The sequence below is a fragment of the Agaribacterium haliotis genome, assembly GCF_002312815.1.
GTDB lineage: Bacteria > Pseudomonadota > Gammaproteobacteria > Pseudomonadales > Cellvibrionaceae > Agaribacterium > Agaribacterium haliotis.
This window is the reverse complement of sequence record NZ_NKQJ01000005.1, coordinates 115,344-173,014: the sequence shown is the minus strand read 5'-3', so window position 1 is coordinate 173,014 and position 57,671 is coordinate 115,344. Positions and strand designations below refer to the sequence as shown.

Here is a 57,671-nt window from a genome sequence, read left to right as displayed (position 1 = left end):
GGGAGCCCGCTTTATAGCAAGTTAAAAAAAGAATATTGGATGCTTGAACATGTGAAAGATAACCCTCTCGTCTTCGCAATAGCGGACTTCCATGATGATCAGTCGATGCAGTGGAGTTCAAATGCTCTAATAAACTACCTCTATGGAGTAAAGCACGAATTTACCAGAGACAAAGACGGCAAGCTTATTATTTCCGCCTTAAAAATCGAAAAACACCAAGAGGGAGATAAGGTAATTCCGTCAGGTTACTTCTTTCAGCCTGATGCAGAAAATATAAGCGCAGTACTGTTCTCTGCTACTGGAACAATATCAAAGTTTAATCGCATAGGGCGTCAGGCGGGCTTCGGGCCCGATAACATCATAATGCATCGGTTTGGTACGTGTCATGATCATGATCCGAATGCGTCCTTACCCAAGCAATTTGCTTATCAAGTAACAACAGATTCAAACGAAACGTGGAGCGAAGGTTTATCCATGTTCCACAATCCAAACGCTAAGCATCCAGTGCCGGAGGTGTTATTTCCATCGATCGCGCACCACTATTTTGATAACGGCCAAATAATCAGTCATCTGCCGGAATTTCATCCATATTCGTCGATGACAATAAATATGAAGATCGCACCCTGATAAGCCGCAAGCGTATATTTGGTCGACACTCGGCTAATTTAGATTATTTAGCGCGTCCTCTACAACTTCTTCGGGAGGCTCCTCGTAAATTAAAGTCGTTGACGGGTTTACGTGACCAGCAATCTTCTGCGCGATTTTTACGGATTTTTTCTGCTTGTGTATAACATTTGTGATGAGAGATCTCCGGCCACTGTGTGAGCTAGCTTTTTCTATACCAGCCCAATCACGAAGCATTAATGCCATGTGTTCTTGTAATGTATTCGGCGAATAGGGGCCGCCTTTCTGGGTAATAAAAAGAGGGGAGGAGGGTTTTAGTTTTTCTCCCTTATCTATTCGAAACTGTATGTAGGCAATCAGAGCATTTCTAAGATCCTGGTTAACCATGGGCAGATCACGAGATTTGCCCTTGTGTTGTTTTACAGGTGGATAAAAGTTTTCAGGGTTAATATCTGACCCTGACTTTGCCAAAGCTTCAATCTGTTTAACGACCTTGTTAAAGGAGTCCACATCGAAGCTGATCGTTTTACGTTGGTAATGCGTTTTTGAACGCTTCATGGCATCTGCGCCTTTGGTGTACGCCGCAGGCAAGCTCATAACTTCAAGTAGCTTAAACCCCGTGCCTGTTGAATTGAGCTTGGCCACTTCTTTAAGTTGCAATAGGGATATTTCTTGCGCACGGAGACCAAGTTTGAAACTTATCTGCATAATCGCCGCGTTCTTTTCGGGATGACGGTGATCCTGAATCACTTGAAAAAGATGATACTGTTGCACTGGTGTAGGTACGCGTGCTTGTCCAGATTTAGCCATAGAAACCTCTCAGATAGGGCACGAAACATAATCCGTAATAATGTTATTTTAACGGATTATTGAGGTTTTTCTAATAGGGGGCTTATGTTTATGCGCGATTTGAGAGGTTGCTTTTGCTAAAAGCTACGAATCACTCAGATAGATAGCATCAATCGACACTATCTATGTACAACTGTTTATGCGTAATCTAGCTCAAGTAATTCGTCTCTAACAACTTCGACGGAATCAGGCGCGTCTATGCCTACGATAACCTGGTTACCGCGACCTTCATTAAGAACGATGGATATCGGACCGTCTTCGGTAATCAAAGTGAGTCTTGAGCGGTCGTCATTAGAATCGGCTGAACCAGCCTTGCGTGTGAGTATAAGCATATTCGCATCCTTGCTAATAAATTGATTGAAGTTAGATTTTATCTGATCTTAGAAAGCTGATTGTAGGTGCACACCAATGGATTCTGTAGGACATCAGCCATAAAGAAGTGTGGGCTGTTGTTCAACCAACACACAATTAATAGTGGCTAGAAATGACCGGATCGTGAGTCCGGGCACCGAGTTTCTAACTTTGCTTGGAAACTTATAACCTTAGTTGGAAAAACTTATCACTTTAGTTGGACGCCCATGCCTGTATTTGCCTCTCCCGGCGTTAGCCTCAATAACTGCGCATAATAGGCGTTTATGTTTAAGAGTGAGTGGGGTGATTTGCTTTTTAGAATCGCCCCTCGATCGAGGCGATACGCAGCCAGCTAAAATTGCCTGGCTGGCGAAGTATTGAACATAGACTAGATTATGCGGGGCTTGACGCCAGTCATAGCCTTACAGTTATTGCTTGCATAGCTCCTCAATATCAACTTGATTGCTTCGCGCGCGGTCGTGCGCTTCGACTAGTTTTTTGTCTGCTATTTCGAAGATTACGGCGCTTCTAATGCTTTCGCTATTTCCTGTTAATCCGCCACTTCGGTTGGCGTGATCACGAATAAATTGTGTGGCCTGGCTCTTTCCGCCTTTTTTTATCGATAGCAGCTCAAACAGCAGGGGATCTATAGATACTGTTGTTGTTTTGGTTGCGCTTTTTAGCTTGATAATTTTACTGGCCATGCCTGCCTCCTTATTTGGTATAAATAATTATACCTCACAAGTATAAATATTTAAACCGAAAAAGAATAAATATTTATACTGCTTTGATATGGCGGGCCGACTACTTATGTTAGGTCGTCTACTCGCCTCATGGCTTCGGCGGTAGTGCTTTTTGCTTCGCTTTTTTCTTCTTTGTATGCGCTGCCGATAGGTGATTCATTGGTGACCTTGGCGAGAGCCTGGTAGGCAAAGCTTGCGTTGAATGCTACGCCGCCGACGGGTTTCCATCCGTCGTTTAAGTGCTTTGCAACCTCTTCTTCAAATTCTGGCAGGCTGGGCTTGCCGCCAACCACTTTGTATAGCGCTCGCTTCATTTATCTTGCCTTTTGTGCCAGCTCGACATCTTCGAAGGTTACGTCCTTTATGCCTTTGAAAATTATTGCATCGGCTACATCAGTGGGCTTGATGATGCGTCCGGCCTTGCTTGATAGCTGCCATGCTTTTTTCTCGATCGCTTCCCATCGCTCGATGCGCACTCGCAGAGAGTGAGATGTCTTGCTGTTCATAAGTTAACCAATCCAGTTGATTTAAGTTGAATTGTAAACCTGTATACACGTAAATTCGTGCCTTGACGAATAAAGTACTTGCGATATGTATACAAATATGTCTACTATTTACACGTAATTTGTATACAAGGATTCAGGGAGAGGTATTACTGTGGTTGTTCAAGGTATTGCGGGGGCGCAAAAAACCCCGGTAGTAATACGGGGTGAAAGTCCTGAACTCGAAGTTAGTATTGATTGGCTAACTTTTACCCTTCCTAAACTTCCTTTTTTTGATTTCTTTTCTGAGTCGCCGGTCGATCTGGCCCCGTCTCAATTTCTATGGTCGGTTTTGGCGCAATTTGCCAAAAACTACCTAGGGGCCGATTTAGAGACCGGCTTCTTTCCCGGCAAAAACTTCTATAAGCACTCTGTACGTCTGACCAATGGCGGTTTTATTGCGTTTGGCGGTAACAATGTCACTGTTCGCCCTGATGGCACCGAAATTCGCAAGCAAGAGCGATTCTGCGTTTCGCTTTCGGGTGAGGCGTGCCAGGCACTTCCTTCGTTTAAAAACCTGTACAGCTTCCTTTGCTATTTGAATCGCCCTTTGCGTGTCGATGGCACGGAGGTGCATTTCGACCCGGTCAACATCACGCGCATCGATGTGGCGGTTGATGATCATCGCGGCATTTACAACATTGAAGTGGCTCGCAACAAGTATCAGCTCAATGAATTTGCCGGAAAAGGGCGCCCGCCTAAGGCTAAGTACATCGATGACTTTGATTCCGGCGAAGGAAAAACGCTGTATGTCGGGAATAGGGCGCACGGCAAAATGATGCGCATTTATGAAAAGGGCAAGCAGCTTGGCGACAAGCTTAGTAGCTGGGTTCGCTGGGAATTGGAGTTGGGCGCAAAAGATCGCGTTATTCCGCTCGACGTCTTGATGTATCCGAAATCGTATTTTGTTGGCGCTTACCCTAAGGCGCTTGGCTTCGTTAGCGAAGCCGTTGCGGTGATCAAAACTGCAAAGGAAAAAGTTCGCATTACTTACGAGCATATTCGCTCAGTTATTCGTCGCCAGTACGGCAAATATCTTAACTATGCCCAGCAAGTGCTGGGTCTTGATCCTGACTCGGTTGTTAATGAGTTTTTGGTATCCGGCATCCCAGAGAGGCTTAAGGCAAGCCTCTTAATTCCTGATAGAGAGCTGCATTCCGTGGCCGCAACTTAGAGAGAAAAGCTATGCCTATGTTTATTCGTGGCCTTGTTAAAGGCGTTAAAAGTGATACGCGTGTTAATCGTTCGACTGGCGAAGAAAAAACCACTTGGAAGGTCGGTTTTGAGGAGCCTAAGCCAAATGGTTATGACGGCGAAATGATTATTCGCGATGTTCAGATTACGCGCTCGCAGCTTAATGAAGGGCTGGGTGCTAAGTACGAAAAGCTTATCGGCCAAGAGGTTCAGGCGCCTGTTTTTTGCTCGCCTTGGTCTAACGGGAAGGGCATGACCATTTTCTTTGCTGATGATGGCCAGCCGCTTGGAGTTAAGTAATGGAGCTTCGACGACTAACACCTGAAGAGGCGCGCATGTATCGGAACGTTCCCGCTCATGCTCAGGATATTTTGCGCAGCGTTGAGACGCTTGGTGTTGATTTGCATAAGCCGGAGCAATGCACCATTTGCAGCAATAAGCAATTGGGGCTGCACGTTCAAATGCGCATCAAACATATTCGCGCGGAGCGCGGCTAGTGCAAACCATTGTTTGCGAAGGAACGATAACGCAAAGCTCAGAAGGCTTTGCAACGTGTTCGACGGGTTGGCTTGTGCAGTTGGCAAGCGTCCCGTTTGACTACAGTCAGTTACAGCCCGAAACGGTTATGACTGTATTTACTGCAGGCTTTGTCCTGTATTTAACGGGCTGGGCCGTCGCGTTCGGCGCAGCTCAAATGCTTAATGTAATAAGGGGTAAATCCTGATGGATGCAATGGTAACAGCAGTAACAGGCGCGGTGGATTTCGCTGCAATTGTCGGCGGTATTGGCACAGTGGCAGCGGCGGTAGCGCTTGTCCTTGTGGCGAGCCGCGGGGCCAGCATGTTACTTGGCGCAATTCGCCGCTAAGTGCAGCTGGAAAAGAAAAGGGCGGGCAACCGCCTTTTTTTTCGAGGTTAAAAAATCATGATTGATCTTTGGTACTGGACGTTTTTTTGTATGGGCTTTGTTGTGGCCTATGGCGCGTGTAGGGCGATGACCAGTGGTTAGGGTTCTTGTTTTTTTGCTCTTATTGTCGGATGTTGCTTTGGCTGGCTATTGGTCTCGCGGTAGCAGGTACGGCGATGCTGGAGCGTGTCGTAGCTTGGCATCAACATCTATTTCAGTTGGTACTCCAGCTTATTGTGAGGAATTGGATTTCGGCTCAGGTAACTATGCTTATGATTATTACGCGTGGGTTGGCGATGGCGAGCCTTGCCCTCTCCCCAACTTTTTAGACCCAAACGGCACTGGTTGTGTTACGCCTTCGCCTGCCGATTGCGCCTCTGTTCATAGTGAAAATGGCGGCACTGCTCTTATCAGTAGCGGCGGCAATACTTCCTGTCAGGCTGGCATTCCTGATGACTCGGATGAATGCAAGCAGTCTGGCTATGTTTGTTACTCTGAAGGTCCTGTTGATGAGGATAGTCAGTGCGGTACAGTTAATGGCGTTCAAGTCTGTGTCACATCTGAAACAAGCGGGCAAGCGGGCAACTCCTCTGGTTTTGATAATGGTGGCCAAACCGAAACATCAACGCGAACGGTTGGTGAGCCTGAAGTAAGCACTTCAACATCAACAGATTCTTCTACCAATACGACGACCACAACCACCACGACAACTACGACAACCGAGACGACCGAGTCTGGCCCTATGATGGTTGAGGAAGAGGAAGAGGATTTTTTTTCTACGTTTGACGGTTTCGAGTATGAAGAAGGTTCTTATGGTGTGCCTGTCGATTGTGGCAACGGGGTTGTTGCTGCCAGTCTTATTGATTGCGATACCGCTACGCGCTGCCTAAGCCATCAAATGGTGCTTGGCCATATTTGTGTTGATCGCCCAGAAATAAAAACCACGGAATATGAGCAGCGAACGACTGAGTCAACGGTAACAATTGATAATGCAACAGGTGAAATTATTGATCAGGTTGATACAAGCTCTAGTACTACAGGTGGTGACACGGGTCGCTCTTCATCTGCTGTAAACATTGAGGCCGTGCTTGAATTCGAAGGCCCTTGTGATCCTTCACAAAAAGACTATTACGATTGCATCGAGGTCACGTTAACCAATTTACCTGAGCACACGTCGGCAAGTGTTTCCACGTTCGGTGAAGCAAATACCCGTTTTTATGATTCGCTGTCATCCAGCGCAGTTGCTCAGAGTTTTAGTGCCGTTTCCGGCATTGTCAGCTTGGACAATGCTATTTGCCCACTGCTTAGCGTTGATCTTTCTTCAACATTAATTAATCAGACCATTTCAACGACGATTCATTGCGAGTTGATGGAAACGGTGTCAACGCCTATTTCTGCGGTTATGTTTGTTGTCTATGTCTGGTTTGGCTTTAGGATTTTTGCGAGCGCTTAATTATGGAAAATGAATGCAGTTGGTATGACCCAAGTTGCTCGTTGACGTGGCTCTCTGAAGAGCTAAAGCTTTTAGCTGTCTGGGCTTACGATCATTTTATGCAAGGCCTTGCATCGCTGGTGAGTTATATACCGGTGCCTGATTTTTTACTGAATGCTGGCACGATGGAAATCCCTGCGGGTGTTGCGTGGTTCGCGGCGCCGTTTCAAATAGAGTGGGGCATCGGCATTATGGTTTCTGCATACCTTGCGCGCTTCCTTGTTCGACGCTTGCCGGTGATTGGCTGATGAGCATTACGGCTTATACAGGCTTACCTGGTCACGGCAAAAGTTACGGAGTTGTTGAAAATGTCATCCTTCCTGCACTTAAGGCAAAAAGAAAGGTTTACACCAATATCCCTATGGTCAGTGACAAACTGCTTACTGAATTTAATATGGATGTGTGCTCGTTTTCCGTTGACGATATTAAAGAAAATGATGATTGGTGGTTTACTACTTTTGAGCGTGGCTCTGTTCTTGTTATTGATGAGTGCTGGCGGCTTTGGCCTTCCGGTTTAAAAGCGAACAATGCGCGTGATAAAGACAAAGAGTTTTTGGCTGAGCATCGGCACATGGTTGGTGAATGCGGCAATGCCACTGAGGTGGTTTTAGTTACGCAAGATTTAGCTCAGATTGCTAGCTTTGTGCGACTGCTGGTCGATAACACGTTTCGGGTAAAAAAAGCATCCAGCCTTGGCCTAGATAAAAATTACCGTGTTGATGTTTTTTTCGGTGCTGTCACTGGTCAGAATCCGCCACTCTCAAACCGCGAACGAGAAATACACGGGCGTTTTAAAAAGAGCGTTTACGATTGTTATCGCAGCCATACAAAAAGCACTGTCGGCGCTGGTAACGAATCGCGCACGGATGGTCGCTTTAATATTTTAAAAGGCATGGGCATTAAGCTCGGGCTTGCGTTTATGGTGCTGATGGGTACCGTTGTTTTCTTTGGTGCTAAATCCGTGCTTGCGTATTTTGGCAGTCCGGAAGATTCAGAAGTAGGGCAGCTTGCCCAACCTGCGCAGTCCGCCTCCGATCCGGCGCCAGTGCAACCGGCCAAGCCAGTATACGAGCCGCCTACTCGCAAATTTTTATCTAAAGTCGATTCGATTTTCATTACCGGTTATTTCAAGGCGCGCCTTGCGACCTTTGAAACTGTTGATCATTTTTTCGAGCTCAACTTTGGCGATAGCATCGTGCACCTCAATCATCGAGAGCTTAGCCAGCTTGGTTATGACATCGAGCTTATCAACGATTGCTTGGCGTTGATTAAGGGGCCTGACTATGACGGTTTCGCGGGCTGCCGCTCGAGCAGCGAGTCCCAACATTTCTTCGAGCAGCTTGCTAGTGCAGAGTGAGTCTTTGTTTTGAGCGGAGCGAATAAACCAAGACTCACTCTGCACTTGATGGCTCCTAGTTAAAATTAGCCGCATAAGATTTTATGTGGCGACTCATTCAAACCGCCTTCCAGCTGATCAACCTTATTCGCTTCCTGGGCCGTCGGTGATTTCATTCCAGCATTGCCACAGCAACCCCGTCTGAGGGGCGCTCTGGCGTAGCCATAGCGGGCCGATCTTATCGGGGTGTTAGCCAGCTTGCTGGCTTACATGCGCAGCATTCGTAGCTTTGAATTTGTTTTGGTTTTGAGCTTGCTCAAAATGGGGGCAGCACGCGGAATGTGCGCCAAGAGCGCCTGTATTCGTTTCTCTCGGCGTTAGCCTCAATAACTGCGCATAATCTATATTATGTTAAATGGATGATTTGATCGGACAGTATCCCAAATACCTCTTAGCCCTATGTCTGGGCTTACTGCCCTGCGTTCTGTTTTTCCACCTGCCTGAAACACTCCGTTCGCGCCTTGGTTAGCGTGAACATATCGCGGCAGTACTCGCGTGTGAGCTTGTGCGGCTCGCCTTTGGCTTGCTGTTCGTTTTGCTTACTTGGCTGCTGCGCTTCGATAGCTTTGCGCCGGTCTTGATCGCGGTAGTTGTTGACCACACGAGAGTTGTGGTCCCGCACGCTGGTTTCAGGTGCCACGGTGTTTAGTGGCTGGAACTCTACGGCTTCAGACTTGTCTCTATGCTCAGGAGGCACGGTGTCACCAAAATGCACATTGCCCTCTGCGTCGACCCAGCGTTGAACTTCTGCCTGTAGCGGCATGGCCAGTAATAAGAAAAACGGAAGAATTTTGCTGTTCATAATGTCACCTAACAGGCCGAGAAGCTCAGCGGCGTAAAATAGCACGAAAGGCCGCAGCTAATTGGCGCTGGCGCACAGTTTAACTGCCGAACTGTGTTATATTAAAGCGTAGTACGCCTTCCAGAAGCTCACCTATATGCGTTTATCTAATATTATAAGCCCCCTGCTGCTTAGCGCAGCTTTACTTGGCGCGTCCGCCTTTGCCATTCCAACCAAAGCCCCTTTAAGTTACAGCGAAGAACAAAGCGCCACGGCGATAGAGTTGCTGTACCGCTTGCAACAAGGGCACTTTAATAAGCAGCGCATGGACGACGAGCTGAGCAAAGACTTTTTAAACAAGTATTTAGAAATGCTTGATCCATCAAAAATGTTTTTTTATGAAAAAGACATTCAAGGCTTTCGCAAATACGACACCAAGTTCGATAACTTCTTCGCCAAGGGCAAGCTCGATGTACCCTATGAGATATACGCGGTGTATCAACAGCGGGTTCGCTCTCGTTTAAACAATGTTATCGCCCTGCTCGAAGATGAAACGGTCACCTTTAATTTCAACGGCGATGACAGCATTGCTACCGAGCGCAAAGACGCACCGTGGATAAAAACCATGGGTGAAGCTGATGATCTGTGGCACAAGCGCATCAAGCTTAGTTTGTTGAACTTAAAAATGGCCGGCAAGAGCATTGATGAGGCCCGCGAGACCTTAGCCAAACGCTATAAAAACCAGCTTAAGCGCATCGACCAGGAAAAAAGTTCTGACGTCTTTGAGATTGTGCTTAACGCGCTGACCGTTCTATTTGATCCGCACACCAACTATTGGTCACCGCGCACCAATGAAAACTTCAATATAAATATGAGCAAGTCGCTCGAAGGTATTGGTGCGGTACTGCAAAGTGAAGATGAATTTACCAAGGTTGTGCGCCTTGTCACCGGTGGCCCGGCGTCGCGTCAGGGACAGCTAAAAGCCGCCGATCGCATTGTTGGTGTTGGCCAGGGTGACGACGGTGAAATCATAGATGTAGTCGGCTGGCGCCTTGATGAGGTGGTCAACTTAATTCGCGGCCCTAAAAATACCGTGGTTAAGCTCGAAGTTCTGCCTGCCGGCGAATTAATTGGCGCTGAAACCAGCATTGTTAAAATCAGCCGCGACAAAGTCAAACTCGAAGATCAGGCCGCGCAAAAAGCCGTGCTCGAGCTACCCGGTGACGATGGTAAAATCTACAAACTAGGCGTTATTCAGCTGCCCGACTTCTATATAGATTTTGATGCGTTAATGCGCCGCGACCCGAACTATAAAAGCAGCACTAAGGATGTTGCGCGCTTAATTAGTGAGCTGGAGCTCGAAGGCATTGACGGCCTGATTCTTGATCTTCGCAACAACGGCGGCGGCTCGTTAACTGAGGCCACCAGCTTGACCGATCTTTTTATTGATCGCGGTGTTGTTGTACAGATCAAAAATTCCGATGGCCGCGTTGGCCGCCAAAACCAAGCCTATAGCCACCCGCGTTACACGGGCCCGCTAATTGTTATGATCAACCGCCTAAGCGCATCGGCCTCGGAAATTGTTGCCGGCGCCATCCAGGATTATGGCCGCGGCATTATTGTTGGCTCGCGCTCGTTTGGCAAAGGCACGGTGCAAAGCGTTAAAGAGCTTAAACTCGGCCATTTAAAAATGACTGAGTCCAAGTTTTACCGCGTGTCCGGCGATAGCACTCAGCACCGCGGCGTTGTGCCTGATATTAGCTACCCTACCCTAATTGACGAAGAGGAAGTTGGTGAATCCGCGTATGAAAACGCGCTGATCTGGGATCAGATTCGCGCGGTACCACACGATGTTTACAACAACTATTCCCCTCTAATTGCCGATCTTGAAAAGCGCCATGAAAAACGTGTTCAAGGCGACCCTGACTTCAACTACCTGTTACAGCGCATCGACTTTGTTAAACGCAATCGCGCCGAAAAAAGCATTTCGTTAAACGAAGAAAAGCGCGAACAGCGAAAAACCTCGCTCGAAGAAGAGTCTATGCAGCTTGAAAATACTCGCCGCCTCGCCAAGGGTCTGGAGCCGTACAAAGACCTTGAAGCCTATCGAAAAGAAGAAGAAAGTGAGGAGCAAGAACAAGATGCAGGGCCACCTAAAATCGATATCGACGGCGATACCCTGTTAATTGAATCCGGCAATATCCTTGTTGATTTGATTGAAACTAAATATTCAAAAGAACAAAAAATAGCCGACAACAAAAACAATCCGCTCAATCTAAGCCGTTAAATAAGCCGTTAAATAAGCCGTTAAACGGCTATCGAAAGCTTGCCAAGAGGCAGCGGATTAAACAAAAAGGCCCGGGCTGTTTACAGCCCGGGCCTTTTTGTTTGCTTGCATTTAGTGCGCGTCGCGCCTTCACGCCTTTTTTCACCTTAACCCTTAGCACCTTTTCATCTAGGCACCCGGAGCTATAACTCCAGCGATCGCCAGTAGCGCAGCATGGAGGTTAGGGTTTTACTGCTGGTGCTGGCCAGATTCAAATAGTCGTCAAAACCGGCTTCAAAGGCATCTACGTCGCGCTCACTGCAATTAATGCCCAGGCCGACAATCGGAATAAAACTCTCTTCGCTGGCTTTGTTGCTCTCGCTATAGCGTATGGTATCAACCAGTGAGGCAATATCTTTTTGGCGTGTGCACGGAATAACAACCATCGGGTTGTCTGACTCAAGCAGTATTTTCTTTAAATTGTCTTTGCTGGCAAGTTTAAGTTGCTGCCCTGGCACAACTTGGCAGGCTTCGCGCAGCCGGCTGACTTCGCTTTCATCGCCGACCAAAATAACGTTGCCGGTCTGGCATTTAGGTTGGGCCTGCATATCACCTTTACCGGTGTAGACATACTCAAAGGTCGATTCAAGCTCAAATAAACCCAGCGGTTTGCTGACAAAATAAAAACCGAGCTTTTCATCAAAACCCAGGTCTTTAAGCTCTTTGTGCCTGGTTTCAGATGCAGCAATTAATTTATTTACGCTTTTTAGTGCATCGCTATCGCGCAGGGCCTCGAGCAGGGCCAGGCAATCGGCTTGGTCTTGCTCGTGATAAATCAATATATTTTCAATCGCGCGGCCGCTGTCAACGCGGTCAGTCAGTAAGTTTTTAACCCGGCGAAACTGGGTCTCGGTGGTAATCTGAAAGCCAAGCGCATCGAGCTCCTGGCGTTTGATGTCGACAATCGCCGGGTTGCTGCCAACTAATAGGATGGATTTGCCGTTAAAGCGGTTTTTGTGGAAGTCGACCTGGCCGCTGTTGTCAGCAATATCCAGCTTGCAACTAAAGCGCAGCTGGTAATCGTAAGTTGGAGTATTGAGCTGCTCTATATCGCCTTCCATTAAGTTGGCGAGCCCTTTGGCCAACACCAACTCCAGGCTTTCACTATCGGCGCCGCCACTTGTTGGCTCTTTATTCGCATCCTTGCTGCGCATACGCCGAACATTAACGTGTAGCTCCCCTGCTCGTTCGTATTCGCGTAAAAACTGCACCTCGACAATCAGCGCAACATCGTTCGCATCTCTCAGCACTTGGACAATTAAACTGCGCACAACTTCGGCAAAACGTTTGGCGTCGCCTTTTAAACGCATGGGTAAATTCGGTGACAGCGCGGTTTCGATCTGCACACCCTGCGCTTCAGCACTTTGTACAAACTCTGAGACTAAAAATTGAATCTCGTGACGCACATTAAAAATACGCGGCTCGATGCGCAATTTGCGCGCAAGAATCGCACGGAAGGTACTTAAGGTTCGCTGCAGCTCGATCAGCTTCTGGGTATCGTTTTTTTGCCCGGGCGCTGATAAGTGCTCACAGAGCTCTTTATCCATCGATGCAAAAAACTCGCGGCTCAAACGCTCGTTAAGTTTGCTGGTAATACGCGCCTGTTCGTCGTTGACCACGCGCTTGCCAAGCGCATAACCGGCCTCGAGCTTTTCCCAGTAGTTGTCTGAGATTAAGCGGCACTGGTGCACAAGAATCAGATAAAACATCAACATCAGTGCGCCGTAGATGTAGCCGCTTAAGCCTCCGATGATCATGGCCGCCGCCGCCGCCGGCATCAAACCAAAAAACTGGTAATACGACAAAAAACGGTGATACGGTGCAAACGCGTGCGCAGTGGTGGAAAAAAATACCACCGTATACAGCCACAGAAGTGGCGTCTCATAACCGAGGCCGAGCTCAAGCGTGATGCTGACCATAATGAGCCCCCACCAGATAGAGCCAATTAAGGTCACAATAAAATACGACTGGCGCCAGCGAGCAGGACCGCGCGGATAGAGCTGCTCAAAACGAAATAGATAAAAACCGCGCAGCAAGGTAACCACAAGTAAACCGGTGCTCAGCACCACGGTCATTACCGGGTTTTCGGCAACAAACTTTCCGCCAATCAGGCAGACCAAAAAAGCGATGAAATTAAAGATCAGCCCACGGCGACTGTACTTGGCCATGCGCGCATCGGTTTCGCGCATGATGTGGCGGTCTTTTTGTACTTTACTGCAGGGCTGGAAAAAGTGGCTCATAAGATCGAACTAAGCGAGATTAACGCGCAAAGTGTATATCTTCTTAAGGCCTGTTAACACTAATTAAACGCTAACAGGCGATATCAAAAAGCGGCTTCATCTTTGAAACCGCTTTGCTCTTTGTTCCTGAGCAGTTGCTTTGTTACTGTTATTAAGGCCACGAAGATCTGGCTATTTTTTGAGCGCTTCAATTAACTCGGGCACTGCATCAAATAAATCCGCCACCAGGCCGTAGTCGGCAACCTGGAAAATAGGCGCGTCTTCATCTTTATTAATGGCCACGATCACCTTGCTGTCTTTCATGCCCGCTAAATGCTGAATAGCACCGGATATACCCACCGCAATATACAGTTCGGGAGCAACGATCTTGCCCGTCTGACCTACTTGCATATCGTTGGCGGCAAAACCTGCATCCACTGCAGCGCGCGAGGCACCGACCGCGCCGTTGAGCTGGTCGGCAAGTTCATAGCTGAGCGCAAAATTTTCAGCACTGCCCATGCCTCGCCCCCCGGAAACCACCACACGTGCGGCAGCAAGCTCTGGGCGCTCGCTCTCGGCCAGCTCTTGCCCAATAAATGAACTTAAATTTTGCGCCGGGCTCGCCTCAATACTGCGTATAGGCGCTGTGCTGTCTTGTGCTTGGGCCGCATCAAAACTCGAGCTGCGCAGCGTGATAAATATACACGCTTCAGCGCAGCGCACCTTCGCCAGCGCATTACCTGCATAGATCGGGCGAACAAATATCTGAGCACTTTCAATCTGACAGACATCGCTCAAACATGGCGCATCAGCAAGCGCGGCGGCGCGCGGCAACAGGTTTTTGCCAAAGGTACCGGCAGCGCAGAGAATATGGCTGTAATCAGCCGCAAGGCTTTGCAGCAGCGGCGCCAGTTCTTCAGCGAGTTGATGTTCATAGTGATCCGCATCGGCCAGCAGCACGGCGCGGCTTGCCCAAAGTGCGGCCTGCTGCGCAAGCGCCTGACACTGTTTGCCGGCAACAAGCACATCGATTTCGTCGCTCAGCTGGCTCGCAGCCTGAACCACGTTGGCAATATTGGCATTGAGCTTGTCGTTTTTATGTTCCGCAATAATTAACACAGCCATTAGATCACCTTCGCCTCGTTTTTAAGTTTGTCGACAAGTTCGTCAACACTCGCGACTTTTATTCCGGCCTTGCGTGTCGGCGGTGTCATGACCTCAAGCAATTCGCTGCGCGCTGTGCAATCAACACCGAGCTCGTCGAGTGTCAGGCTCTTTAGCGGTTTTTTCTTGGCTTTCATAATATTTGGCAGTGCGGCAAAGCGCGGCTCATTTAAGCGCAGATCGGTGGTGATCAGCGCAGGCAGTTTGAGCTCGAGCGTCTCGAGACCGCCGTCAATTTCGCGCGTCACCGTTACCGAGCTGTCACCGAGCTCTAGTTTTGATGCGAAAGTGCCCTGGCCCATGCCACACAGGCCAGCAAGCATTTGCCCAACTTGATTGTTGTCGCCATCGATACTCTGCTTGCCGAGAATAACCAGTTGTGGCTTTTCTTCATCAACAAGCTTCTGTAAGCATTTGGCAATGGCCAAAGGTTCAAGCTTACTGTCGCAAACGACATGAATGGCGCGGTCTGCACCGATGGCCATCGCCGCGCGAAGCTGCTCAACGGCCTTGTTCTCGCCAATGCTAAGCACCACCACTTCGCTAGCCTGGCCCGCCTCTTTGAGCCTAACTGCCTGTTCTACGGCAATTTCACAAAAGGGATTGATGGACATTTTACAATTGCGAAGATCAACATCACTGCCGTCTTCGAGGGGGCGAACTTTTACGTTGTAATCAACAACACGCTTAATCGCGACGAGTATTTTCATTCCTTTAACCCGGTTTATTATCTTTTGGCAAGTATAGCTTTTATTGCAATTAGAAAGCACGGCTTGCGCAAGAAGTGTTTTACAGCACACAGGCACAGCGCCTCATGTGCATTGGTCTATTTTTCCCGGGCCACATATACTGAAATTAAAGTGCATGTTCAAAGGGGGAACACATGCAGCGCGAGAGCATGGAATACGATGTCATTATTGTCGGCGCGGGGCCCGCAGGTCTTAGCGCGGCAATTCGCCTGAAACAACAGGCGCCCGAGCGCACTGTCTGCTTGCTCGAAAAAGGCTCAGAAATAGGTGCGCATATTTTATCGGGTGCAGTGTTTGAAAGCCGCGCCCTGGATGAGCTCTTTCCCGATTGGTCATCCATGCAGGCGCCTTTACATACCAAGGTAAGCGAAGATCAGTTGTTTTATTTCACCGGCAGCCAAAGCGCACACAAAGTGCCGTCGATGCTGGCGCCATTTACGCTGAATAATCACGGCAACTACATTATTAGCCTCGGCAATTTGTGCCGCTGGCTCGGCGAGCAAGCCGATGCGTTGGGTGTGGAGATTTTCCCGGGTTTTTGTGCCCAGGAAGTATTGGTTAACGGCGATAATGTGGTTTACGGCGTTGCCACCGGCGATATGGGGCTAGACAAAAACGGCAATCAAAAACCCAGCTTTGAACCGGGCATTGAGTTGCACGCACCGTATACAATATTTGCTGAAGGTTGCCGAGGCCATCTCGGCAAAGAGCTTATTCAGCACTATGCACTCGATGAAGGGCGCGAACCCCAGCACTATGCGCTCGGTATTAAAGAAATCTGGAAAGTAGCCAGCGACAAACACCGCCAGGGTTTAGTTTTACACAGCGCAGGCTGGCCACTGAATGAAAGTGGTAGTCACGGCGGCGGCTTTTTATATCACCTGGAAGATAACCAAGTCGCCGTAGGTTTGGTGGTTGACCTAAATTACACCAACCCCTACGTCAGCCCCTACGATGAATTTCAGCGCTTTAAGTTACACCCTAAGATCCGCCACTATCTCGAAGGCGCCGAGCGCACCGCTTACGGGGCTCGCGCCATCAGTAAAGGCGGCCTGCAAAGCCAACCGAAAATGAGCTTTCCCGGTGGCTTGTTGATCGGCGACGACGCCGGCACCTTAAACTTCGCCAAGATCAAAGGCAGCCATACCGCGATGAAAAGCGGCATGTTGGCGGCCGATTGCATCGTCGAAGCTTGGTCTAAGCCAAGCACCACGCAGACAAACTTGCCCTATGCCAAACACTACAAAAAAAGCTGGGCCTGGCGCGAAATTCACCAGCAGCGCAACTTTGGCCCGGCACTTCGGCGCTGGGGCAGCGTTTGGGGCGCCGTGTACAGTTTTGTTGATCTGAACCTGTGCCGCGGCAGATTGCCGTGGACCTTAAATAACCGCCAGGCCGATCACAGTGTACTCAGGCCCAAACAGGAATGCCAACCACCCGCCTACCCCAAACCCGACGGCAAGTTGAGCTTCGACAAACTGTCGTCGGTGTATTTATCCAATACCAATCACGAAGAAGACCAACCCTGTCATTTGCAGCTTCTCAATGCTCAGTTACCGCTCGCCTCGCATTTAGAGAGGTGGGATGAACCGGCGCAGCGCTACTGCCCCGCCGGTGTGTATGAATTTGTAGAAAACGACGGCAAAAAAGAATTTCGTATCAATGCGCAAAACTGCGTGCACTGCAAGACTTGCGATATCAAAGATCCGTCTCAGAATATACGCTGGGTGGCGCCCGAAGGCGGCGGCGGCCCGAATTATCCGAATATGTAGTAAGCCGGCATCCGCCTAGTTTCGGGACGCTTGCACTTAAGCGAACAATATTGCTGTTAGGGGCCTTGTTTTAGAGCCGGTGCTTAGGCCTTGACGTTTTTTTGCACACTGTGGTGCTGGGTTTAAGGTCTGAGCTCTAAGAGCTGCGCGCACCGCCGAGCTGCCTAACGTAGTCTCTGAGCGCCGGCTCTATCAAGTCTGCGGCGCTGTCATCAAGCGAGTTAAACAGCGACGATTTTTGCCTGATCACGCGGCTGTCTAAGAGCTTGCCACTGTAGGTCTCGTAGAGGTTGAGCTGGATAAGTAACTCATCTGCGCCCCAGCTTTGCCCCGGGTGCTGATGTTTGCCCTCTTGCATTTCCGTCCAGCTGGAGAGCTGATCGTTGAGCTTGAGCACATCGCTGACAATCAAAAACTCAAAACCCTGATTGTAGGCAGCAAACAGCGGGTTGAGCTCACCCTCGCCAGGCCCGGGTTCGAGCCTTCGGCTGTGGCTAAAATTAGCGCGCAAACTTGCCGTTAACTCACGCTCAAGCCTTAAGGCCGCGCGCTGTATAGTGGCATCAACGGGCTCGGGCGCCGATCGAACAGCAATGCGTGCCGAGTGGTGCAGGCGCCAGTCCAGGCTTTTATTTTGCGAGTGCGACGGCGCCAAAAAAAGGTTCGCCCGCCCCTGCTGCCAAAGCTGTTGTGTATAGTGCGCTGTGCAAGCACTTAACAGCAGCGGCATACTAACTAGAATAAAAACTAAATAGATTGTGCGATATCGCTCAGCCATAAACCGTGCCCGGGCATCACCGTGGGGAGTCTTCTTTTGTTTATCGGCAGCAGCGCAAAAGAGCTTAACAATTACAATCAGGCAAGGTCGCCTTATGAATAGTCAAAGTTCAAAGACTAAAACCAACACAAAACAATGCCCCGATGCTGAGCTGCAGGTGGCGCCTAGCATGCTCGACATACTCAAGCTTGAAGCACGTTCAGCATCAAGTTTTCAAAGCTGTGTTCAGCGCGAGAACTTTCGCAGTCATTTATTTGGTGGGCAAGTCATAGCGCAAGCACTGCGCGCCGCGTGTCACACCGTCGACAGCGACCGCTGCGCCCACAGTTTACACGCCTATTTTTTGCGCGCGGGTACGGCCGCAAAGCCAGTTGACTATGAGGTCGAGAACTTGCGAGACGGCAAAAGCATCTCGAGCCGGCGCATTCTCGCCAAACAAGACAAGCACGTATTGTTTTCAATGAGCGCATCGTTCCACAAACACGAACAGGGTTTTAGCCACCAGCAGGATATAGACCTCAGTGACTGCCCAAGCCCTGAGCAACTGCTGCAACAAAAGCAAAAAGAGCAAGAAAAGCACGGCGCAAAACCTGCGCAAAGCACGGTTAACACCATGCCGTTTGAATTTGTCAGCGCCAGCGGAGATTTGTTTTTAAGCGAGCAGGTTCAAGCGCCCGAAGCGCGTTTTTGGCTGCGCAGTGCCCTGCCCGAGCACACAAGTTCAATAGAACAAGCCTGCGCCCTTGCCTATGTGTCGGATCTAGGTTTATTGGCAACCGCCGTCTTGCCCCACCCCTCGAACCTGTTTTCCGACAAACTTGCACCGGCGAGCATTGATCACGCACTGTGGTTGCACAACGTCGACTTCGACTTAAACGACTGGTTGCTGTGCTGCAGCACCAGCCCGTGGGCGGCTAATGCCAGGGGCTTTACCACTGCGCGTTTTTACGACCGCCGCGGAGTCTTAGTGGCCAGCGCTGCGCAAGAGGGGCTGCTGCGCTTTAACAGCTATACTGAGGAAAAATAAATAATTTAAGGGCCATTCATGGACACCAAAGCGAGCATCAATGAAGCCATTTCAATTCTCAACCCACTGTTACAGGCGCTTGAAGCAGGTTTTTGGGACAGCAGCCAACTGGAAGTAAAAGATCGCGTTTTTGACCTTGTCAGCTGCGTCAATGCCGAACTCAACGAGCTGGCCAAGCTCAGTGTCAGTGATCTCGATTTGCCCTATGAACCCATTACACCGAACTTTGTTGAAAGCTGCCGCAAATTTCAGATCTTAGGTGAAAATCTTGAAGCTTGGTTTTTGCGCACTTCCACATCGGCCGAGCTTAAAGCCCGGCTGCCACAAGCGGCTGCCCTGTTGACGCGCTGTCATCTATAGGCCTTTTGATCCCGAGCTCGCTGCGTTCCATGCCCTGTATACATCAAGGCAATATCCAGACCTGATCCCCTGTATCAAGGCCAAATTCGCGGCTATGTGTCGTGAACGACGTTTGAGCGAAGACGATATAAAGAAACGGTTTAACCAGAGGCTGAACTTCGCTGGCAAAAGCGCTGGCTCTTACCATACTTAAGACAACGGTGTTCCACCTCCCCCAAGTGGGCCCCGTATGCTACACGGTTTAGACCCCGTAGCTTTGTTGAGGATATTTGTCCTTAATGTTTCACTCCTAATGGTCCTGGCCCGGCAACCCTCCCCCGAGTTGTCGGGCTTTTTTTATGGTTGTTTTGCAGCTTTTCTAAGCCCACCCAGGGTTTTAAGGCCCAATCGAAGCTCGAACAATCACGCCGGTGCCGTGCCGGGGATTAAATCCATATTTTCATCAAGTGGTGGATAGGCAAGCCCGCGCTCATCGCAAAATTTTGTTAATTTGGGATAGGCCCAGCGGAAAAACAAGCGTTGATAGGCTGTGTCATCGATGCGCTGGTGCTGGTAAAAACCTGCTTGCTGACGCTGGCGCTGCGCTTCGGACAGGATAATCGCCGCGGCAACACTGACATTAAACGACTCGACCATGCCCATCATCGGGATAACAATCTCGTTGTCACACAACGCCAGGGCTTTGTCGCTGACACCGCTTAACTCAGTGCCCATAACCAGCGCCGTTTTTTTACAAAAATCTATGTCGCGATAATCTATGGCTCGATCGCTAAAGTGCGCGGCAACCAGCTGGTGCCCCTGCTGCTTGAGTTTGCTTAAGGCCAGCTCGGCACTTTGGTGGTGGTGGGTATCGACAAATTTATCGGCACTGGCCGATGTGCCACGGTAGCTGCGGTATTCCATTTCGGTGACCACACAGTGCACATCCTGCACGCCGACAGCGTCACAGGTGCGTATAATGGCCGCCAAGTTGCGATCTTTTACGATTTTATCGGTGACAACACAGAGGTCGGGCTGGCGGCGCCGCAACACCTCATCAATTCGCTGCTTTCGTTCCGGGGTCATTGTTACAATGGCTCTGTCGGTGGGGGCGCGCATTTTAAGACAGTTATTTGACAAAAAAAATATCTTTTCCACAGACTCTGTGGATAACTTGGTGGATAGCTGCGTGAGAAGTCGCTCTATTGCAGAGTTGTTGCGGCACTGACACAAACTGGTTAAATTTTAACCTAAGAAATATTTATCTTATAAAACAATAGGTTAAGAGGTTTTTTTAGCTCAAAACTAGCCTGTCAACCGTTATGGCTTAATATAACTGTCATTTTTCTGGTTGTTGTGCATAAGCATGGTTAGTGCATCCTAACCACGAAGGCCTTTTAGTAACAAAACTCTAACATTTCAAATTTGTTATAGCGAAAAAGACGACTAGTTTTGCTTATAAGGAAGCATTGCGTGATTTCAAACAATTCTATAAAACGGATAGATAGTCAGGAATTTGAAGCGCTTTTAACCTCGGCATCCGTCGAGAACCATGCTGATCAAAACGCCATTCCAGCGCAGCGCCTTGTTGTGCTCTGCGCCAATAACCGCCAAGCCCGCTTCCTTAAACATAAACAGTGCCTTAAGCAGCAACACAGCAGTGTTGCGGTGCATGCTTTTGACAGCTGGTTGGAACAACTTTGGCTAAACGCTCAGCAAAGTCAGCCCGAGCGCTACCGGCAAACACTTATTCCGGCGCAATATAGCTCGGCGATTTGGGCGACACTTGTCGATCAACATCAAAGCCAGTTGCCCGCGCTTGTCAATCGCCCGGGCCTTGCCGCCGCCTTGGAAAAATCATGGCGCCTGCTCAGAACCTACGCACTTGATGTGACGAGCAGCAGCGCCGATGAGGCCTATGCCAGCCACCAGGAATACCACTTGTTACTGCATTTAGGTGAGCTGTACCAACAGCGCCTTGATGATCTCGACTGCGTGGATAAGCAACAAGCAGCAAACTTACTTGCCAAGTACCCGCTTGAAAGCGAGCAGCGCCCACTTGCCTTGCTCTACGGTTTTGCCGACCTAAGCCCGCTGCAAGTTGCCTTGCTCAACGCGTACTTTGACGAATACCGTATGGTGAACCTGCCCGATCTAAACAAATACTGTGTCGTGCAACGCTGCTCAAGCGATGGCGACGAACTCGAACGTGCAGCGAGCTGGGCAAAACAGCGGGTACAAGCGCACCCGGGGGCAAATATCGCCATTGTCGTGCCCGACTTACACACGCGTAAAACGCAAATTAGCACCGAGTTTGATCGCTATTTTAACTGCAGTGCGTATCTGCACAGCGACGTCGATCAACACTCAGACTTTTTTGACATCAGTGCCAGCACAGCCCTCGGCGAGCACAAGCTTGTCGCAGATATGGTTGAACTGATCTCACTTGGCAGTCGGTCCATCGACAAACAGCAACTGGCCACACTGTTGCAATCGGGATATTGGGGGCAGTCATACAACGCCGCCAGAGCCGTGCTTATGCGCTGGCTTAACCAAAGCAATACGCCTGAGTGTCAGCTTGGCGACTTACTTGAACAACTGCACCGAGCCAGCGCTCGGGCACTGGCCACTGGCGATAAACCGGACCATGCTGAACTGCATTCAGACAGCTCAGCCGAAACGATACAGCGCTATCGACAGAGCATCGACGAGCTCGAAAGCCAGTTGCTTTGCATGGCCAACTTTTCCCGCCAGCGCCACAGCCAGACGCTGAGTTCGTGGCTAGAGCTTATGCTCAAGCAGCTCAGTGCGCTCGGCTGGCCTGGCGCACGCGCACTCGGCAGCAGTGACTACCAAATTCTTCAAGCCCTACTCAAACAACTCAAAGCCATGCAGCGATGTGACGCCATTCGTGCGATACCGCTGAGTTTTACCCAATTCTTAAGCCAACTAAAGCTCTGGCTGGCGCAAAGCCCACTGCAAATCGAGGTTAAACATCCGCGGGTGCGTGTGCTTGGGCTTATGGAAGCTGTCGGCCTTGAGTTTGATTACTGCCGTGTGCTCGGCGTAAGCGATAGCGCGCTGCCACAAAGTGTTGCGCCCGACCCGTTTATCCCGCTCGAGCTGCAAAAGCAAATGCACATGCCGCGCGCCAGTGCCGAGCGCGAACTCAGCTACGCGCGCGAGTTGTTATCTGGCCTGCGCCAGTGCAGTGAACAGCTAGTTTTTAGTTATGCTGATCAAATCGACGGCAATGCCCAGCAAGCGAGCCCACTGCTTAATGAACTAGTAAGCGATGCCGCACTCGATGCAAACGACATTGGCGATGAAACAGGCCAGAGCTCGCGCATGCACTCGCCCATCAATAGCTGGGTGCAACAGGCCGCGTCACTGCGCCGCTTTGACAGCGTTGCCACCGGTTTAGCACCACCACTAAAACCGGGTGCGGCACTGCCCGGAGGCAGCTCACTGCTGGCTTTGCAGTGGACCAACCCGCTGTACAGTTTTTTTCGCTATGGCTTAAACATCGATGTCGAGCAAATTGCCGAGCTCGGCTTCAGCCCGGCTCAGCGCGGCAGCGCCCTGCACAATGCCCTGGCCCAGATTTTCAAACATAAAAGCGATAACATCGCCATCGCTAGCTGGCGCCAACAGGCGAGCTATCGCGACGAGCTCAACGAACTTGTGCAGTTGAGTGTGGACGCTGAAAAGCACCCGGCAAGGCCACTCGCCGAGCTACTTGTGCACTTTGAAGTTAATTACCTGAGCTGCGCCATCGATCACTTCCTGCAAGCAGAGCTCGAGCGCAAACAAGCCTTTTGTGTTGAGGCCACCGAAGCCTGCTACGAACTGATGATTTTGGGCCACCGCTTGCGACTGCGCTTAGATCGGCTTGACGAGGTCCAGGGGCAAGCGCTGATACTCGACTACAAAACTGGAAAAACCAGCTTAAGCGCCGCCTTAAAAAAAGACATTAGTGACTTTCAGCTGGCGCTTTACAGTATGTGTCTGGCCGATAAAAAGCTAGCCGGGCTCGCCTACATCACTATCAAAGAGCAGCAGTCTAGCTATAACGGCATCGTCGATGAGCAAAGCGATATCGACATCAGCGGAGTAAAGAGCCTTGCCAAACAGCGTTTGCCGCACTGCTCGTCGTGGCCCGAACAACTTGCGCACTGGCGAGACTGTGTTGAGCGCACCGCCTCTGAGTACATTCACGGCAAGGCTGATTATCACTTGCGAAACCCATCCCAGCTGCGATTTTACCGCGATTACGAGCTGGCCGTTCGCGAGGAGGAGCGCCGATGAACACGCCTCAATTAAACGACCTTCAGGCCCGCGCTGCGGCCGTCGATACACTCAAGTCCTTTGCTGTCTCTGCGCCAGCCGGCTCGGGAAAAACCGGCCTGTTAAGTTTGCGCTTTTTAAAACTGCTGTCGCAGGTACAAAAGCCCGAAGAGATACTCGCCATCACCTTCACCCGCAAAGCGGCGCGCGAGATGCACGAGCGCATTGTCGAGGCCCTGCAACAAGCCAGGCATTACGCCGGGCGCAGCGAGTTAGACGGCAGCGCGCTGGAGCCCTATCAGCAGGCGCTGCTCGATGCCGCCAGCGCCGCCTTGAAACGCTCCGATGAATGTGGTTGGGACCTGCTCAACAACAGCCTGAGGCTGAATATTTCGACCATTGATGGTCTGTGCAAACAACTGTGTAACGCGCTGCCCTTTTTCAGTGGCTTAGGCGCAAACAGCGGCATTGTCGATCAGCCCGGAACCGAGTATCGCATCGCGGTTGAGCGCTGGTTGCAGCGCCAGCTTAAGCAGCGCGATCACAAAGAGCTAAGCCAACTGCTTGTGCACTTTGGCGGCAAGCTCGAGCGTTTAACTGAATTGCTGTGTCGCCTTTTGAGTGTGCGCGAACAGTGGTTGCCGCTGCTGGTACACGCCCGCCAAAATCACAGCGAACTGCAAAGCCATTTTCAGCGGGTCTTAGTGGCGTGGGTGGAGCAGGCCCAGCAGCAAGTAGCCCAGTTACTCGCACCGTATGAAACCGAGCTGATCGATTTACTTGCCTATGCTGCAGCGAACAGCGATGAGGCCAAAGACCCGGAACCGCTTCGCCGCCTCGCTCAAGTGAGCGCCTTTCCCATCAGCGCCGAACACAGCCAGTGGTGGCGCGACCTGGCTAATTTCTGCTTAAGCAAAGGCGCGACACCGGCATTTCGCAAGCGCCTGGATAAAAACCTGGGTTTCCCGGCGGGCAACTCTAAAGCCGAAAAAGATCAGGCCAAAGCCAAAAAGCAGGCCCTGCTGCAAGTCTTTGCCGAGATCGACAGCATGCCCGGCTTGCTAGCTCAGATGCATCAACTGCGGCGCCTGCCCGATGGCTATTACAGTGAGCAGCAGTGGCCGGTGCTGCTGGCTTTATTGCAGGTACTGCCGGAGCTTGCCGCCGAGCTTAAGTTGCGCTTTAGTGAGCTCGGCCAAAGCGACTTCAGCGAGATTGCACTCGGCGCCGTTAGCGCACTTAACAGCGACATCGGCGATATGGATCTGTTGCAGCGCCTCGACTACCGCCTGCAACACTTGTTGATCGATGAGTTTCAAGATACCAGCCAGCTGCAGCTTGAGTTGTTGCAGGCGCTGACCCAGGCCTGGCAGCCAGACGACGGCCGCACACTGTTTTTAGTTGGCGATGGCATGCAGTCGTGCTATGGCTTTCGCAACGCCAATGTCGGTATTTTCTTAACGATGCGCACTAAGGGCTTAGATAATATCGCACTTCACTCGCTGGATCTGACCGCCAATTTCCGCTCGGATCCTTTGATCGTTAACTGGGTTAACAACTGTTTTGGACCGAGCTTTCCGCTCAAAAATGACATTAACCTCGGCGCCGTTAGTTATATTCCATCGCAGACGAGTAAAAGTGCCTGCAGCGATGCCTGCGTTGAGCTTAGGGCATTCGACGCAGACAGCGAGCACACCGGCGCTGAGGCAAACTTTATCTGCGCCCAGATCAAACAACTTCAGCTTAGCGCGCCCGAACAAAGCATCGCCGTGTTAGCCAAGAGCCGCGCCCACCTTAGCGAGCTGATTACCGCTTTGCAGGCCGCCAACATCGCCTATCAGGCCATCGACATCGATCGCCTAAGCAGCAAGCGCCACGTTCAAGATGCGTTGATTTTGTGCCGCCTGCTTTTTGATCCGGCCGATACCCTCGCCTGGCTCGCACTGCTGCGCTCGCCGTTTTGCGCATTAAACCACCGCGATTTAAGCGCCTGCTTAAGCGAGCGCCCGCAACAACTTACGCATACAGAGCGTTTGCGAGAAGTACTCAGCCAGCAAAAACTCAGCGATGGCGGGGCCGAGCGTTTAGCGAAACTGCTCGAGCAGCTCGAGCCGGTGCTGGCTGCGCGCCACCTGCGCAGAGCTCAGCACAACCTTGAGCGCCTGTGGTATCTGCTCGGTGGGCCGCTGTTATTAAACAGCGAGGCCGAACGCGACGACCTGCAGACATTATTTGCCCTGGTTGGCGAGCACGAAGTCGCCGGCCAGATCAAGGACTGGCCGCGTTTTGAGTCGGCACTCGACGAGCTCTACGCCGCCGCGGCCAATACTCCGGGGCCGTCGGTGCAGCTGATGACCATGCACAAAAGTAAAGGGCTTGAGTTTGACACGGTGTTTTTACCCGGCCTGGCCCGCGCGTCGCGTGCGCAAGACAGCGAGGCGCTGTACTGGCTAGAGCGCCTGAATGAAGCCGGGTATTCCGATTTTATTTTAAGCCCGATCGCCCGCTACGACGCCGATGACGACGACAGCCTAAGCGCGTTTATTAAAGCTCAGCACAAACTCAAGCAGAGTTACGAAAACCACCGCGTTTTTTATGTTGCGTGCACACGTGCGCGCAAGCGCCTTTATCTGACTGGCGAGTTTAAGCTCGATGAGCAAGGCAAGCTGCAAGCTCCACCGGCAGGCTCTCTGCTCGGCCCGGCCTGGCAGCAACTGCAATCGCAATTTGAACTCGGCCCGTCGTTAACCAGCTCACGTTCCGAGGCGCTCGCAAGCCAGCACCCGGATTCCCCTTCTATATCTCTGTTAGAAAACGCAGGCCCTGCTTGCGAAAGCGATGGCACAAGCAAAATAACGGCGCTGTCCGGTAATTGGCGCACTGCGTTTGAACAGCACTTTGCGCGGCCAGCGGCTCAAGCTTTTGACAACAGTGATTTTGATTTAATGAGCAGCTGGCGCGAGCTCGACAGTATTGAAAGCCGCGCAGGCACGGTGCTGCACCGAGTGCTGGCGCACTTTAGTGAAAATCCAGATCAGGCCCAAAGCCACTACCTCGCAGTGAGCAAGGGGAGCGACGCCGCCTGGCAAAGCCTGTTTCGCCAGCAGGGTGTCGACGTTGAGCACAGCCGAGGTTTTATTGAGCACTTTCGCCACTGTCTGGCGCAGCGCCAGCATGAAGACGTGTTTCAGTGGTTGATGCAGGCGCGCACATTTTCGCGCAGCGAATGGCCGCTCAGCTATTTAAGCTCGCGCGCGGATATGCGCTCGGTGGTGATCGACCGCTGCTTTATCGACGCCGATACGTTGTGGCTGATCGACTACAAAAGCTCTAAGCCCACGGACGGGCAAAGCTTGCAGCAGTTTATCGATGAAGAAAAACGCCGCTACGCAGAACAGCTTGCAGGCTATAAGCATGCACTGAGCATCTATTTTGCCCAGCGCTCGAGTGTGTTATTTACTCAAACCCGCTGTGCACTGTATTTCCCCCTGCTCGGCCAGCTAGCCGAACTGGAAAACTTGGCGCAAGCGAGTCTTGACCTGGATTAAAGCTTTGTAACAAGGGCTTGGCTGGCCCTTTTAATTCAGTACAATAGCGGGCCGTTTTTAACTTAATACGCTGCTCTAGCAGCTCTGGTGTCTACAATGTCCAATGTTCAAGACCTGAACATCATTTCTACCGAAACGCTGATCACGCCGGAAGCGCTGCAAGCGGATATCCCGCTCAGTGAAAAAGCCGCGCGCGTTGTCACCGAAGGCCGTGAATCGGTTCGTGCCATTCTCGACCGCAAAGACCCTCGACTGATGGTTGTCATCGGTCCCTGCTCTATTCACGATACAGAAGCAGCCATTGATTATGCTAAGCGCCTCAAGGACTTAGCGGACAAAGTTAAAGACAGTCTTTATATTATTATGCGTGTGTATTTTGAAAAACCGCGCACAACCGTCGGCTGGAAAGGCCTGATTAACGACCCCTACCTCGACGACAGTTTTAAAATTCAAGACGGCCTGCACGTCGGCCGCAAGTTGATGCACGATATCAGTGAAATTGGCCTGCCCATTGCCACCGAAGCGCTCGACCCAATTTCACCCCAGTACCTGCAAGATCTGGTTACCTGGTCGGCCATTGGTGCGCGCACCACTGAGAGCCAAACTCACCGCGAGATGGCTTCGGGCTTGTCCAGCCCCATCGGCTTTAAAAATGGTACCGACGGCAGCCTGACCGTGGCCATCAATGCTTTGCAAAGCGTGAGCAGCTCTCACCGTTTTCTCGGTATCAACCGCGAAGGCAAGGTCAGCATCGTGCACACCGCCGGCAACAAATACAGCCACGTGGTCTTGCGCGGAGGCGGCGGCAAACCCAACTACGACGCCGTCAGTGTTGCCGTTGCTGAGAAAGAGCTCGATAAAGCCGGTGTCTCGCGCAACATAATGGTTGACTGCAGCCACGCCAATTCCAATAAAAACCACGAGTTACAGCCGCTGGTGTTCGACAATATTGCCAACCAGATCCTCGAAGGCAACGAGAGCATTATCGGCGCTATGATCGAATCCAATATCAGCCCCGGCAATCAAAAAATTAATGCCGACCTCAGCAAAATGGAATACGGCGTATCGGTTACCGATGCCTGCATCGACTGGGAAACCACCGAAAAGTCGCTGTTAGACATTGCTGAAAAACTTAAACCAGTTTTGGCAAACCGCTCTTAAGTTATTGTTTTAATTAGCTTTAACAAAAAAAGGCTCCGTACGGAGCCTTTTTTTGTTTCCAGCCTAAACCCAGCCGCATCAGGCGCCTGAGCGAATGATACAAACTAATAATAGGCGTGGCTTTTGTCGCTGTGATCGGTGGCGTCGCGCACGCCTTTGAGTTCGGGTATATGTTCGATCAGGCTTTTCTCAACCCCTTGTTTTAGGGTCATATCCACGGCTGAACAGCCCTGGCAGCCGCCGCCAAACTTGAGCACGGCATAGCCATCTTCAGTTAATTCAACCAGGCTAACATTGCCGCCGTGAGCGGCAAGGCCGGGGTTAACTTCGTTGTAGAGTACGTAATTGATACGCTCTTCAAGGCTGCTGTCTTCGGTTAGCTTAGGCATCTTGGAGTTGGGCGCGCGTATCGTCAGCTGCCCACCCATTTTATCCGGGCTGTAATCGACCTTGGCCTCATCCAAAAACGGTACGCTGGGGCCATCAAAAAAGGCGGTAAAACCCTCCATCTCCATGGTGACGTCGTCTTCCTGCGCATCGCCGGGTTTGCAATACGCGATACAGGTCTCCGCCTTTGGCGTGCCCGGGTTTGCAACAAACATTCGAATGCCCGTACCTTCAACACCCTGCTTGTCGAGTAAACCCTTTAAATATTCCTGTGCAGATTCAGTAATGTCGACGTTGACCATAGCCTAGAGATCTTAATACCTTAGTAAAACGGTCAAGTATTGTAGAGCAAAGCACGACAGGTGCATAGCGGAAGCTATATCAAAATATTTTGATGTAGCTGGGGAAGTCGCTATACTTTGCATCTTTTTTAAACTGCGTACAATGCACGCCCCAGCGCGAGCAGCGCACAATTAGAAGTACCTACAAGAGTCAGCCATGCAGTCACAACAACAGCGCCACCTTTTATTACGCGAGCAGCTCACCGAGCGCATACTCCTGCTCGATGGAGGCATGGGCACGCTGATTCAAAGCTATAAGCTCGAAGAGCAGGATTACCGCGGCGAGCGCTTTGCCGAACACCACGTCGATTTAAAAGGCAATAACGATTTGCTGGCCTTTACCCGCCCAGACGTACTGGCAGATATTCACAAGGCTTATCTAGAAGCCGGTGCAGATATTCTCGAGACCAATACCTTTAACGGCACTCGCTTGAGCCAGAGCGACTACGAGCTCGAGCACATTGTTTTTGAGCTCAATGAAATAAGCGCCCGCCTCGCCCGCGACCTCGCCGACCAATACAGCACCGCAGACAAACCACGCTTTGTCGCCGGGGTGCTTGGGCCGACAAGCCGCACTGCGTCGATCTCGCCCGACGTCAACGACCCCGGTGCGCGCAACGTTGATTTTGACACCCTCGTAGACAATTACGTTGAGGCAACAAAAGGCCTGATCGCAGGTGGCTCGGATCTTATTTTGATCGAAACTGTGTTCGATACCCTCAACGCCAAAGCCGCGGTGTTTGCTGTGCAAAAGGTGTTTGACGAGATCGGCTACGAGCTGCCGCTGATGATCAGTGGCACAATTACTGACGCCTCGGGCCGAACCTTAAGCGGCCAGACGACAGAGGCGTTTTACAACAGCCTCGCCCACGCCAAACCGCTGTCGATCGGCTTAAACTGCGCCCTCGGAGCCGAGGAGCTGACGCCCTATGTACGCGAGCTCAGCCGCGTCGCCGAATGCCACACCAGTGCCCACCCCAATGCCGGCCTGCCCAATGAATTTGGCGAATACGATCAGAGCCCACAGGAAATGGCAGACATCGTTGAGAACTTTGCCAAAGATGGCCTGCTCAATATCGTCGGCGGATGCTGTGGTACAACACCGGCTCACATTCAAGCGGTTGCCGAACGTGTCGCCAATTACTCACCGCGCGCCCTGCCCAAGATAGAACCGGCCTGCCGCCTAAGTGGTCTCGAGCCACTGAATATCGATGCGCGCTCGCTGTTTGTTAATGTCGGCGAGCGCTGCAATGTCACCGGCTCAGCACGCTTTAAGCGCCTGATTCTCGAGGGCGATTACAGCACCGCGCTCGAAGTTGCCCAGGCTCAGGTCGAGGACGGTGCGCAGATTATCGACATCAATATGGATGAGGGCATGCTCGATGCGCACGCAGCGATCGATCGCTTTTTAAAGCTGATTGCCTCTGAGCCCGACATCAGCCGCCTGCCGATCATGATCGATTCGTCCAAGTGGGATGTTATTGAAACCGGACTTAAGTGCATTCAGGGCAAACCCATCGTCAACTCGATCAGCCTGAAAGAAGGCGAAGACGAGTTTATCGAAAAAGCCAGGCTGTGTTTGCGCTATGGCGCGGCCGTGATCGTCATGGCCTTTGACGAACAGGGCCAGGCTGATACGGCCGCGCGCAAAATAGAAATTTGTGAGCGCAGCTACCGTGTGCTGGTCGACAAGGTTGGCTTTAACCCCGCCGACATTATTTTTGACCCGAATATTTTTGCCGTGGCAACCGGGATTGACGAGCACAACAACTACGCTGTCGACTTTATTGAAGCGACCGCGTGGATACGTAAAAACTTGCCTCACGCCGGCGTCAGCGGTGGTGTGTCAAACGTGAGCTTTTCATTTCGCGGCAACAACCCAGTGCGCGAAGCCATCCACTCGGTATTTCTCTACCACGCTATTAAAGCCGGTATGAACATGGGCATCGTCAATGCCGGACAGCTGGCCATCTACGACGAGTTGCCGAGCGAGCTGCGCGAGTGTGTTGAGGATGTGATTCTCAATCGCAGCGACGGCGCCACCGAGGCTTTGCTCGATATCGCCGAAAAGTATCGCGGTGACGGCAGCGCTTCGGCAAGTAAAAAAGAAGATCTCGCCTGGCGCGAACAAGATGTACGCAAACGCCTTGAGTACGCGCTGGTCAAAGGCATCTCCAACTACATCGAAGATGACACCGAAGAGGCGCGGCAACTGAGCAGCCGCCCGCTCGACGTTATTGAAGGGCCGCTGATGGACGGCATGAATGTTGTCGGTGAACTATTTGGCGACGGCAAGATGTTTTTGCCTCAGGTGGTTAAATCTGCGCGTGTGATGAAACAGGCCGTGGCGTATCTGCAGCCCTATATCGAAGCTGAAAAAAGCGAAGCTAATAAAAGCAATGGCAAAATCTTGCTCGCCACGGTAAAAGGCGACGTGCACGACATCGGCAAGAATATCGTCGGTGTCGTACTCGGCTGCAATAACTTCGAGGTTGTTGACCTTGGTGTCATGGTGGCGCCGGAAAAAATCCTCGAAACAGCCAAAAAAGAGCAGGTTGATATTATTGGCCTAAGCGGGCTGATCACGCCGTCACTCGATGAGATGGTACACATCGCCCGCGAAATGGAAAAAGGCGGCTACGACCTGCCTTTACTGATTGGCGGCGCCACCACCTCTAAAGCGCATACCGCGGTTAAAATCGAGCCGCAGTATCAGCGCGGCGCAACGGTTTATGTGCCCGACGCGTCACGCGCCGTCGGCGTTGCCACCAGTTTGCTGTCATCCGAGCTCGAGCCCGAGTTTCGCCGCAAACTTCGCGACGAGTATGAGACCGTGCGCGCACGTCGCGCCGGGCGCAACACCAAAGCTGCCAATATTAGCTACGAGCTTGCCTGCCAGAAAAAACCGGACATCGATTGGGCCAACTACAAGCCGCCCGTGCCAAGCTTTACCGGCACCCAGGTACTCGATGACTACCCGCTAGAGAAACTAGTAGACACCATTGACTGGACGCCGTTTTTTATCAGCTGGGACCTTGCCGGCAAGTACCCGGCCATTCTTGAAGACAAGGTTGTCGGCGAGGCCGCGCGCAATTTATTTGACGACGCCCAGGCGTTGCTGCAAGACCTGATTCAAAATAAAAAACTAACCGCGCGGGCGGTCTTCGGTTTCTGGCCGGCAAACAGTCAGGATCACGACGACATTATTGTTAAAGACGAGGCCGGCGCACCGCTTGCGCAGCTCAATCACCTGCGTCAGCAAAACGATAAAAACAGCGCAGACCCAGTACTGCACAGTCTTGCCGACTACGTTGCCCCCGAGCAAAGCGGCAAAACGGACTACATCGGCGGCTTTGCTGTTACTGCGGGCATCGGTGCCGAGGAGCTCGCCGCCGAGTATGAGGCTGCAGGCGATGACTACAACGCCATTATGGTCAAAGCGCTGGCCGACCGCCTCGCCGAGAGTTTTGCCGAGCACCTGCACTTGCGTGTGCGCAAGGAGTTTTGGGCTTACGCCGCAGACGAAGCGCTCGACAATGAGGCGTTGATTAAGGAGCGCTACAGCGGTATTCGGCCGGCGCCGGGTTACCCCGCCTGCCCCGACCACAGCGAAAAAGCCAAGCTCTTTGAGTTGCTCGACGCGCATAAGGCTACCGGCATCAGCTTAACGGAGCACTTTGCGATGTTTCCCGCGGCCTCTGTTTCCGGCTGGTACTTTTCGCACCCCGAAAGCAAGTATTTTAATGTCGGCAAAATAGGCCGTGACCAGGTGCAGGCCCTGGCCAAGCGTCGCGGCCAGGACATAAGTGAAATCGAGCGCTGGCTGCGACCGAACTTAGATTACGATACCTAATTATTCGGGCAGGCCTTTTCTGTTGCACCTCTAGCGCACGGCAGCAAAGGCCCGCATCCAGCACCTGCATTCCAGGCTTATTGCCCGCTTATCCAAAAAATGCAGGCACTGACAAAAATCACAATCAGAGCAGTCGCCGCAATCGCATCAACTACGCTGTCCGCGTGCTGTTCATCGCTTATCTTTTTTGCTGCCGAAGAGTCGCTGTCCACAAGAAGTTCCTTTTATTGTTGCTTTTTATTTTGCTTATTTGGGCCACTGACCGCTGCTCAGTTACCGAGCCTAGCGACACAACTGCTATTTAAATGCTTAACAGGCAAATACGATTAAGTGCTAAGCGCCAAAACAAGTTATTGATACAGATCAGCTTATCATTTTGACAAGTAACTCATATCATATATTGCAAATTTATCTATAAGGCTGAGCACTTTATAATCGCCGCCCCGAAGGTTGCCGCCGCGCTCGCGTTCAACACGTGAAAACGCTATGCTGCGCCCCCGCTTTTATAGAGCTCCCAGCTACAAGGTAAAGCAAGATGTACGTTTACGACGACTACGATCACAAGATCATTAAGGAACGCGTCGCCCAATTCCGCCGTCAGACCGAACGCTATCTCGACGGCAAACTCAAAGAAGAAGAGTTTCTGCCGCTGCGCCTGCAAAATGGCCTGTATGTGCAGCGCCTAGCACCGATGCTGCGTATTGCCGTGCCCTACGGCATGCTGAATTCACGCCAGCTGCGAAAAATTGCCCACATCACTCGCGTCTACGACAAGGGTTATTGCCACTTCACCACGCGCCAGAATATTCAGCTGAACTGGCCCGCACTTGAGCAGGTGCCCGATATTCTCGAAGAGCTTGCCGAAGTAGAAATGCACGCTGTGCAGACCAGTGGCAACTGTATTCGCAATGTCACCACCGATCAGTTTGCCGGTGTCGCCACAGACGAAATTGTTGACCCGCGCCCCTACTGTGAAATTATTCGCCAGTGGTCAACCTTTCACCCGGAATTTGCGTTTTTACCGCGTAAATTCAAAATTGCGGTATCGGGAACCGAAGAAGATCGCGCAGCCATCTATTTTCACGATATCGGCCTGCAGTTAATCACCAACGACAAAAACGAAACCGGCTTTAAAGTCATCGTTGGCGGCGGCCTTGGCCGCACACCGGTGATAGGCAGTGTTGTGCGCGAATTCTTGCCCGAAAAAGACATTCTGACCTACCTCGAAGCGATTGTACGCGTGTACAACCTGACGGGTCGTCGCGACAACAAATACAAAGCGCGCATTAAAATTCTGGTTAAGTCTATGGGTGTTGAGGCGTTTGCCGAGGCGGTGGAAGCCGAGTGGCAAAATATTCGCGACAGCCACACCCGCCTGACTGACAAAGAGATTAAACGAGCTAAAGGCTTCTTTACTGCGCCGGCTTACGCCGAACTGGACGAGCAGCAAAGCGCAGCCGTGCTTGAGGCACACGCGCAAAACAGCAAAGCGTTTGCGCGCTGGTTAGAAAAGAACGTTATGCCTCACCGCGTCGACGGTTATCGCGCGGTAAGCTTGAGCCTCAAGCCTGTTGGCATCCCACCTGGCGACGTCAGCGACAAACAGCTTGAGATTATCGCCGACCTTGCCGATCGCTACAGCTTTGGCGAAGTTCGCAGCACTCATGAACAGAATGTTGTGCTCGCCGATGTCAAAGCCAGCGACCTGATGGATCTGTGGCTCGAACTCAAAAGTGCCGGCTTTGCGACGGCCAATATCGGCACCCTGACCGATATGATTTGCTGCCCGGGCGGAGACTACTGCTCGCTGGCCAATGCCAAGTCCATTCCGATCGCCGACGATATTCAGCGCGAATTTGACGACCTCGATTACCTCTACGATCTCGGCGATATCGACCTCAACATCAGCGGCTGCATGAACGCTTGTGGCCACCACCACATCGGCCATATCGGCATACTCGGTGTCGATAAGCGCGGCGAAGAGTTTTACCAAATTCAACTGGGCGGATCTCAACGCTACGACGCCAAGCTCGCCAAAGTTCTCGGGCCTTCATTTAATCGCGACGAAGTTCGCGGTGTCGTACGAAAAATCGTTGAAACCTATGTGAGCCAACGCATCGAAGGCGAAAGCTTTTTAGCCTGCTACGAGCGTGTCGGCATCAATACATTTAAGGAGCAGGTCTATGCCAAAGCTAGTTAAAATCGATTCGGTTGGCGACGACCCATGGCAGCTCATCGACAAAGAGTCCCTGCCCTCATCTGCTGCTCAGTTAGAGGCGTACAGCCTGATTCCCGCTGAGACTTACTGCCAGTGGGCCGAGCAATTACCGGCAAACGTGGCGCCGTGGCTCGCCAGCGATGAAGACGTTGTTGCGCTGGCCGATAAGCTAACAAGCGCCCCGGTCATTGCCCTTCACTTTGCAGCTTTTGCCGATGGTCGCAGCTTTTCTCAAGCGCGTCAGCTTCGCGAGCAACTCGAGTTCACTGGCGAACTTCGCGCAGTGGGCGCTTTTATCCAGGATCAGCTGTTTTATCTGCGCCGCTGTGGTTTTGACGCTTTTAGTGTTGCGGACGACGCTGACTTGGAGTCCATAAAGACCAGCCTTGAAGATTTCAGTGAATCTTACCAAGCCGCCTGCGATGTCAAAGAGCCACTTTTTCGCAGACGTGCATAAGCATTTGTTCTGACGGAAAAGCCTTTTATACTAATGGCCATGGAAGGCCATTTATTCGATACATTTTTTCTTATCTTCTGCGGGGCAGCCATTGCGGCGACACTCGCGCTCTACACCCGCCAGCCGCTGTTTCTCGCCTATATCGGCCTCGGCGTTATTCTTGGCCCCCATGCAATCGGGCTGATTGGCGATGTCAAAGTCGTCTCCGAGATGAGCCATATCGGCATCATTTTCCTGCTGTTCCTGCTCGGTCTTGACATGCAGCCCAAAGCACTTGCGTCGGTTTTAAAAAAGGCGACACATATCGCCATTCTCAGCTGCGCCGCCTTTGCGCTGATTGGTTTTGGCATCGCCATCGCCTTTGGTTTTAATTTTACCGAGGCCCTGGTGTTTGCGATGGCGGCTATGTTCTCGAGCACCATTATCGGCATAAAATTGTTGCCGACGACCGTGTTACACCACCGCCACACCGGCGATATGATGGTTGGCCTGTTGCTGCTGCAGGACTTTATCGCAATTTTCTGCCTGCTAATTTTGCTGTGTGGCAGCGCCCAGGATTTTGAATTCAAACCGCTAATTATGGCGCTGCTGGCCCTACCCGCACTCGCGGCTGCGGCGTTTTACTTTGTAAAATACGTACTGCTGAAGCTTATTGAAAAGCACGACCGCATCCACGAATTTATTTTTTTGGTTGCCATCGGCTGGTGCCTGGGCTTGGCAGCCATCGCTGAATACTGTTATCTGTCAGCCGAAATTGGCGCGTTTATCGCCGGCATTTCACTGGCAACCAGCCCCATCTCACAATACATTGCGCTGAATTTAAAACCACTTCGCGACTTTTTCCTGATTTTATTTTTCTTTGCGCTCGGCGCCCAGCTGAATATAGCGCTACTGCCGGATGTAGCCGCAGTGACTCTGTGCCTGGCTTTTGCTCTGCTCATCGCCAAACCACTGGTTTTTTACGCTCTGTTAAGGCATCACAGCGAGCGCAAATCCCTGGCTTGGGATATCAGCTTTAGACTCGGGCAAATAAGTGAGTTTTCGCTGCTCATTACCCTGCTGGCGAGTCAGCAGGGTATGATTTCAGAGCGCGCGTCGGTGGTGATTCAGAGCGCTGCAATTATCACGTTTATTGTCAGCAGCTATATTGTGATCTTAAATTTCCCCAACCCAATTGCCGTCAAAGAGAGCCTGCGCAGGGATTAGCAGCCACAGCTGCAAGTTTAGGAAAAGTAGCGCGTTGACAACATGCTTGCGGCGCGATTAAAAAGCTTGTCGGCGCTGGCATGCAGGCCGAGCTTTTCAACAAGGCTGGGCTTGTGCTGAACACTGAGCTCATAAATATCGGTATCCTGGCTGAGCTCAAGCAGATATTCGTCAGAGCTACAGAGCTGATCAACCAATTTTTTGTCGAGCGCACGCTTGCCAAACCAAATCTCACCGGTGGCAACATCGTCAATATCCACCACCTCGCGGTGCTCTTTTACAAACGCTTTAAATAAGTCGTGGGTATCTTCGAGCTCTTCTTTAAATTTTTCCCGCGCCTTATCCGTGTTTTCTCCGAGCATGGTCAAGGTGCGCTTGTACTCGCCGGCCGTGTGCATTTCGTAGTCAACATTGGCCTTTTCAAGCACGCGATGAAAGTTGGGTAGCTGAGCAATAACACCTATAGAGCCGATAATTGCAAATGGTGCAGCGAGTATTTTGTCGGCCACACAGGCCATCATATAACCACCGCTGGCGGCGACTTTGTCAACGCAGATGGTCAGTTTAATGTTCTTGGCGCTGATACGAGCTAACTGGCTGGCGGCAAAACCGTAGGAGTGCACCATACCGCCGGAGCTTTCGAGCTTAATCAGCACTTCATCTTTCTCGCTCGCTTGAGTCAGAATCAAGGTAATAATCTTCCTTAAGTTCTCAGCATCAGAGGCTTTAATATCACCGTCAAATTCAGTGACAAAAACACGCCGGCGATCGGACTCGTCGGGCGACGATTTTTTATCCTGCTTTTCTTGTTTTTTCTTATCTTTATTGATTTTTTTAAGCTGCTTTTCATCGTAAACAGCGCTTTGCATCAAAGACTTGTATTCATCGTACCTGTCATTGAGTTTCTCAATTTCAATATGCTCATCGTCACTGCCCTGCCTGCGGCTGCTGGCAACAATTGCCACAACCGCTGCGACAGCAAAAACAAAAGTGAGGGTTTTGGCCAAAAACAGACCGTATTCAGCAAGAAACTGCAAAGGGAACTCCTGATTATCTTAGCGCCAAAGCTTGATGGCCTTGCGCGCTATTTCATTGGTGGGTTCAGCTACAAGACCGTTGTAACTAAGGGATAGTTGAAAACTGGCCTGGTCAGCCATGGGCAGGTACGCAGCGCTGCCATAGACAGCATCGATACCCGGGACTAATTCATTATTGCGCTGTAGCAGGGCCCACATATCAACGCCGCCGTCACTGTCGTAGAGCCCAAACACGCTGCGCGGTTTCATGCGCTCTTCTTCAAGTGAATAATAGCGGCCGCTGATGCGGTCGAGACGAATGCCGGGCTTGGCGCCCAGCGCAGAGACAAAAGCGCCCCAGCGCACGATTCGCGCATCAATTTGCCACTGGTCACCACTGATATCGTACTGCGCCGGCAACTTATTAATGTAGTAACTAATGTTTGCGCGATACAGTTGGTCGTCGAGCTTCTCGAAGCTGACCGTTGCAATAGGTTTGTCTTCAAGCAGTTGCTCAAAGCGACCAATGTCGAATGCGGTAAGCGCAACCAGCACAACAAAGACCAGCAACAGCAAACCGACGGTGCCGCGCAACCATGCGAGAAACCAGCCAAAACGCTTGAGTATTTTAACGCTGGCAAACAGCGCCAGCCCGCCAATAAGCAGAGCGAGTATGTAGACGGCGGCTTGATACATATTAATTGAGCCTCTCGAGCGCGTAGTCAATCAGTTGTCGGGAAATGGTGTGCTCAGGTGGCAGCTGAGGTAGATTGTGCTTGCTGTACCAGCCTGCATCAACGATTTCATTTTCGTCAATGTTTAATTCACCACCGGCGTAATCGGCAATAAAGCCGAGCATCAGCTGCCCTGGAAACGGCCAGGGCTGAGAGCCGAGATAGACAAGGTTGCATATATCCACGCCCACCTCTTCTTTTACCTCGCGAACAAACGCCTGTTCTGCTGTTTCTCCGGCCTCGATAAAACCGGCAAGCGCCGCATAAATACCCGCCTTGTGCTTAACACCATTGGCCAACAGGACACGATCACCATCGACAACAACGCCGATAACACAGGGGGCAAACTGAGGAAATTGCATAAAACCGCACTCGGGGCACTGATAGGCGCGCTCGCGCTGATGCGCCTGAGTGGGGCTTGAGCAGCGCCCGCAGTAGCGGCTTGTATCCATCCAGTGCTTAAGTTGCACGGCGCGCCCGGCGATTGCACCGTCTTCTTCATTCAGCAAGGCAAGCGCCGAACGCAGGTCCAGCCACTGCCAGCCTTCTGGCAAATCTGAGTGCTCAGCCGGAAGTAAAACAAGGCTCTCGTCGCCGCGATACGCAATCAAACACAGCGCTTGAGCTTGCGCCAATTCTCGCTCGATAGCCTTAGCTGCAGATGCAGCCGGAAGCAGAAACTGCCGACTGGCCGGATGAAATGCAATGCCCTCAGTGTGAACGAGCAGGCAAAGCTCGGCACCGCTGCTGAGCCAGGCCTGCTCCGGGAGCATATACGGCGTCATGCTCACTCGTTATAACCCAGGGCTGTGAGGCTCTCCTCGGCAATATTCAGTACATTCTCATCGAGCTGCTCGAGCTTGGGCGCGGAATCGAAGTAGTATTCGATTGCAATAATAACGTCGGCAAAGGTCTCAAGGATCTCGTCGATTGCTGCGGGCAGCTCGTTTGCCAAAAGCACCTCGTCAACAAATGCAACGCTGCGCCGGAGCACAAAACAAGCTCTATCCATAGCGAGCATTTCCATCGCCCCGCGTATGCTATCTAAGGTTTTGGCAATATTTTTAATGTGGGCGCTGTCGTAGTCTGAATCCGAGAACGAGTTGAGCGCACGCTTAGTCAGCGACAAGCCACCCAAACACTCTTCAAGCACTATAGCGAGCGCACTGGAGAGTTCGTAGGACTTTACGTGTTCATCGCGCTTGCTTGGATCGCCGGCGTCGGCGCCGTGATCCGTTGGGATCTGTAAACTTGCGACCACACTTTCAATATACAACAGACTGTTGGCGACACTACTGAGCTCAGCTTCGTCGATATCGTCACCGCCCTCTTTCCAGGCCTTGACGACATTCAGCTGGTCCTTGAGCAGCTTATTGGCAGAATCCAGGCCAACCACGCCGAGTATTTCGGCGATATTGTTCAGCACCGAAACAAAGCTGTCGAGATCATGAATGATTGCCAACGCGCTCTGCGAAGCACCTTCTAGAGTGCGCTTGGCGTTCGACAGCTCGGTCTGCAACACGTGAGCGAGCGAGCTAATAGTGTGAGCACTCGGCCCATAGAGCGCGGCGTATTCCTTTTGCAATTCCCGCTCGGTATACGGCAGCTGCAAATCGGGGCAAGCCTGGCGCAGAGCCTCGATCGCCGGGCTTTTAACACCGCTTAGGGCAATTAGGTACAAGAGCTCTCTGAGCTGAGCGGCTGGCGGCGGCGATTCAAACGCCTGCTCACCATTGAGCTCAATCTGGCGAATGTTCCGGTCGATATGCATAAACAGAAATTTGCGCGCTTCGAGTGGGCTCATACGCGCGTCGACCAGCACCTGCAGCGCGAGATCACACAGCCACCAAAGTGTGCTCAGAGGGCGCTGACCGCTTAACTTCCATATGCGCAAAACACCTTTGCGCATAAGACCAACGCTATTGTTAATTTGCTTTTCGCGAATCAAACCGAGCAAGCCTATTTGGTACATCTGCCTGGCGCGGCGGATTTGCGAGCGAAAACTTTCTTTTGTTGGCGCGCCGCCTTGCTGGGCTGGCGCCTGCAGACCCCGAGGCACCGAAATAAGTAAAAAGTGACTCTCAGTCAACGGCTTCTGACGGCGCAGCTTTCTAAGTGCGTTGATATGGGGAATCAGCAAACCCGGCACCTGGTGCTGAACCTGGCTGAGATACTCAATGTAGCGAGGCAGAATAAAAAAGGTATTGCTGGTCACCTCGAGCAGCTTGTCGAAGTGTTTACTGCCGCGCTCCTGCTCCAGGTGCTCGAGCACACTTAACAGCTCTTCAGCCAGCGTACTGGCACTGCTTAGCTCGAGAAGCCGAAAGGTGCCAATAATTTGCCTGGCTCCAGTTATGGCACGTCCCAACAGCTCTGTTTTGGCAAAGTCTGTCGCTATGTACTCTTCAAGGTTTTTCGCCGAACTTTCGATGGTTGCGACCAACTCATCGCGCACCATATTTAGAGACTGAAAGTTAACGCCCTTATCCAAACTCACCGTTTGCTTTCCTACACCAAGAGTTAAATTTTTAGATATCCATCAATTGTAACGCTATTTCGGGGCTCTAGCGCAAAAAATCATTAAGAAACTTGAGCTTATCTCACATAATTAACTTGATATCTAAGTCTTAGCGCATAAAATCGATGCTCTTCACTAAGCAGGCTTGGGCAGTGGCAGCAATAACAACAAGCCGCCCTGTGCACATCGACACGTTTAGCCGTTCGCCTAGCCAATTGTGGCCGAATGTGTGCACAACCCCTGAAAAGCGAAGGCTACCCAATACGAGCAATTTGCCGAACATTCGCGAAAATAAGCAAATTGCCTACAATTTCCACAAATGAAACACACTTTGCATTCACTTCGACTGGTGCATGTTGAAAGAATGTTCAGCTAATGAGGCACGTCACCACATGACCACCACCGCTCAGGCTTTTAGCAGGAACTTCCTAGGAAATTCCCCGTCCTGGTACAAAAAGGCAATTATCGCCTTCCTGATCATCAACCCCATTGTCTTTTATTTTGTCAGCCCGTTTCTCGCAGGCTGGGTGTTAATCGGTGAGTTTATTTTCACCCTGGCCATGGCCCTTAAGTGCTACCCCCTACAGCCAGGCGGCCTGCTCGCCATTCAGGCCATCGCCATAGGCATGACCGATGCACACAAAGTTTATGAAGAAGTGGTTCACAACTTCCCGGTCATCCTGCTATTGATGTTTATGGTGGCCGGCATCTTCTTTATGAAGGATTTGCTGCTATTTGTCTTTACCAAGATCTTGCTGCGCATTCGTTCAAAAATGCTTCTGAGCTTTTTGTTCTGCAGCGTTTCGGCGGTACTGTCAGCCTTTTTGGATGCGCTAACCGTCACCGCTGTTCTGATCACCGTCGCCGTGGGTTTTTACGCGGTGTACCACAAGTTTGCCTCGGGTAAAAACGACGGCAGTGATCACGACCACAGTCACGATAGCGACATCCACAGCCATCACCGCGAAGACCTTGAACAGTTCCGCGCGTTTTTGCGCAGCCTGATCATGCACGGCGCGGTGGGCACCGCGCTTGGCGGTGTCTGCACCCTTGTTGGTGAGCCGCAGAATTTGTTGATTGCCCAGGTCGCCGACTGGGACTTTATTACCTTTTTCACCGCGATGGCGCCAGTGAGCATGCCTACACTTGTTGCCGGCCTGATTACCTGCCTGGTGCTCGAGAAGATTAAAGTGCTTGGCTACGGCGCAACCCTGCCTGAACGCGTGCGCGAAGTGCTGCTTGAGTACAATGAGCAGCAAGACACCAAACGCACCGTGCGCCAGCGCACCCAACTGATCGTGCAAGGCGCCGTTGCCCTGTTGTTAGTTGTCGCCCTGGCCACTCACGTTGCCGAAGTCGGGCTAATCGGCCTTGCCGTGATTGTGCTGCTGACGGCCTTTAACGGTATTATCGAAGAACATCAAATCGGCCACGCTTTTGAAGAGGCGCTGCCGTTTACGGCGCTTCTGGTAGTATTTTTTGCTATTGTCGCGGTTATTCACGAACAACACCTGTTCTCGCCCGTGACCGAATGGGTGCTCGCCTTTGACGACGATGTTGAGGGCCCGATTCTATTTCTGGCCAACGGCTTCTTATCAATGATTAGCGACAATGTTTTTGTGGCAACCGTCTATATCAACGAAGTCAAAGATGCCTTCGACGCCGGCGCCATCAGCCGTGCGCATTTTGAAGAGCTCGCGATCGCCATTAACACCGGCACCAATCTTCCGAGTGTCGCAACACCTAATGGTCAGGCGGCTTTTCTGTTCCTGCTGACCTCCGCGCTGGCGCCACTGATTCGATTGAGCTATGGGCGCATGGTGCTGATGGCCCTGCCCTACACAATAGTATTGACCATCGTCGGCTTGCTGATGGTGATCTACAACGTTTAAGCGGCAGTTCCCTCCGATATAAAAAAAGCGCCATTTGGCGCTTTTTTTATATTTCCGTTTATCTGGTTTCAGCTTGCAGAAGAATATCTACTTAACTTAGGCGTCGCCAAAGCGCGCCGTTTTCAAGCTTTTTGCCAATGTTATCGAGCTTTGCTTCATGTGCGGCCAACTCATCGGCACTTGCCGGTATCACCAAAGCCGAGCTGCGGGCATCAACCCGCCTTATTGCCTCGGGGCCACCGCCGCCACTGCTCTCCCCCGCATTGAAGACAAGCTTAGTCTGACCGCCTGTCATTGCGAGGTAGACATCGGCCAGGATCTCTGAATCGAGCAAGGCGCCGTGCAGATCGCGCTGGCTATTGTCGATATCGTAGCGCTTGCACAGCGCATCGAGGTTGTTCTTTTGCCCTGGGTGCTTGTCGCGCGCAAGCTTTAGGGTGTCGAGTATTGAGCAAAAACTCTCAAGCACTGGCTGCTGGCGCTGCAAAAGCTTAAATTCGTGATTAATAAAGCCAACGTCAAAAGGTGCGTTGTGAATCACTAGCTCAGCGCCATCCACAAACTCAATAAACTCATCAACCACCGAGCGAAAGACCGGCTTGTCCAACAAAAACTCATTGGTGATGCCATGCACCTCCATCGCCCCTTGATCCACTTCGCGTTCGGGGTTGATGTATTGGTGATAGTGGCGGCCGGTCAGCTTGCGATTAAAAAGTTCAACACAGCCAATTTCAATGATGCGGTGGCCAGCGGAGGGTTCAAGCCCGGTGGTTTCTGTATCTAAGACAACCTGCCTCACGACGTTGCCCTCAGCTCGTCGATGCCTCGATTGGCAAGTGCATCGGCCAGTTCATTTTGCGGGTGACCACTGTGGCCTTTAACCCAGTGCCAGCGAAGCTCGTGTTTTTCACAGGCGGCGTCAAGGGCCACCCACAAATCTTTATTTTTAACCTCTTTTTTGGCTGAGGTTTTCCAGCCATTGCGCTTCCAGTTCGCAATCCAGCTGTTAATGCCATCTTTGACGTAGTTGGAGTCGGTGGTTAAATCGACCACACACGCCTCGGTCAAGGCCTCCAGCGCGCGGATCGCTGCCATAAGCTCCATGCGGTTGTTTGTCGTGTCAAATTCACCACCCCAGAGCTCTTTTTGGTGGCCGTTATATTGTAACACTGCACCCCAGCCGCCCGGCCCGGGGTTACCTTTGCAGGCCCCATCTGTATAAATTTCTATTTTTTTCAATAGCTTACCTAATTATCTCGATTTAAACCCGAATCCATTCGCCGATTCTTCGACGCTGCAGAGCTCGGCGCAACCCTGGCTCCTTGCAGCGCACGGGATAATACCAGAACACGCCAATCCGGCTTAAGCAAATGCATGCCAGCCTGCTCTTTGCGCGCCGTTATACTGAACACCGAAGAAAAAGGCACATTTTTTTTGTCCAGAAATGCACAAAAACGCGCGCCAAACCACATAAACGTGCCGCGCCGAAGCGGCAGACTGTGGCATATGTGGCGAGTCTGCAAGGCCTTGCAGTCGACAAATGCAAGCCAGTCGCGAATCCGATACGCCAGCAGTGCGTGGCGAAACCAGCCACTGTGACGCCGAAAGCGCCCACTCAATACGGCCCACAAACCGCTTAGGCTTAACGGGTTAAACGCAAGAATAATAATGTGGCCACCGTGACTGCAAACCCGGGCGGCTTCTTTTAGCAGCGTTGGAGCCTCTTCACTGTATTCAAGCAGGTGTTGGATGATGACAACATCAACACTGTGCTCCTCAAAGGGTAACTGGCGAAAATCACACTGCACGCGCAGCGTAGCATCGCTTTGCTGGGGAGCCATATACAGCTGATGAGCCTGAACAACCTGGCGATATTGTGAGCGAGGCCTGGGGCAGCGCTCGGGTGCAAGACTGAGTTGTAAAATGCGCTGCCCCCGGTGCTCATCCAGCAAGCGCCTTAGGTGCCGGCACTCATTGGCAAGCAAGTGCTGGCCTGCGGGCTCGCAAAACCAGCGCTTTAACTCAGGTAAACGCTGCCCCAAGCTGGGCATACGCTTGTGATCTTGCAGCCAAGCTTTAAAGCGTGTTTTATATCCGGCAAGTTCAATGCCCACCATTCACCCTCTGAGTTGTCGAGTTTGTATCTATCCATGCCCGATCTAAATTTTATTCCACTACCTATCTTTACGTCGAACTACCTGTGGTTAATTCAACGAGGACGCGCTGTGTGGGTCGTTGATCCCGGCCTGGCCGAGCCAGTACTAGATTATATTAAACAGCAGCAACTGCAGCTCAAAGGAATATTAATCACCCACACCCATAACGACCATATAGGCGGTCTGGCAGAATTATTGACCGGGCTCAGCCAACTAGGCGCGAACAGCTGTCCAGTCTACGGCCCTGCTCACGCCAAACTTGCCAACATTCACGTGCTAAACGAGGGTGACAGCTTAAGCTTGTTTGACGGCATTGATGCCACTGTTATGCATCTACCGGGTCACCTGCCCGAGCACCTCGCTTTTTACATCGAACCTTGCGCGCGCCGGGCTCCGGCCTTGTTTTGTGGCGATATTATTTTTGCATCGGGCTGCGGGCGCATGTTTAGTGGCCCGGCAGCCACGTTTAAGCAAAGCCTCGAGCGCATTGCAGCCATGCCCGGTGACACCGAACTATACTGCGCACACGAATACAGCCTTATCAACTTAGACTGGGCACTTTCGATACTGCCAGAAGATGCCGCGTTAAACGCGCGCAAGGCCGAACTTGAGCAGCGTTTTGCCAACAAGGGCTGCACTCTGCCGAGCGATGTGGCAGCGGAAAATCGCGCCAACCTGTTTTTGCGCTGCGCCGAAAAAACGCTCTGGCAGGCGGTAGCGGATAAACTGCAACGGCCGATCGAGTCGAGCCTGGCGTGTTTTGCTGGGTTAAGAGAACTAAAAGATAACTATTAAACAATCTAAGATTGATAAAAAAGCGCTGCAATACTTTATTTATAAGAATCTGTAGAATCGCGCCTTTTCGCGCCATACTTTCAGTGCCGGGATGCCAATAACACACTGCGGGAAGCTTTAAGCGCTTACGAGCTAAAACAACAACAAACGAGCAATCGCCCGAAATCCGTGGAACTTCGCCTCATCACAAGCCCGATCAACTGAACATATCCGATTTATTCATGAGTTTACTGCGTACCAGCTTTTGTATCTGCCTGGCCCTGACCGGTGCATGCAGCAACCTAAAATCAAGCGACCAAGCCCAAACGCCAAGCCAAACAAGCTTTAATGCGCTCGACGTACTGTGTATCCCCGACGATCCGGATGAGCTCGAGGCCTGGAGCGAATACGACCTCTGGCAACGCATCCGCGACAGTTATGCGATGGAGTTTGACGACAACCGTCGCATTCAAAGCCAGCTGGCCTGGTACCAGCGCCACCCCGATTATCTTTCACGTGTAGCCAAGCGCGGCGCACCCTACATGCATCACATCGTCGAAGAGCTCGAAGCGCGCGACATGCCGGCCGAACTCGCTTTTCTTCCCGTTGTAGAAAGCGCCTTTGACCCGTTTGCCTACAGCCCGGGACGCGCATCTGGCATGTGGCAAATCATACCCGGCACCGGCAAGATGCTCGGCCTGAAACAGACATGGTGGTACGACGGCAGGCGCGACGTGGTCGCATCCACCGACGCGGCCCTGCGCTACCTCGACAAGCTGCAGCGCCAGTTTGACGGCGACTGGCTGCTGGCGCTAGCCGCCTACAATGCCGGCGGCGGAACCGTGCGCAAGGCGATACGCCGCAACAAAAAAGACGGTCTGCCCACCGACTACTGGAGCCTCGACCTGCCGCGAGAAACCGAAGACTACGTGCCGCGACTACTGGCATTGAGCATGCTCTACGGCGACCCCGAGCGCTATCAACTAAGCCTGCCGACACTTGAGAACGAACAGCACTTCGCCGCCGTCGACGTCGAAGCGCAGATAGACCTGGCCCAAGCCGCGCAGATGGCCGCGCTCGACATGGACGAGTTTTATCGCCTTAACCCCGCCTTTAATCGCTGGGCCACTGACCCGGAAGGGCCGCACCGCTTGCTTGTGCCGCTGTCGGCGCACGAAACATTTCAAAGCCAGCTGCAGACTCTACCACCTGAAGCCAGGGTCAGCTGGCAGCGCCACACCATAAAATCCGGCGAAACCCTGTCACACATCGCCAATAAATATCAGGTATCGGTTGCCACCTTACAGTCGGTAAACCGCATTCGCGGCCACAACATACGCGCAGGTAAAACCCTGTTAGTGCCACAAGCCAGCCGCGGCGACGCTTATTACAGCCACAGCAGCGATCAGCGCTTAGCTCGTAAACAGGCCTCGGGCGCCAAAAACGGTAAAACACGCATAGAGCACACCGTCACCAGCGGAGATAGTTTTTGGTCTTTGTCCCGCAAATATGGGCCGAGTAGCTCGGCCATTGCCCGCTGGAATAATATGGCGGCAAAAGACACACTTAAAATCGGCCAGAAACTGGTTATATGGACAGAGCAAGCAGACAGCAAACAGTTGGCGCTTGTCGATCGCAAACATACCGTACCAAGTAGCGAGGCGCTCACACGCAAGCTCAATTACCGCGTGCGCTCTGGCGACTCCCTTTCAAAAATCGCGGCAAAGTTTAATGTCGGCATCGACGACCTGCTCAAATGGAACACGCTAAGTGGTTCGAGCTACCTACAGCCGGGCCAGCGCATCGTGCTCTACGTTGATGTGCGCGCGCACCGCGGTTAACGCACGTGAGCCAGGCTGTTAAGACACAGGCGCGCCTGGCCACAAAAATGACGAAAGGCTTCATACTGTTCGTCGTTGAGCACACCACCAAAAAACGCTCTGTCCGCGTAAATAAACGCTCGCGGTTTGTCGGCGATGCGCACGGTGTAAACAAAGCACGGCAATTTGCCAAGGTATTCCTGCAGCGCAGGGGTATAAAGCTCTGCCCGAGCATCGACTAAATCAAGCCCAAACCACAGCGCCTCGCCCTGTTCCATCGCGTAGGTAAAGATATTTTCTGAATACGGGTCGGCGTCAAAGCGCAGGTTCTCGCGCCAGCGCTCGGTCGACTCGCCCACCGCATAGCGCACGGTCGCTTTTGTGCCTTTTATAAAAGCGATCGCCACGCGCTCTAAACCTACGCCGCGATGCAGCCCCTCGAGCAACATCTGAAAGATGGTATTGACGTGAGCCTGCTCGGCAGCCGCCGCGCTCAATTCGCGCAAAACGCTCAGTTGCAATTTGGTATCCGGCTTTAATACCTTGCTCGACGGGCTGCGCTCGGCAAAATAAGTGCTTTGCACCGAGCTTGGTATCATCGGGCAAACGTCGACAGCCCCGTAACTCACAGCAATTTCAGCCGCCCTATCGGCGGCAGCTTTGACATCGCGCAGGGCCTGCTCAATCGCTATGCCTTGCATTTGCGCCACCTCGGCTAGCACCTTGCGAAACTGTGGGCTCTCCCAACCAAATAACGAGGCGCGACTTAGGCGCTCCCCAGTAATAACGGCGGCGACTTTTTTGTTCTCGGGCATGCGCTCGGGCCGCGCCTCAAGTGCTGCGGTAAGAGTTTCTCCGAGCTTCCAGTGCTGAGCCAACTCGATTGTCAATTCTTTAAAGCTGCCGCCAAGCAGGTCTTTTTGCGCGTGTTTGCGCTGCAGCGGATCGCCACTTAACAGGGCCTGGTGCTGCTCGGGCTTGCGCTCGGCCAGCCAAAACGCCATTTCACCTAGATTAAATAACAGCGCGGCAATAAACACTTCTTCGGCGTCGTTGCCCCGCCCCCGCTCGCTGACAAGCGCTTCGGCCTGAACCGCCGCATGAAAACCCTGGGCAACGAGCTTCAGCACTTGCTGTTTGTTTTCTCCGGCGAGCATGCGGTCTAACACCAACAGCGAGATACAGATCGCGCGCACACCTTTAAGGCCGATTAAAACAATCGCTCGCGAGATCGTATTAATTTGCTGCTGGCTGTAATTAAACTGCACACTGTTAGCGACCCGCAGTACCTGACTGGTCAGATTCGGGTCTCTGAGTATCACTTCGGCAAGCTGCGCAGCCGAGCTTTCGTCGCTTTCGGTAATTTTATTAAGCTCTGAAATCACCGAGCCGAGCACGGGCATGCTTTTACTTTTTAAACTTGCAACCCAACGCTTCATTTTTGCTGACATAGATCTGGCCGCTTTGCACTATCTAACGGAGGTAAGCTTTTGCGCCGGCCGGCTTGACGCTTTGCCATCGCGCAGGTAGCTTCCTGCTATAGCAAGTCTAGCCCAAGGCCGGATTAGAAGAGCAAGCAAACAACAAGCAAGGTTGGCAACAAGCGGTGAATAAACGACGTTTAACAACTGCCTTAAGACGGGCGGGATTGATCACAACTATCATTCTGTGCATTTCACTTATCGCCTGTAACCCACCAGATTCCGCCACCGGGAATGATGCAAACACCTTGACGCTGTCGGTCGGTACCAGCCCTGTCTCGCTCGACCCTCACCAGATCAGCGGCATGCCCGCGCGAACGATTTTATCGCAGCTGTTTGAGCCCTTGGTTCAGCTCGATGGCAAAAGTCTTGAAATCGTGCCCGCCGCCGCCGAGCGCTGGCAAGTTGACGACAACGGCAAGCGTTACGTATTTTATTTAAGAGCTAATGCCCGCTGGTCTAACGGCGAAGCGGTGACCGCACAAGACTTTGTCAACAGCTGGCAGCGCGCCTTGCACCCGCAACTTGCCTGGTATTACGCGAGCGACTTTTACACCATCGTCGGCGCCGAAGATTGGCACAGTGGCCAAAGTAGCGACGTCGACAGTTTGGGCGTGCGCGCGATAGACGATAGAACCCTGGAATTTAGGCTCAAACAAGCCGATCCGCTATTTCTGCGTCGCCTAAGCGCCGCCACGACTGCGCCGTTGCATCGAGCCAGCATTGAAAAATACGGCGCGTTCTTTGACCCCGCCAACCCCTGGTCTCACAAAACTTCATTTGTCAGCAACGGCCCCTACGCTCTAAAAAAATGGCAGCTAAATCACAGCCTACGCGCGGTGCTCAACCCGCACTATTGGGCTCGCGATGCGTACAAGATTCAACAACTGGTCTTTTTACCAATTGAGTCCGAAGTAGCTGAAGAGCGCGCATTTCGATCCGGCAAACTGCAGTTGGTTTTCTCAGGCAGCATTCCACGCGATAAAATTGCCAGCTATAAAAAAATGCCGGCAAGCCCGCTGCGGCAACAAAGCACCTTCGCGACCTACTATTACGATTTAAATACGAAAGCCGCACCGCTCGACTCCAAATTAGTGCGCAAGGCACTGGCATTTGCTATCGACCGCCAAGCCATTGTTGAAAAAATCACCAAAGGCGGCGAAAAAATTGCACTAAGTTTGAATCCAACTATTGAGGGATATAGCTTCAGGCTCGTCACTCCAGAGTACAACCTAGAAAAAGCTCGAGTTTTGTTGGCTCAAGCCGGTTATCCGGAAGGTAAAGGCTTTCCAACATTAACGCTAATCTACAACAGCTCCGAGACACATCGGTTAATTGCGCTGGCCATACAACAAATGTGGCGCGAACAGCTAGGCATAAGTGTTGAACTCGAAAATCAGGAATGGAAAGTGTTTTTAAACAATAAACGGCAGCATCATTTTCAGATCTCTCGCTCCGGTAGCGCCAGTGATCTGGCCGACCCTTTGGATTTTTTGGCGAGCTTCGCCTCGCCGCATGCAATGAACTACGCCGACTTTGACAACGGTGACTACGACGCCTTGCTGGAACTCGCAAAAGAAAGCCAGGACAACGAGCGCCGCCTTGAGCTACTCGCGCAAGCCGAATCGATGCTGCTCGATGAAATGCCCCTCATTCCTCTTTATTACTACTCTGATCAGTACCTCGTTTCACCCAAACTCAAGAAGCTAACATTTAACCCCCTTAAGCAGCTCGAACTCAAAGGCGTTTACCTGGAACCTTAATCATGCAGAAACTTATATGTGCGGGCCTCGCACTCCTTATGCTTATGTTAAGTGCTTGCAGCAGTGACAAACTCACTCCGGCAGAGCAAGGCATCAACACCCAGACCCTTTTAATCGCCAACGGTGACGAGCCGCGCGAGCTCGACCCTCAGCTGTCGACAGGATCCCCCGAGCACAGCATTCATCTCGCGCTTTATGAAGGCTTGGTTAGTAAAAACTCAAAAGATTTAAGCATCGAGCCGGCGGTTGCCGAAAGCTGGGAAATCAGTGATGACGGCCGAATCTACACGTTTCGCATACGCGATAACGCGCGCTGGTCAAATGGCGATGCGATCAAAGCCAGCGACTACGTCTGGTCTTGGAAACGCTCTCTATTACCTAAGTTCGGCAGTGAGTGGGCCTACTTAAAATACTATGTCAAAGGTGCCGAAGCTTTCCACAAACAAAAAAATAACAACTTTGACGAGGTTGGCATCAAGGCGGTGGATGATAAAACCTTGGTCATTACCTTAAACGAGCCCTGTAATTTCTTTTTACAGCTGCTTGATCACTACAGTTTTTTTGCGGTGCACCCCGCAACCATTCTTAAGCACGGCGACATCGACCAGGCTATTAGCAAATGGACCCTGCCGGAAAACTGGGTTGGCAACGGGCCTTTCAGCCTTAAAAAGTGGGCCATCAACGATGTCATCGTCACCGAAAAAAACCCGCACTACTGGAACGCCGACAACGTAAAACTGAACGCCGTACACTTTTACCCCATTACCGATAAACAAGCCGAAGAGCGCGCCTTTCGCAGCGGCAAAGTTCACGTTACCTACACGCCGCAACTGGCCATCGAAAAAATCGCCTGGTACCGCGAGAACCAGCCTGAAGCCCTGCGCATTGACCCGGTTTACGCATCGTATTATTACGAGTTTAATTTAACCAAAGCGCCGTTTAATGACGTGCGCGTGCGCAAGGCCTTTGCCATGGCCATCGACCGCAAATTAATTGTCGAGCGCGTTACCAAAGGCGGCGAAACGGCAGCGTGGTCATTTATCCCAACCGACCCCGGTGGCTATCAACCGAAGCAATACTACAACTACGATATTAAACAGGCGCGCGCCCTGATGGCTGAAGCGGGCTACCCGGATGGCAAAGGTTTCCCACCGGTCGAATTGCTGTACAACACCAATGACAACCACCGCAAAGTGGCGCTGGCCATTCAGCAAATGCTAAACACCAATCTCGGCGTGCAAGTTCAGCTTCTCAATCAGGAGTGGAAAGTTTATTTAAATAGCCGCAAAAACCTCGAACACGATATCGGTCGCGCCGGCTGGATTGCCGATTATCTCGACGCCAGCAACTTTATTGAAATCCTCGCTTCCGATTCAGGCCAAAATCACACCGGCTGGAAAAGCGACATTTACGACAGCATCATTGCCGAACTGAAGAAAACCACGGATAGCCAGCAGCGTTTTAAGCTGTTTGAACAGGCCAATAAGATCCTTGCCGATGAAATGCCGGTTTTGCCAGTGTACAACTATTCCGACGTCAACCTGGTGTCGCCGGCCGTACACGGCTGGCACGGCAACGTTATGCACTACCACCCCTACAATAACGTTTATCTGGAAGCGACCCCCTAATGCTGAGCTACATAGTTAAACGAGTACTGGCCGCCATACCAGTGCTCTTTCTTGTGGTGCTTATCACTTTTATTCTTGTGCGAATTGCCCCGGGCGGGCCATTCGATGAAGAGCGAAGTGTGCCGCCACAGGTTTTGGAAAACCTAAACAAACGCTACAACCTCGACCTGCCCGTGCACGAGCAGTTTTTTTCATACGTTGGCAACTTGTTACAGGGGGATTTTGGCCCGTCGTTTAAATACCCCAACCGAAGTGTCACTGAAATAATCAGCACCGGCGCCCCGGTAACGATTGAGCTCGGCCTTTACGCACTTATTTTTGCGATGATATTAGGCTGTAGCGCTGGGGTTTTTGCCGCCTTAAGACCTAATAGCTGGCGGGACTACAGCGCAATGAGCACAGCAATGATCGGTATTTGTGTACCGAGCTTTGTGCTTGGCCCGCTACTGGTTCTAATATTTGGTATTTATTTAGGCTGGCTGCCTGTTTCGGGCTGGGGCTACAGTCCTGGCGATAAAATTCTGCCGGCACTTACTTTGGGTGCAGCATACGCGGCATATCTGGCCCGGCTTTCTCGCGGCGGCATGCTCGAAGTACTGAATCAGGACTATATTCGCACCGCACGAGCCAAAGGTTTGCCCGAATGGCAGGTGGTAATTAAACACGGCCTGCGCGGCGGCCTTACCCCGGTTATCGCGTTTTTAGGCCCCGCGGCGGCTGGCCTTCTATCCGGCTCCTTTGTGGTTGAAACTATTTATCAAATTCCAGGTATCGGGCGCTTTTTTCTGCAAGCCGCATTCAACCGCGACTATACGATGATCCTCGGTACCACCATCTTTTTCGCATTTTTAATTATTTTGTTTAATTTAATCACGGACATACTTTTGGTTTGGCTCAACCCTAAACTTCGCAGCGAGGTGTTCAACCAGTGAGCACCGATATAAAGATTCAAGGCAACTCATTGTTTTCAGATGCCCTGCGCAGGCTTAAGAAAAACAAACTAGCAATGGCCGGCGCGGCGTTTTTATTAGTGCTGACGATTATCAGCATTCTAACGCCGTGGATAGCGCCCTATTCCTACGAAACTCAGGATCTCTACTTAGGCGCGACGCCACCGTCTGCCGAGCACTGGCTGGGTACGGATGTGCTCGGTCGCGACCAGCTCACCCGTATTATGTACGGCAGTCGAATCTCTCTGATGGTAGGCGTGATCGCCACCAGCGTTGCACTATTGATTGGTGTGCTCTGGGGCACCATTGCGGGCTTTGCTGGCGGCCGTGTCGACTCAATTATGATGCGCATAGTTGACGTACTCTACGCGCTGCCCTTTTCGATTTTTATTATTTTGCTAACCGTCGTGTTTGGCCGCAGTATGCTGCTGTTATTTTTGGCCATCGGCGCGGTTGAATGGTTAACCATGGCGCGCATCATTCGCGGCCAGGTGCTGAGCATCAAGTCCCAAGAATACGTTACCGCTGCGCGCGCAATCGGCCTGCCGCCGTGGCGTATTATTAGCCGCTACCTGATTCCAAACGCGCTCGGCCCAATTATCGTCTACACAACCCTGACGATACCCAGCGTTATTTTGCTCGAATCCTTTTTAAGCTTTTTAGGGCTCGGCATACAACCGCCGCAAAGTTCGTGGGGCTCGCTAATTAGTTACGGCGTTGAAACCATGGAAGAGTACCCGTGGCTGCTGATCTTTCCCGGCCTAATTCTTTCGCTCACGCTTTTTTCACTTAATTTTCTCGGTGACGGTCTGCGCGACGCACTGGACCCCAAGGCATCCAAAGATTAATTATGCTCGACGTCGAATCCCTTTCAGTAAAATTTCACACACGTAACGGCAGCAGCACCGCCGTTGAAGACCTAAGCTTCACCATTGATGCTGGCGAAACACTTGGTATTGTCGGCGAAAGCGGCTCGGGAAAAAGTGTCAGTTGCTATTCAATGCTCGGCTTGGTGCCCTGCCCGCCAGGGGAAATCCAGGCCAAATCGGTCGACTTTAACGGCAAAAAACTGCTGCAACTAAATAACAAAGAGCTGCGAAAAATACGCGGCGGACGCATATCGATGATCTTTCAAGATCCGATGACTTCGCTAAACCCGTTTATGCGTATCGGTGAGCAAATACGTGAGGCAATTTGCCTACACCAAGATATCGATAAAAACCAAGCCAAAGTGCGCGCAATTGCAGCCCTTGAAGAAGTTGGAATAAAAAACCCCGAGGCGCGCTTTCGCGATTTCCCGCACGAGTTCTCAGGTGGCATGCGCCAGCGAGTAATGATTGCCATGGCACTGGCAACCGAGCCCGAAATTCTTATCGCCGATGAACCAACCACAGCACTGGATGTGACCATTCAGGCGCAAATCCTTGAACTGCTAAAACAAGTGCAGCAGCAGCGCAATCTGGCGATTATTTTTATCAGCCACGACCTGGCCGTCGTTAAAGATGTCGCCGACAAAGTTATCGTGATGGAAAAAGGCGTCGTCATTGAGACCGGTCCAGCGCAAGAGATTTTTAGCCAGCCCAAACACGACTACACAAAAAAACTGTTGCAGGCCATTCCCGACCCCGATAAAGCGCTTAAAAGTAACGAGCACAACAACAGCGACGTATTGCTTGATGTTGCAGCGCTGTATAAGTCTTATCAGCGCACGGAAGGCCCCTTCTGGCGCAAGCGCAAAGTCGAACAGGAAGTACTCAAAAATATTTGCTTTAACGTTTACCGCGGAGAAATCCTCGGCCTGGTTGGCGAGTCTGGCTCCGGTAAATCAACCCTGAGCAATATCATCACCGGCCTTCTGGATGCGAGCAGCGGCTCGATTAACTACAACGGCCGAGAGCTCCGCTTTGACACACTGGCTCAGCGCAAAAAAGTGCAGCTTGTATTTCAAGACCCTTACGCCTCACTCAACCCCAGAATGACCATCTTCGACTGCCTTGCAGAACCGCTGCTGCTGCACAAGATCGTTGAAAAGCCTCAGCTGCAAGAAAAAGTAGAGGGACTAATGGTTGAAGTTGGCCTGAGCAAAGAAGTGATATGGCGCTACCCGCACGAATTTTCTGGCGGTCAGCGCCAGCGTATCGCTATTGCCCGCGCCCTCGCCTGTGAACCGGAATTACTGATTGCAGACGAACCTGTGTCGGCGCTCGACGTCACCATTCAGGCTCAAATTCTGCGCTTGCTCGCCGAGCTCTCTGAGCGCAAAGGCCTGACCATGCTATTTATTTCCCACGATTTAAGTGTGGTGCACAGCCTGTGCGATCGGGTTATTGTGATGGATAAAGGCCAGATAGTGGAACAGGGAGACTGCGACAGTGTATTTAAACAGCCGCAGCACCGTTATACCCAGAGTTTGATTAATGCAATCCCGAAGTTTTAGCTCTCTACATACCTAAACGAGCTGGGCTCAGTAGAGCTCACAGACGTGGCGAGCGCTATTGCGCCCGTCGCGTTTGGCCGACTTTAATGCTTTTTCTGCACGAGCAAACAATGCTGTAAGTTCGCGAATATCACCCTCTGGCGTCGCTGTTGCTACGCCGATACTTGCGCTTAACCAAGGCGAAACCTGCAACAGCTCCGTCGCCGGAATTCTTAGCGCGCGAATGCTGTCGCGCAGCTCACCGGCAAGCTCGCGAGATCGCAGTGCGTCGGTATAGGGCATTACCACAACAAATTGATCACCGCTGTAACGCGAACAACAAAAGCGCTGCGTATAAGCGGCGCCGAGCTCAGCAATCACGGAAGATACCGCCACAAGTGCTTTATCACCGGCCTGACTGCCATAAACCTCGTTGTATTGACGAAAAAAATCTAAATCAATCAGCATCAACGACATAGCTTCACCGCTGTCGCGACAGCGCTGCCATTTAATCTGCGCTTCATTTTCACAGGCACGCCGGTTGTTTAAGCCCGTCAGAGCATCACTGGCCGCAAGCTTTTGCAAACTGTCGTTATCTCGCCGCAAAGCCCGTTTATGATCGTTGAGGTCGGCATTTAATTTTGCCAAGTCGCGATTTTCCTGGCGCAGCTGGCGAATTGTCAGCTGACTCTTACCGTTTAAACTGATAATTCGATCGCTAAAGGTCCATAAATAATGCGCGGCAACAAGCAGCACCACAAATAACAAAGCCAGTAACAGGGCAAGCTGGTGATGAAGCTCTGAGTCAGACAAGCTTAACTTGGCAATTGCCGGCAGCAGTGCAGTAAAACTAAAACTGATACCCGCCCAGCGATAGGCGCTTAGGGTGACAACGGTGGCGCCGGCGATGACGACCAGCGAAAAGATCAACAAAAGCTGATGGCTCGGTGAGTCTGCCGGAAAAACCAAAAACAGAGCGCTGCTCCAGCAAAGCCCCGAGAGTGCAGCCAACGTGGTGGTCAAGTTCTGCCAGCGGCGCAGAGCCTGGACAGAACCTGGCTCCTTGCGATAAACACTGAAGACAAATAGGCGCAATAAATAACTAACGGCGCAGATAAACACCCAAAGCACGAGCTGGGCTGTAGCGACACTTTGGTAAAGGACAGCGGCAATAACACCGATATACAGAAGCACAACTCGAATGGCACTGAGCTGTGATACGCTTACAAAATCATTTCTCGCCTTGCTTACAAGGCCCTCATCCGTAAGGTTTTCGCTGTCCGCCACGACGGAACTAGCCACAACGGAGCTATGAGGCATCGACAAAAACCGTTCTACTATTTTTATTTGTTTGTAAATTACGCATCAATTCCACCGATCATATCACGCCTAGTTATATCAGGATACGAATAAGCTGCAACAACAAATAACCTTTAGCTATCATTTTCATGCGCACTAATGCCGATAAAGCATATTAACCTCACGAAGATCGTGGTCTAGAGCGATTGAAAAGGCCCGCTAAGTGAGTATCATTGACCTAGGACTAACTTAGAGGAATTATCCATGCAAGACGTCACTGGTTACTCTCAATCGAGCACCCGCCCTGTTGAGGTTACTAAAGTACTTCGTAACACTTACACCCTACTCGCGCTTACGCTGGCGACCAGTGCCATCGCGGCCGGCGTATCTTTAGCCGCTGGCGTGGGTCACGGCATGGGCATGGTCTTCTCCCTGATTGCGCTCGGCCTTATCTGGTTTGTACTGCCAAGAACCGCACGCTCCAGCGCTGGCATTGCCGTAGTTTTTGCCTTCA

The 57,671-nt window shown here is 51.6% G+C and carries 49 protein-coding genes (2 of these 49 cut by a window edge); 27 read left to right on the top strand and 22 right to left on the bottom strand.

Annotated elements, in window-relative coordinates:
• Nucleotides 1-627, top strand: partial view of a glycosaminoglycan attachment protein gene (locus CFK45_RS07880; RefSeq protein ID WP_096085894.1) — the end only. Its footprint begins 741 nt before the window's first position; 627 of the gene's 1,368 nt are visible here — the last part of the coding sequence; its start codon lies beyond the left edge, outside the window; it ends in the stop codon at nt 625-627.
• 33 nt (nt 628-660) lie between these two features.
• Here CFK45_RS07880 and CFK45_RS07875 read toward each other — a convergent pair whose 3' ends face one another.
• From CFK45_RS07875 to CFK45_RS18280, 5 genes are all read right to left on the bottom strand, one after another.
• Nucleotides 661-1,434 (bottom strand): site-specific integrase, encoded by a 774-nt coding sequence (locus tag CFK45_RS07875; RefSeq protein WP_096085893.1) that lies wholly within the window; start codon nt 1,432-1,434, stop codon nt 661-663.
• Nucleotides 1,435-1,610: 176 nt separating this feature from the next.
• Complete coding sequence (locus CFK45_RS07870) at nt 1,611-1,805, bottom strand: carbon storage regulator (protein ID WP_096085892.1); 195 nt, start codon at nt 1,803-1,805, stop codon at nt 1,611-1,613.
• Between the two features lie 447 nt (nt 1,806-2,252).
• Entirely contained in the window at nt 2,253-2,528 is a 276-nt protein-coding gene (locus CFK45_RS07865; RefSeq protein WP_096085891.1) for a hypothetical protein, read from the bottom strand.
• Between the two features lie 104 nt (nt 2,529-2,632).
• Entirely contained in the window at nt 2,633-2,881 is a 249-nt protein-coding gene (locus CFK45_RS07860; protein WP_096085890.1) for a DUF1737 domain-containing protein, read from the bottom strand.
• Nucleotides 2,882-3,073 (bottom strand): hypothetical protein, encoded by a 192-nt coding sequence (locus CFK45_RS18280; protein ID WP_143247516.1) that lies wholly within the window; start codon nt 3,071-3,073, stop codon nt 2,882-2,884. It abuts the gene before it with no gap.
• Between the two features lie 151 nt (nt 3,074-3,224).
• Here CFK45_RS18280 and CFK45_RS07855 point away from each other — a divergent pair, with 151 nt between their 5' ends.
• The 6 genes from CFK45_RS07855 (at nt 3,225) to CFK45_RS07820 (ending at nt 8,058) form a co-directional block, all read left to right on the top strand.
• Nucleotides 3,225-4,283, top strand: coding sequence for a replication initiation factor domain-containing protein (locus tag CFK45_RS07855; RefSeq protein WP_158224635.1), 1,059 nt, complete (start codon nt 3,225-3,227; stop codon nt 4,281-4,283).
• 11 nt (nt 4,284-4,294) lie between these two features.
• Complete coding sequence (locus tag CFK45_RS07850; RefSeq protein ID WP_143247515.1) at nt 4,295-4,603, top strand: DNA-binding protein; 309 nt, start codon at nt 4,295-4,297, stop codon at nt 4,601-4,603.
• Complete coding sequence (locus CFK45_RS18275) at nt 4,603-4,800, top strand: hypothetical protein (RefSeq protein ID WP_143247514.1); 198 nt, start codon at nt 4,603-4,605, stop codon at nt 4,798-4,800. The genes CFK45_RS07850 and CFK45_RS18275 overlap by 1 nt, the downstream gene beginning before the upstream one ends.
• 605 nt (nt 4,801-5,405) lie before the next feature.
• Nucleotides 5,406-6,662 (top strand): hypothetical protein, encoded by a 1,257-nt coding sequence (locus CFK45_RS18270; RefSeq protein WP_143247513.1) that lies wholly within the window; start codon nt 5,406-5,408, stop codon nt 6,660-6,662.
• Nucleotides 6,663-6,664: 2 nt separating this feature from the next.
• Complete coding sequence (locus CFK45_RS18450; RefSeq protein ID WP_096085883.1) at nt 6,665-6,949, top strand: hypothetical protein; 285 nt, start codon at nt 6,665-6,667, stop codon at nt 6,947-6,949.
• Complete coding sequence (locus CFK45_RS07820) at nt 6,850-8,058, top strand: zonular occludens toxin domain-containing protein (RefSeq protein ID WP_143247512.1); 1,209 nt, start codon at nt 6,850-6,852, stop codon at nt 8,056-8,058. Before CFK45_RS18450 ends, CFK45_RS07820 begins: the two co-directional genes overlap by 100 nt.
• A 448-nt stretch (nt 8,059-8,506) precedes the next feature.
• On the opposite strand, the gene CFK45_RS07815 is transcribed toward CFK45_RS07820, so the two are convergent.
• On the bottom strand, nt 8,507-8,899 hold the full coding sequence (locus tag CFK45_RS07815) for a DUF4124 domain-containing protein (RefSeq protein WP_143247511.1): 393 nt from the start codon (nt 8,897-8,899) through the stop codon (nt 8,507-8,509).
• A gap of 136 nt (nt 8,900-9,035) precedes the next feature.
• Here CFK45_RS07815 and CFK45_RS07810 point away from each other — a divergent pair, with 136 nt between their 5' ends.
• Complete coding sequence (locus CFK45_RS07810) at nt 9,036-11,165, top strand: carboxy terminal-processing peptidase (protein ID WP_096085880.1); 2,130 nt, start codon at nt 9,036-9,038, stop codon at nt 11,163-11,165.
• A 182-nt stretch (nt 11,166-11,347) separates the two neighbouring features.
• On the opposite strand, the gene CFK45_RS07805 is transcribed toward CFK45_RS07810, so the two are convergent.
• From CFK45_RS07805 to CFK45_RS07795, 3 genes are all read right to left on the bottom strand, one after another.
• Entirely contained in the window at nt 11,348-13,444 is a 2,097-nt protein-coding gene (locus CFK45_RS07805; RefSeq protein WP_096085879.1) for an ATP-binding protein, read from the bottom strand.
• A gap of 171 nt (nt 13,445-13,615) precedes the next feature.
• The gene (locus CFK45_RS07800) at nt 13,616-14,548 is read right to left on the bottom strand and encodes an electron transfer flavoprotein subunit alpha/FixB family protein (RefSeq protein WP_096085878.1); all 933 of its coding nucleotides are present in this window, start codon (nt 14,546-14,548) and stop codon (nt 13,616-13,618) included.
• Entirely contained in the window at nt 14,548-15,297 is a 750-nt protein-coding gene (locus tag CFK45_RS07795; protein WP_096085877.1) for an electron transfer flavoprotein subunit beta/FixA family protein, read from the bottom strand. Before CFK45_RS07795 ends, CFK45_RS07800 begins: the two co-directional genes overlap by 1 nt.
• A 173-nt stretch (nt 15,298-15,470) precedes the next feature.
• On the opposite strand from CFK45_RS07795, the gene CFK45_RS07790 reads away from it, so the two are divergent.
• Complete coding sequence (locus CFK45_RS07790; RefSeq protein ID WP_096085876.1) at nt 15,471-17,108, top strand: electron transfer flavoprotein-ubiquinone oxidoreductase; 1,638 nt, start codon at nt 15,471-15,473, stop codon at nt 17,106-17,108.
• A gap of 136 nt (nt 17,109-17,244) precedes the next feature.
• Here CFK45_RS07790 and CFK45_RS07785 read toward each other — a convergent pair whose 3' ends face one another.
• Nucleotides 17,245-17,886 (bottom strand): DUF4823 domain-containing protein, encoded by a 642-nt coding sequence (locus CFK45_RS07785; protein ID WP_096085875.1) that lies wholly within the window; start codon nt 17,884-17,886, stop codon nt 17,245-17,247.
• Between the two features lie 94 nt (nt 17,887-17,980).
• Between CFK45_RS07785 and CFK45_RS07780 the strand changes: the two genes are divergently transcribed.
• Both CFK45_RS07780 and CFK45_RS07775 read left to right on the top strand, forming a co-directional pair.
• Nucleotides 17,981-18,913: an acyl-CoA thioesterase gene (locus CFK45_RS07780; RefSeq protein ID WP_096085874.1), complete on the top strand. Its 933-nt coding sequence runs from the start codon at nt 17,981-17,983 to the stop codon at nt 18,911-18,913.
• Between the two features lie 18 nt (nt 18,914-18,931).
• Complete coding sequence (locus tag CFK45_RS07775; protein ID WP_096085873.1) at nt 18,932-19,273, top strand: hypothetical protein; 342 nt, start codon at nt 18,932-18,934, stop codon at nt 19,271-19,273.
• A 402-nt stretch (nt 19,274-19,675) separates the two neighbouring features.
• Here the strand turns inward: CFK45_RS07775 and trmH are convergent, their stop codons facing one another.
• The gene (gene trmH / locus CFK45_RS07770; protein WP_096085966.1) at nt 19,676-20,338 is read right to left on the bottom strand and encodes a tRNA (guanosine(18)-2'-O)-methyltransferase TrmH; all 663 of its coding nucleotides are present in this window, start codon (nt 20,336-20,338) and stop codon (nt 19,676-19,678) included.
• 387 nt (nt 20,339-20,725) lie between these two features.
• On the opposite strand from trmH, the gene CFK45_RS07765 reads away from it, so the two are divergent.
• From CFK45_RS07765 to CFK45_RS07755, 3 genes are all read left to right on the top strand, one after another.
• Nucleotides 20,726-23,560 (top strand): PD-(D/E)XK nuclease family protein, encoded by a 2,835-nt coding sequence (locus CFK45_RS07765; RefSeq protein WP_158224634.1) that lies wholly within the window; start codon nt 20,726-20,728, stop codon nt 23,558-23,560.
• Nucleotides 23,557-27,087, top strand: coding sequence for a UvrD-helicase domain-containing protein (locus tag CFK45_RS07760; protein ID WP_096085871.1), 3,531 nt, complete (start codon nt 23,557-23,559; stop codon nt 27,085-27,087). The genes CFK45_RS07765 and CFK45_RS07760 overlap by 4 nt, the downstream gene beginning before the upstream one ends.
• A gap of 96 nt (nt 27,088-27,183) precedes the next feature.
• A complete protein-coding gene (locus tag CFK45_RS07755; protein WP_096085870.1) occupies nt 27,184-28,248 on the top strand; it encodes a 3-deoxy-7-phosphoheptulonate synthase in 1,065 nt (354 codons plus the stop codon).
• Nucleotides 28,249-28,352: 104 nt separating this feature from the next.
• On the opposite strand, the gene nfuA is transcribed toward CFK45_RS07755, so the two are convergent.
• Nucleotides 28,353-28,937, bottom strand: coding sequence for a Fe-S biogenesis protein NfuA (gene nfuA, locus CFK45_RS07750; RefSeq protein WP_096085869.1), 585 nt, complete (start codon nt 28,935-28,937; stop codon nt 28,353-28,355).
• 196 nt (nt 28,938-29,133) lie between these two features.
• Here nfuA and metH point away from each other — a divergent pair, with 196 nt between their 5' ends.
• Entirely contained in the window at nt 29,134-32,829 is a 3,696-nt protein-coding gene (gene metH / locus CFK45_RS07745; protein ID WP_096085868.1) for a methionine synthase, read from the top strand.
• A gap of 77 nt (nt 32,830-32,906) precedes the next feature.
• Here the strand turns inward: metH and CFK45_RS18790 are convergent, their stop codons facing one another.
• Nucleotides 32,907-33,041 (bottom strand): hypothetical protein, encoded by a 135-nt coding sequence (locus CFK45_RS18790; RefSeq protein ID WP_275655688.1) that lies wholly within the window; start codon nt 33,039-33,041, stop codon nt 32,907-32,909.
• Between the two features lie 323 nt (nt 33,042-33,364).
• Between CFK45_RS18790 and CFK45_RS07740 the strand changes: the two genes are divergently transcribed.
• Genes CFK45_RS07740 through CFK45_RS07730 form a run of 3 tightly spaced genes read left to right on the top strand, consistent with a single transcriptional unit; the run spans nt 33,365 to nt 36,710 of the window.
• Complete coding sequence (locus CFK45_RS07740) at nt 33,365-35,029, top strand: nitrite/sulfite reductase (protein WP_096085867.1); 1,665 nt, start codon at nt 33,365-33,367, stop codon at nt 35,027-35,029.
• On the top strand, nt 35,013-35,504 hold the full coding sequence (locus CFK45_RS07735; RefSeq protein ID WP_096085866.1) for a DUF934 domain-containing protein: 492 nt from the start codon (nt 35,013-35,015) through the stop codon (nt 35,502-35,504). Before CFK45_RS07740 ends, CFK45_RS07735 begins: the two co-directional genes overlap by 17 nt.
• A 39-nt stretch (nt 35,505-35,543) precedes the next feature.
• Complete coding sequence (locus CFK45_RS07730; RefSeq protein WP_096085965.1) at nt 35,544-36,710, top strand: cation:proton antiporter domain-containing protein; 1,167 nt, start codon at nt 35,544-35,546, stop codon at nt 36,708-36,710.
• Between the two features lie 17 nt (nt 36,711-36,727).
• On the opposite strand, the gene sohB is transcribed toward CFK45_RS07730, so the two are convergent.
• The 4 genes from sohB to CFK45_RS07710 are packed head-to-tail and all read right to left on the bottom strand — an operon-like array spanning nt 36,728 to nt 40,957.
• Nucleotides 36,728-37,747 carry a protease SohB gene (gene sohB / locus CFK45_RS07725; RefSeq protein WP_096085865.1) on the bottom strand — a complete coding sequence of 340 codons (1,020 nt, stop codon included), beginning with the start codon at nt 37,745-37,747 and terminating at the stop codon, nt 36,728-36,730.
• Between the two features lie 18 nt (nt 37,748-37,765).
• Entirely contained in the window at nt 37,766-38,422 is a 657-nt protein-coding gene (locus CFK45_RS07720; RefSeq protein WP_096085864.1) for a multidrug transporter, read from the bottom strand.
• A 1-nt stretch (nt 38,423) separates the two neighbouring features.
• Complete coding sequence (nudC, locus tag CFK45_RS07715; RefSeq protein ID WP_096085863.1) at nt 38,424-39,245, bottom strand: NAD(+) diphosphatase; 822 nt, start codon at nt 39,243-39,245, stop codon at nt 38,424-38,426.
• 2 nt (nt 39,246-39,247) lie between these two features.
• Nucleotides 39,248-40,957 (bottom strand): FimL-related protein, encoded by a 1,710-nt coding sequence (locus tag CFK45_RS07710; protein ID WP_239923608.1) that lies wholly within the window; start codon nt 40,955-40,957, stop codon nt 39,248-39,250.
• A 413-nt stretch (nt 40,958-41,370) separates the two neighbouring features.
• Between CFK45_RS07710 and nhaB the strand changes: the two genes are divergently transcribed.
• Nucleotides 41,371-42,870, top strand: a complete 1,500-nt coding sequence (gene nhaB / locus CFK45_RS07705; protein ID WP_096085862.1) for a sodium/proton antiporter NhaB — start codon at nt 41,371-41,373, stop codon at nt 42,868-42,870.
• A 91-nt stretch (nt 42,871-42,961) separates the two neighbouring features.
• On the opposite strand, the gene dnaQ is transcribed toward nhaB, so the two are convergent.
• Genes dnaQ through CFK45_RS07690 form a run of 3 tightly spaced genes read right to left on the bottom strand, consistent with a single transcriptional unit; the run spans nt 42,962 to nt 44,987 of the window.
• A complete protein-coding gene (gene dnaQ, locus CFK45_RS07700) occupies nt 42,962-43,669 on the bottom strand; it encodes a DNA polymerase III subunit epsilon (RefSeq protein WP_096085861.1) in 708 nt (235 codons plus the stop codon).
• Nucleotides 43,666-44,109, bottom strand: coding sequence for a ribonuclease HI (gene rnhA, locus CFK45_RS07695; RefSeq protein ID WP_096085860.1), 444 nt, complete (start codon nt 44,107-44,109; stop codon nt 43,666-43,668). The genes dnaQ and rnhA overlap by 4 nt, the downstream gene beginning before the upstream one ends.
• Nucleotides 44,110-44,117: 8 nt before the next feature.
• Nucleotides 44,118-44,987: a class I SAM-dependent methyltransferase gene (locus CFK45_RS07690; protein WP_096085859.1), complete on the bottom strand. Its 870-nt coding sequence runs from the start codon at nt 44,985-44,987 to the stop codon at nt 44,118-44,120.
• Nucleotides 44,988-45,020: 33 nt separating this feature from the next.
• Between CFK45_RS07690 and gloB the strand changes: the two genes are divergently transcribed.
• Nucleotides 45,021-45,821, top strand: a complete 801-nt coding sequence (gene gloB / locus CFK45_RS07685) for a hydroxyacylglutathione hydrolase (protein WP_096085858.1) — start codon at nt 45,021-45,023, stop codon at nt 45,819-45,821.
• A gap of 221 nt (nt 45,822-46,042) precedes the next feature.
• On the top strand, nt 46,043-47,641 hold the full coding sequence (locus CFK45_RS07680) for a LysM peptidoglycan-binding domain-containing protein (RefSeq protein ID WP_096085857.1): 1,599 nt from the start codon (nt 46,043-46,045) through the stop codon (nt 47,639-47,641).
• On the opposite strand, the gene CFK45_RS07675 is transcribed toward CFK45_RS07680, so the two are convergent.
• Nucleotides 47,638-49,071, bottom strand: a complete 1,434-nt coding sequence (locus CFK45_RS07675) for an HDOD domain-containing protein (protein ID WP_096085856.1) — start codon at nt 49,069-49,071, stop codon at nt 47,638-47,640. The two genes, CFK45_RS07680 and CFK45_RS07675, sit on opposite strands and share 4 nt — an antisense overlap.
• A 197-nt stretch (nt 49,072-49,268) precedes the next feature.
• Between CFK45_RS07675 and CFK45_RS07670 the strand changes: the two genes are divergently transcribed.
• From CFK45_RS07670 to CFK45_RS07650, 5 genes are read left to right on the top strand one after another with little or no spacing between them, the layout of a single operon-like run.
• A complete protein-coding gene (locus CFK45_RS07670; RefSeq protein WP_143247510.1) occupies nt 49,269-50,864 on the top strand; it encodes a peptide ABC transporter substrate-binding protein in 1,596 nt (531 codons plus the stop codon).
• A gap of 38 nt (nt 50,865-50,902) precedes the next feature.
• Nucleotides 50,903-52,492: a peptide ABC transporter substrate-binding protein gene (locus CFK45_RS07665; RefSeq protein ID WP_239923607.1), complete on the top strand. Its 1,590-nt coding sequence runs from the start codon at nt 50,903-50,905 to the stop codon at nt 52,490-52,492.
• A complete protein-coding gene (locus CFK45_RS07660; protein WP_096085853.1) occupies nt 52,492-53,424 on the top strand; it encodes an ABC transporter permease in 933 nt (310 codons plus the stop codon). The genes CFK45_RS07665 and CFK45_RS07660 overlap by 1 nt, the downstream gene beginning before the upstream one ends.
• Nucleotides 53,421-54,290 (top strand): ABC transporter permease, encoded by an 870-nt coding sequence (locus CFK45_RS07655; RefSeq protein WP_096085852.1) that lies wholly within the window; start codon nt 53,421-53,423, stop codon nt 54,288-54,290. The genes CFK45_RS07660 and CFK45_RS07655 overlap by 4 nt, the downstream gene beginning before the upstream one ends.
• A gap of 2 nt (nt 54,291-54,292) precedes the next feature.
• Nucleotides 54,293-55,879, top strand: coding sequence for an ABC transporter ATP-binding protein (locus CFK45_RS07650; protein WP_096085851.1), 1,587 nt, complete (start codon nt 54,293-54,295; stop codon nt 55,877-55,879).
• Between the two features lie 27 nt (nt 55,880-55,906).
• Here CFK45_RS07650 and CFK45_RS07645 read toward each other — a convergent pair whose 3' ends face one another.
• A complete protein-coding gene (locus tag CFK45_RS07645; protein WP_158224633.1) occupies nt 55,907-57,160 on the bottom strand; it encodes a GGDEF domain-containing protein in 1,254 nt (417 codons plus the stop codon).
• 261 nt (nt 57,161-57,421) lie between these two features.
• On the opposite strand from CFK45_RS07645, the gene CFK45_RS07640 reads away from it, so the two are divergent.
• Nucleotides 57,422-57,671 carry the 5' portion of a Bax inhibitor-1/YccA family protein gene (locus CFK45_RS07640; protein WP_096085849.1) on the top strand. Its footprint extends 437 nt past the window's final position, so 250 of the gene's 687 nt are visible here — the first part of the coding sequence; it begins with the start codon at nt 57,422-57,424; the stop codon falls past the right edge of the window.

Coding starts and splice junctions, on each gene's coding strand:
- CFK45_RS07875 (WP_096085893.1), bottom strand. CDS start 1,434: ATGGCTAAATCTGGACAAGCACGCGTACCTACACCAGTGCAACAGTAT.
- CFK45_RS07870 (WP_096085892.1), bottom strand. CDS start 1,805: ATGCTTATACTCACACGCAAGGCTGGTTCAGCCGATTCTAATGACGAC.
- CFK45_RS07865 (WP_096085891.1), bottom strand. CDS start 2,528: ATGGCCAGTAAAATTATCAAGCTAAAAAGCGCAACCAAAACAACAACA.
- CFK45_RS07860 (WP_096085890.1), bottom strand. CDS start 2,881: ATGAAGCGAGCGCTATACAAAGTGGTTGGCGGCAAGCCCAGCCTGCCA.
- CFK45_RS18280 (WP_143247516.1), bottom strand. CDS start 3,073: ATGAACAGCAAGACATCTCACTCTCTGCGAGTGCGCATCGAGCGATGG.
- CFK45_RS07850 (WP_143247515.1), top strand. CDS start 4,295: ATGCCTATGTTTATTCGTGGCCTTGTTAAAGGCGTTAAAAGTGATACG.
- CFK45_RS18275 (WP_143247514.1), top strand. CDS start 4,603: ATGGAGCTTCGACGACTAACACCTGAAGAGGCGCGCATGTATCGGAAC.
- CFK45_RS18450 (WP_096085883.1), top strand. CDS start 6,665: ATGGAAAATGAATGCAGTTGGTATGACCCAAGTTGCTCGTTGACGTGG.
- CFK45_RS07815 (WP_143247511.1), bottom strand. CDS start 8,899: ATGAACAGCAAAATTCTTCCGTTTTTCTTATTACTGGCCATGCCGCTA.
- CFK45_RS07810 (WP_096085880.1), top strand. CDS start 9,036: ATGCGTTTATCTAATATTATAAGCCCCCTGCTGCTTAGCGCAGCTTTA.
- CFK45_RS07805 (WP_096085879.1), bottom strand. CDS start 13,444: ATGAGCCACTTTTTCCAGCCCTGCAGTAAAGTACAAAAAGACCGCCAC.
- CFK45_RS07800 (WP_096085878.1), bottom strand. CDS start 14,548: ATGGCTGTGTTAATTATTGCGGAACATAAAAACGACAAGCTCAATGCC.
- CFK45_RS07795 (WP_096085877.1), bottom strand. CDS start 15,297: ATGAAAATACTCGTCGCGATTAAGCGTGTTGTTGATTACAACGTAAAA.
- CFK45_RS07790 (WP_096085876.1), top strand. CDS start 15,471: ATGCAGCGCGAGAGCATGGAATACGATGTCATTATTGTCGGCGCGGGG.
- CFK45_RS07785 (WP_096085875.1), bottom strand. CDS start 17,886: ATGGCTGAGCGATATCGCACAATCTATTTAGTTTTTATTCTAGTTAGT.
- CFK45_RS07780 (WP_096085874.1), top strand. CDS start 17,981: ATGAATAGTCAAAGTTCAAAGACTAAAACCAACACAAAACAATGCCCC.
- CFK45_RS07775 (WP_096085873.1), top strand. CDS start 18,932: ATGGACACCAAAGCGAGCATCAATGAAGCCATTTCAATTCTCAACCCA.
- trmH (WP_096085966.1), bottom strand. CDS start 20,338: ATGACCCCGGAACGAAAGCAGCGAATTGATGAGGTGTTGCGGCGCCGC.
- CFK45_RS07760 (WP_096085871.1), top strand. CDS start 23,557: ATGAACACGCCTCAATTAAACGACCTTCAGGCCCGCGCTGCGGCCGTC.
- CFK45_RS07755 (WP_096085870.1), top strand. CDS start 27,184: ATGTCCAATGTTCAAGACCTGAACATCATTTCTACCGAAACGCTGATC.
- nfuA (WP_096085869.1), bottom strand. CDS start 28,937: ATGGTCAACGTCGACATTACTGAATCTGCACAGGAATATTTAAAGGGT.
- metH (WP_096085868.1), top strand. CDS start 29,134: ATGCAGTCACAACAACAGCGCCACCTTTTATTACGCGAGCAGCTCACC.
- CFK45_RS07740 (WP_096085867.1), top strand. CDS start 33,365: ATGTACGTTTACGACGACTACGATCACAAGATCATTAAGGAACGCGTC.
- CFK45_RS07735 (WP_096085866.1), top strand. CDS start 35,013: ATGCCAAAGCTAGTTAAAATCGATTCGGTTGGCGACGACCCATGGCAG.
- CFK45_RS07730 (WP_096085965.1), top strand. CDS start 35,544: ATGGAAGGCCATTTATTCGATACATTTTTTCTTATCTTCTGCGGGGCA.
- CFK45_RS07720 (WP_096085864.1), bottom strand. CDS start 38,422: ATGTATCAAGCCGCCGTCTACATACTCGCTCTGCTTATTGGCGGGCTG.
- nudC (WP_096085863.1), bottom strand. CDS start 39,245: ATGACGCCGTATATGCTCCCGGAGCAGGCCTGGCTCAGCAGCGGTGCC.
- nhaB (WP_096085862.1), top strand. CDS start 41,371: ATGACCACCACCGCTCAGGCTTTTAGCAGGAACTTCCTAGGAAATTCC.
- CFK45_RS07690 (WP_096085859.1), bottom strand. CDS start 44,987: ATGGTGGGCATTGAACTTGCCGGATATAAAACACGCTTTAAAGCTTGG.
- gloB (WP_096085858.1), top strand. CDS start 45,021: ATGCCCGATCTAAATTTTATTCCACTACCTATCTTTACGTCGAACTAC.
- CFK45_RS07680 (WP_096085857.1), top strand. CDS start 46,043: ATGAGTTTACTGCGTACCAGCTTTTGTATCTGCCTGGCCCTGACCGGT.
- CFK45_RS07675 (WP_096085856.1), bottom strand. CDS start 49,071: ATGTCAGCAAAAATGAAGCGTTGGGTTGCAAGTTTAAAAAGTAAAAGC.
- CFK45_RS07665 (WP_239923607.1), top strand. CDS start 50,903: ATGCTTATGTTAAGTGCTTGCAGCAGTGACAAACTCACTCCGGCAGAG.
- CFK45_RS07660 (WP_096085853.1), top strand. CDS start 52,492: ATGCTGAGCTACATAGTTAAACGAGTACTGGCCGCCATACCAGTGCTC.
- CFK45_RS07650 (WP_096085851.1), top strand. CDS start 54,293: ATGCTCGACGTCGAATCCCTTTCAGTAAAATTTCACACACGTAACGGC.